The sequence below is a fragment of the Campylobacter concisus genome, from assembly GCF_003049705.1.
Classification (GTDB): Bacteria; Campylobacterota; Campylobacteria; order Campylobacterales; family Campylobacteraceae; genus Campylobacter_A; species Campylobacter_A concisus_AR.
Window position 1 is genome coordinate 57672 of sequence record NZ_PIRF01000005.1, and the last position, 56627, is coordinate 114298.

The 56627-nt window shown below is 37.8% G+C and carries 60 protein-coding genes (2 of these 60 cut by a window edge); 23 read left to right on the forward strand and 37 right to left on the reverse strand.

The window, feature by feature from the left end; all coding sequences use genetic code 11:
• A protein-coding gene (gene nspC, locus CVT05_RS06505; protein WP_107698228.1) for a carboxynorspermidine decarboxylase crosses the window boundary here: on the reverse strand, positions 1–985 show its 5' portion. The gene continues 155 nt to the left of window position 1, outside the view; 985 of the gene's 1140 nt are visible here — the first part of the coding sequence; it begins with the start codon at positions 983–985; its stop codon lies beyond the left edge, outside the window.
• An 83-nt stretch (positions 986–1068) separates the two neighbouring features.
• On the opposite strand from nspC, the gene CVT05_RS06510 reads away from it, so the two are divergent.
• From CVT05_RS06510 to CVT05_RS09535, 10 genes are all read left to right on the forward strand, one after another.
• The gene (locus tag CVT05_RS06510; RefSeq protein ID WP_107698229.1) at positions 1069–1290 is read left to right on the forward strand and encodes a MoaD/ThiS family protein; all 222 of its coding nucleotides are present in this window, start codon (positions 1069–1071) and stop codon (positions 1288–1290) included.
• 1 nt (position 1291) lies between these two features.
• Complete coding sequence (locus CVT05_RS06515) at positions 1292–1726, forward strand: molybdopterin synthase catalytic subunit (RefSeq protein WP_021090672.1); 435 nt, start codon at positions 1292–1294, stop codon at positions 1724–1726.
• Between the two features lie 11 nt (positions 1727–1737).
• Entirely contained in the window at positions 1738–2199 is a 462-nt protein-coding gene (locus CVT05_RS06520; RefSeq protein WP_107698230.1) for a molybdate transport repressor, read from the forward strand.
• A 239-nt stretch (positions 2200–2438) separates the two neighbouring features.
• The gene (locus CVT05_RS06525; RefSeq protein ID WP_107698231.1) at positions 2439–4292 is read left to right on the forward strand and encodes a TonB-dependent receptor domain-containing protein; all 1854 of its coding nucleotides are present in this window, start codon (positions 2439–2441) and stop codon (positions 4290–4292) included.
• Between the two features lie 11 nt (positions 4293–4303).
• Complete coding sequence (locus tag CVT05_RS06530) at positions 4304–5269, forward strand: ABC transporter substrate-binding protein (RefSeq protein WP_107698232.1); 966 nt, start codon at positions 4304–4306, stop codon at positions 5267–5269.
• Positions 5266–6063 carry an ABC transporter permease gene (locus CVT05_RS06535; RefSeq protein WP_054196111.1) on the forward strand — a complete coding sequence of 266 codons (798 nt, stop codon included), beginning with the start codon at positions 5266–5268 and terminating at the stop codon, positions 6061–6063. The genes CVT05_RS06530 and CVT05_RS06535 overlap by 4 nt, the downstream gene beginning before the upstream one ends.
• On the forward strand, positions 6063–6752 hold the full coding sequence (locus tag CVT05_RS06540) for an ABC transporter ATP-binding protein (protein ID WP_107698276.1): 690 nt from the start codon (positions 6063–6065) through the stop codon (positions 6750–6752). The genes CVT05_RS06535 and CVT05_RS06540 overlap by 1 nt, the downstream gene beginning before the upstream one ends.
• Positions 6745–7851 (forward strand): NnrS family protein, encoded by a 1107-nt coding sequence (locus CVT05_RS06545; protein ID WP_107698277.1) that lies wholly within the window; start codon positions 6745–6747, stop codon positions 7849–7851. The genes CVT05_RS06540 and CVT05_RS06545 overlap by 8 nt, the downstream gene beginning before the upstream one ends.
• 111 nt (positions 7852–7962) lie before the next feature.
• Positions 7963–8508 carry a hypothetical protein gene (locus tag CVT05_RS06550; protein WP_107698233.1) on the forward strand — a complete coding sequence of 182 codons (546 nt, stop codon included), beginning with the start codon at positions 7963–7965 and terminating at the stop codon, positions 8506–8508.
• A gap of 200 nt (positions 8509–8708) precedes the next feature.
• Positions 8709–8888, forward strand: coding sequence for a hypothetical protein (locus tag CVT05_RS09535; RefSeq protein WP_234400570.1), 180 nt, complete (start codon positions 8709–8711; stop codon positions 8886–8888).
• 100 nt (positions 8889–8988) lie between these two features.
• Here CVT05_RS09535 and CVT05_RS09720 read toward each other — a convergent pair whose 3' ends face one another.
• The 3 genes from CVT05_RS09720 to CVT05_RS06565 all read right to left on the reverse strand — a co-directional run bounded on the left by CVT05_RS09720 (position 8989) and on the right by CVT05_RS06565 (position 11915).
• A complete protein-coding gene (locus tag CVT05_RS09720) occupies positions 8989–9474 on the reverse strand; it encodes an MFS transporter (RefSeq protein ID WP_413784144.1) in 486 nt (161 codons plus the stop codon).
• Complete coding sequence (locus tag CVT05_RS09725) at positions 9399–10103, reverse strand: MFS transporter (protein WP_413784145.1); 705 nt, start codon at positions 10101–10103, stop codon at positions 9399–9401. The genes CVT05_RS09720 and CVT05_RS09725 overlap by 76 nt, the downstream gene beginning before the upstream one ends.
• A 597-nt stretch (positions 10104–10700) precedes the next feature.
• Positions 10701–11915 carry a saccharopine dehydrogenase family protein gene (locus CVT05_RS06565; protein ID WP_107698234.1) on the reverse strand — a complete coding sequence of 405 codons (1215 nt, stop codon included), beginning with the start codon at positions 11913–11915 and terminating at the stop codon, positions 10701–10703.
• A 93-nt stretch (positions 11916–12008) separates the two neighbouring features.
• Here CVT05_RS06565 and CVT05_RS06570 point away from each other — a divergent pair, with 93 nt between their 5' ends.
• Entirely contained in the window at positions 12009–12731 is a 723-nt protein-coding gene (locus CVT05_RS06570) for a tetratricopeptide repeat protein (protein WP_087578311.1), read from the forward strand.
• On the opposite strand, the gene CVT05_RS06575 is transcribed toward CVT05_RS06570, so the two are convergent.
• Positions 12724–13365 carry a non-canonical purine NTP pyrophosphatase gene (locus tag CVT05_RS06575; protein ID WP_107698235.1) on the reverse strand — a complete coding sequence of 214 codons (642 nt, stop codon included), beginning with the start codon at positions 13363–13365 and terminating at the stop codon, positions 12724–12726. The two genes, CVT05_RS06570 and CVT05_RS06575, sit on opposite strands and share 8 nt — an antisense overlap.
• A 113-nt stretch (positions 13366–13478) precedes the next feature.
• Between CVT05_RS06575 and CVT05_RS06580 the strand changes: the two genes are divergently transcribed.
• Together CVT05_RS06580 and CVT05_RS06585 are read left to right on the forward strand one after the other, a co-directional pair.
• On the forward strand, positions 13479–14780 hold the full coding sequence (locus CVT05_RS06580) for an MFS transporter (protein WP_107698236.1): 1302 nt from the start codon (positions 13479–13481) through the stop codon (positions 14778–14780).
• On the forward strand, positions 14777–15913 hold the full coding sequence (locus tag CVT05_RS06585) for an NAD(P)/FAD-dependent oxidoreductase (protein WP_107698237.1): 1137 nt from the start codon (positions 14777–14779) through the stop codon (positions 15911–15913). The genes CVT05_RS06580 and CVT05_RS06585 overlap by 4 nt, the downstream gene beginning before the upstream one ends.
• Before the next feature lie 249 nt (positions 15914–16162).
• Here CVT05_RS06585 and CVT05_RS06590 read toward each other — a convergent pair whose 3' ends face one another.
• The 6 genes from CVT05_RS06590 to CVT05_RS06615 all read right to left on the reverse strand — a co-directional run bounded on the left by CVT05_RS06590 (position 16163) and on the right by CVT05_RS06615 (position 24107).
• Positions 16163–16801 (reverse strand): HAD family hydrolase, encoded by a 639-nt coding sequence (locus CVT05_RS06590; protein WP_107698238.1) that lies wholly within the window; start codon positions 16799–16801, stop codon positions 16163–16165.
• A 73-nt stretch (positions 16802–16874) separates the two neighbouring features.
• Entirely contained in the window at positions 16875–17891 is a 1017-nt protein-coding gene (locus CVT05_RS06595; RefSeq protein WP_084041636.1) for an OmpA family protein, read from the reverse strand.
• A 153-nt stretch (positions 17892–18044) separates the two neighbouring features.
• Positions 18045–18434, reverse strand: coding sequence for a 30S ribosomal protein S9 (rpsI, locus tag CVT05_RS06600; protein ID WP_107698239.1), 390 nt, complete (start codon positions 18432–18434; stop codon positions 18045–18047).
• 2 nt (positions 18435–18436) lie between these two features.
• A complete protein-coding gene (gene rplM, locus CVT05_RS06605) occupies positions 18437–18865 on the reverse strand; it encodes a 50S ribosomal protein L13 (RefSeq protein WP_002939292.1) in 429 nt (142 codons plus the stop codon).
• Between the two features lie 80 nt (positions 18866–18945).
• Positions 18946–21765 carry a RecB-like helicase gene (locus tag CVT05_RS06610; protein ID WP_107698240.1) on the reverse strand — a complete coding sequence of 940 codons (2820 nt, stop codon included), beginning with the start codon at positions 21763–21765 and terminating at the stop codon, positions 18946–18948.
• On the reverse strand, positions 21762–24107 hold the full coding sequence (locus CVT05_RS06615; protein ID WP_107698241.1) for a PD-(D/E)XK nuclease family protein: 2346 nt from the start codon (positions 24105–24107) through the stop codon (positions 21762–21764). The genes CVT05_RS06610 and CVT05_RS06615 overlap by 4 nt, the downstream gene beginning before the upstream one ends.
• 151 nt (positions 24108–24258) lie before the next feature.
• On the opposite strand from CVT05_RS06615, the gene CVT05_RS06620 reads away from it, so the two are divergent.
• Positions 24259–24846 carry a flavin reductase gene (locus CVT05_RS06620; protein WP_107698242.1) on the forward strand — a complete coding sequence of 196 codons (588 nt, stop codon included), beginning with the start codon at positions 24259–24261 and terminating at the stop codon, positions 24844–24846.
• A 122-nt stretch (positions 24847–24968) separates the two neighbouring features.
• Here the strand turns inward: CVT05_RS06620 and CVT05_RS06625 are convergent, their stop codons facing one another.
• The 24 genes from CVT05_RS06625 to CVT05_RS06740 all read right to left on the reverse strand — a co-directional run bounded on the left by CVT05_RS06625 (position 24969) and on the right by CVT05_RS06740 (position 46885).
• On the reverse strand, positions 24969–25439 hold the full coding sequence (locus CVT05_RS06625) for a FixH family protein (protein WP_107695577.1): 471 nt from the start codon (positions 25437–25439) through the stop codon (positions 24969–24971).
• A complete protein-coding gene (locus tag CVT05_RS06630; protein ID WP_054196095.1) occupies positions 25432–26001 on the reverse strand; it encodes a hypothetical protein in 570 nt (189 codons plus the stop codon). The genes CVT05_RS06625 and CVT05_RS06630 overlap by 8 nt, the downstream gene beginning before the upstream one ends.
• Positions 26002–26107: 106 nt before the next feature.
• Positions 26108–26320 (reverse strand): DUF4006 family protein, encoded by a 213-nt coding sequence (locus CVT05_RS06635; RefSeq protein WP_021090794.1) that lies wholly within the window; start codon positions 26318–26320, stop codon positions 26108–26110.
• The gene (locus tag CVT05_RS06640) at positions 26320–27183 is read right to left on the reverse strand and encodes a cbb3-type cytochrome c oxidase N-terminal domain-containing protein (protein WP_107698243.1); all 864 of its coding nucleotides are present in this window, start codon (positions 27181–27183) and stop codon (positions 26320–26322) included. Before CVT05_RS06640 ends, CVT05_RS06635 begins: the two co-directional genes overlap by 1 nt.
• Positions 27171–27380, reverse strand: coding sequence for a cytochrome c oxidase, cbb3-type, CcoQ subunit (locus CVT05_RS06645; RefSeq protein ID WP_021090915.1), 210 nt, complete (start codon positions 27378–27380; stop codon positions 27171–27173). Before CVT05_RS06645 ends, CVT05_RS06640 begins: the two co-directional genes overlap by 13 nt.
• 9 nt (positions 27381–27389) lie before the next feature.
• On the reverse strand, positions 27390–28055 hold the full coding sequence (ccoO, locus tag CVT05_RS06650) for a cytochrome-c oxidase, cbb3-type subunit II (RefSeq protein ID WP_084041629.1): 666 nt from the start codon (positions 28053–28055) through the stop codon (positions 27390–27392).
• A complete protein-coding gene (ccoN, locus tag CVT05_RS06655) occupies positions 28055–29542 on the reverse strand; it encodes a cytochrome-c oxidase, cbb3-type subunit I (RefSeq protein WP_035167282.1) in 1488 nt (495 codons plus the stop codon). Before ccoN ends, ccoO begins: the two co-directional genes overlap by 1 nt.
• A 92-nt stretch (positions 29543–29634) precedes the next feature.
• Entirely contained in the window at positions 29635–30318 is a 684-nt protein-coding gene (locus tag CVT05_RS06660) for a response regulator transcription factor (RefSeq protein WP_084041627.1), read from the reverse strand.
• Between the two features lie 81 nt (positions 30319–30399).
• Complete coding sequence (locus tag CVT05_RS06665) at positions 30400–31065, reverse strand: sulfite exporter TauE/SafE family protein (protein WP_234400574.1); 666 nt, start codon at positions 31063–31065, stop codon at positions 30400–30402.
• Between the two features lies 1 nt (position 31066).
• Positions 31067–32185, reverse strand: a complete 1119-nt coding sequence (gene carA / locus CVT05_RS06670; RefSeq protein WP_107698244.1) for a glutamine-hydrolyzing carbamoyl-phosphate synthase small subunit — start codon at positions 32183–32185, stop codon at positions 31067–31069.
• Entirely contained in the window at positions 32185–32736 is a 552-nt protein-coding gene (locus CVT05_RS06675) for a DUF507 family protein (protein WP_107698245.1), read from the reverse strand. The genes carA and CVT05_RS06675 overlap by 1 nt, the downstream gene beginning before the upstream one ends.
• Positions 32737–32785: 49 nt before the next feature.
• Positions 32786–33226: an isoleucyl-tRNA synthetase gene (locus CVT05_RS06680; RefSeq protein WP_107698246.1), complete on the reverse strand. Its 441-nt coding sequence runs from the start codon at positions 33224–33226 to the stop codon at positions 32786–32788.
• Positions 33227–33389: 163 nt separating this feature from the next.
• Positions 33390–36650, reverse strand: a complete 3261-nt coding sequence (gene carB / locus CVT05_RS06685) for a carbamoyl-phosphate synthase large subunit (protein WP_107698247.1) — start codon at positions 36648–36650, stop codon at positions 33390–33392.
• On the reverse strand, positions 36650–37405 hold the full coding sequence (gene mreC, locus CVT05_RS06690; protein WP_107698248.1) for a rod shape-determining protein MreC: 756 nt from the start codon (positions 37403–37405) through the stop codon (positions 36650–36652). Before mreC ends, carB begins: the two co-directional genes overlap by 1 nt.
• On the reverse strand, positions 37395–38432 hold the full coding sequence (locus CVT05_RS06695; protein ID WP_021090637.1) for a rod shape-determining protein: 1038 nt from the start codon (positions 38430–38432) through the stop codon (positions 37395–37397). The genes mreC and CVT05_RS06695 overlap by 11 nt, the downstream gene beginning before the upstream one ends.
• 9 nt (positions 38433–38441) lie before the next feature.
• Positions 38442–39674, reverse strand: coding sequence for an ATP-dependent Clp protease ATP-binding subunit ClpX (clpX, locus tag CVT05_RS06700; protein ID WP_021090629.1), 1233 nt, complete (start codon positions 39672–39674; stop codon positions 38442–38444).
• Positions 39674–40462 (reverse strand): acyl-ACP--UDP-N-acetylglucosamine O-acyltransferase, encoded by a 789-nt coding sequence (gene lpxA / locus CVT05_RS06705; protein WP_103624537.1) that lies wholly within the window; start codon positions 40460–40462, stop codon positions 39674–39676. The genes clpX and lpxA overlap by 1 nt, the downstream gene beginning before the upstream one ends.
• A gap of 21 nt (positions 40463–40483) precedes the next feature.
• Entirely contained in the window at positions 40484–40930 is a 447-nt protein-coding gene (gene fabZ, locus CVT05_RS06710) for a 3-hydroxyacyl-ACP dehydratase FabZ (protein ID WP_021091063.1), read from the reverse strand.
• A gap of 150 nt (positions 40931–41080) precedes the next feature.
• Entirely contained in the window at positions 41081–42154 is a 1074-nt protein-coding gene (locus CVT05_RS06715; protein WP_107698249.1) for an epoxyqueuosine reductase QueH, read from the reverse strand.
• A 27-nt stretch (positions 42155–42181) separates the two neighbouring features.
• Positions 42182–42931, reverse strand: coding sequence for an ATP-binding cassette domain-containing protein (locus CVT05_RS06720; RefSeq protein WP_107698250.1), 750 nt, complete (start codon positions 42929–42931; stop codon positions 42182–42184).
• Positions 42928–43608 carry an ATP-binding cassette domain-containing protein gene (locus CVT05_RS06725; protein WP_107698251.1) on the reverse strand — a complete coding sequence of 227 codons (681 nt, stop codon included), beginning with the start codon at positions 43606–43608 and terminating at the stop codon, positions 42928–42930. The genes CVT05_RS06720 and CVT05_RS06725 overlap by 4 nt, the downstream gene beginning before the upstream one ends.
• Positions 43605–44405, reverse strand: coding sequence for an ABC transporter permease (locus CVT05_RS06730; protein WP_107698252.1), 801 nt, complete (start codon positions 44403–44405; stop codon positions 43605–43607). The genes CVT05_RS06725 and CVT05_RS06730 overlap by 4 nt, the downstream gene beginning before the upstream one ends.
• Entirely contained in the window at positions 44402–45340 is a 939-nt protein-coding gene (locus tag CVT05_RS06735; protein WP_107698253.1) for an ABC transporter permease, read from the reverse strand. Before CVT05_RS06735 ends, CVT05_RS06730 begins: the two co-directional genes overlap by 4 nt.
• Positions 45341–45352: 12 nt before the next feature.
• Positions 45353–46885, reverse strand: a complete 1533-nt coding sequence (locus CVT05_RS06740) for an ABC transporter substrate-binding protein (protein ID WP_107698254.1) — start codon at positions 46883–46885, stop codon at positions 45353–45355.
• A 176-nt stretch (positions 46886–47061) separates the two neighbouring features.
• Here CVT05_RS06740 and CVT05_RS06745 point away from each other — a divergent pair, with 176 nt between their 5' ends.
• Complete coding sequence (locus CVT05_RS06745) at positions 47062–50370, forward strand: DUF748 domain-containing protein (RefSeq protein ID WP_107698255.1); 3309 nt, start codon at positions 47062–47064, stop codon at positions 50368–50370.
• Here the strand turns inward: CVT05_RS06745 and CVT05_RS06750 are convergent.
• Positions 50367–50771 (reverse strand): hypothetical protein, encoded by a 405-nt coding sequence (locus CVT05_RS06750; RefSeq protein ID WP_107698256.1) that lies wholly within the window; start codon positions 50769–50771, stop codon positions 50367–50369. The two genes, CVT05_RS06745 and CVT05_RS06750, sit on opposite strands and share 4 nt — an antisense overlap.
• A 115-nt stretch (positions 50772–50886) precedes the next feature.
• On the opposite strand from CVT05_RS06750, the gene CVT05_RS06755 reads away from it, so the two are divergent.
• From CVT05_RS06755 to CVT05_RS06790, 8 genes are all read left to right on the forward strand, one after another.
• On the forward strand, positions 50887–51090 hold the full coding sequence (locus tag CVT05_RS06755; RefSeq protein ID WP_085657868.1) for a tautomerase family protein: 204 nt from the start codon (positions 50887–50889) through the stop codon (positions 51088–51090).
• The gene (gene bcp / locus CVT05_RS06760) at positions 51087–51584 is read left to right on the forward strand and encodes a thioredoxin-dependent thiol peroxidase (RefSeq protein ID WP_107698257.1); all 498 of its coding nucleotides are present in this window, start codon (positions 51087–51089) and stop codon (positions 51582–51584) included. Before CVT05_RS06755 ends, bcp begins: the two co-directional genes overlap by 4 nt.
• 9 nt (positions 51585–51593) lie before the next feature.
• Positions 51594–52235, forward strand: a complete 642-nt coding sequence (locus CVT05_RS06765) for a thiol:disulfide interchange protein DsbA/DsbL (protein WP_107698258.1) — start codon at positions 51594–51596, stop codon at positions 52233–52235.
• A gap of 104 nt (positions 52236–52339) precedes the next feature.
• Entirely contained in the window at positions 52340–53254 is a 915-nt protein-coding gene (locus tag CVT05_RS06770; protein ID WP_021090882.1) for a branched-chain amino acid transaminase, read from the forward strand.
• Between the two features lie 17 nt (positions 53255–53271).
• Positions 53272–54390 carry a prohibitin family protein gene (locus CVT05_RS06775; protein ID WP_021090685.1) on the forward strand — a complete coding sequence of 373 codons (1119 nt, stop codon included), beginning with the start codon at positions 53272–53274 and terminating at the stop codon, positions 54388–54390.
• 2 nt (positions 54391–54392) lie between these two features.
• Positions 54393–55127 (forward strand): bifunctional phosphoribosyl-AMP cyclohydrolase/phosphoribosyl-ATP diphosphatase HisIE, encoded by a 735-nt coding sequence (gene hisIE, locus CVT05_RS06780; protein ID WP_103644733.1) that lies wholly within the window; start codon positions 54393–54395, stop codon positions 55125–55127.
• Positions 55117–55647, forward strand: coding sequence for a DUF2393 family protein (locus tag CVT05_RS06785; RefSeq protein WP_084109182.1), 531 nt, complete (start codon positions 55117–55119; stop codon positions 55645–55647). Before hisIE ends, CVT05_RS06785 begins: the two co-directional genes overlap by 11 nt.
• Positions 55647–56198, forward strand: a complete 552-nt coding sequence (locus CVT05_RS06790) for a DUF2393 family protein (RefSeq protein ID WP_021090969.1) — start codon at positions 55647–55649, stop codon at positions 56196–56198. Before CVT05_RS06785 ends, CVT05_RS06790 begins: the two co-directional genes overlap by 1 nt.
• Positions 56199–56317: 119 nt before the next feature.
• On the opposite strand, the gene CVT05_RS06795 is transcribed toward CVT05_RS06790, so the two are convergent.
• Positions 56318–56627, reverse strand: the 3' end of a protein-coding gene (locus tag CVT05_RS06795; RefSeq protein ID WP_103604192.1) for a hypothetical protein. The gene runs 353 nt beyond the window's last position; the window shows 310 of its 663 coding nt (coding positions 354–663); its start codon lies beyond the right edge, outside the window — the gene reads right to left on this strand; its stop codon occupies positions 56318–56320.

Genomic DNA, 56627 nt, shown 5'->3' on the forward strand with positions numbered 1-56627 from the left:
CGCCGATTTTTAGCTCGCTATCAAATTTATACTCCGCATCGCCCGCTTCAAGCCCTACTATATCGCCAGCTAGGCAGGTATTGCCGCCAAATCTATAAGCAAATTTGCCATTTTCACTCTCACCTCTAACAGCTGGGCGGTAAGGCATGAGCACGGTATCAGGCATATGCGCCTCGGCCGAGGTGTCAAGGATGGCGATGGCTTTTTCATTATGCACGATGTCAAGCACGCTACTTATCAAAAAGCCAGTCTGCCAGCCAACGGCCTCGCCAGGCTCCAAATAGACCTCTACGCCATATTTCTCGCGGAAGCGTCTAATGATATTTATAAGCAGCTCCACGTCATAATCAGCCCTCGTGATGTGGTGACCGCCGCCCATATTTATCCATTTCATCTTTGGGATAAACTCGCCAAATTTCTCTTCAAATGCTTCCAGTACGATCTGCAAGCTACTTGCACTCTCCTCGCAAAGTGCGTGAAAATGAAGCCCACTAATACCATCAAGAAGCTCGGGCTTAAAATTTGCCCTTATAATGCCAAGCCTGCTAAATTTGCCGCATGGATTATAGCTGTCAGTTGGGGCTAGCGAGACCTCTGGATTGACCCGCAGGCCGCAGATGATGCCATTTTGCAGGGCAATACCCTTGAATTTTTGCCACTGAGCAAAAGAGTTAAATGTGATGTGCTTTGAAATTTTTAAAATTTCATCAAAGTCCTCATCTTTAAAGGCTGGACTATACGTGTGGATCTCGCCTTTTACGTATTCACTTGCAAATTTTGCCTCATGAAGCCCACTGCAAGTCGCACCGTCAAGATAAGAGCCAACCATATCCATCACTCCGCTAAATGCAAAGCCCTTAAGTGCGACTAAAATTTTAGCTCCGCTTTGCTCTTTGACATATTTTAAAAGCTCTAAATTTTTACGTACTTTTGCCTCTTCGCAGACGTAGGCTGGGGTTTTTATGCTCTTTAAAATTTCGTTCATTTTTACTCGCTTTTTAAATTTTTAAATAAGTATATCTAAATTTATTTTTAAGTAAAATCAGCAAAAATTTCAAAGGATAAAATGTGATAGAGATCGAATTTCTTGGGCCCATCGGACTTGAGAATATAAAAATAGAAGCGAAAAATTTAGGCGAAGTAAAAGTAGCTTTAAGCGAGAAAGAAGAGCTTAAAAAATGGCTAAATATCTGTGCGGTTGCCGTAAATGACGAGATCGTAAGCGATATAAATTTTGCTCTAAAAGAAGGAGATAAAATTTCTATATTACCGCCAGTTTGTGGGGGCTAAGATGCAAATTTATAATGGAAGCTTGGACGTTCAAAGCATCACAAACGAGTGGTATGAACGCTTTAAGGATAAAAACTGCGGCGCGCTCATCACTTTTGTTGGAATCGTAAGAGAAGAAGGTGGTATTTCGGCGCTTAGCTTTGATATCTATGAGCCGATCCTTAAAAAATGGCTAGATGCCTGGGAAGAGCGAGCCAAAAAAGAAAATGCCTACGTACTCTTTGCTCACTCAAAAGGCGATGTGGCCGTGCATACGAGCTCTTATGTTGCAGGCGTTGTGAGCCCTCAAAGAAAGGTCGCGCTAAGGCTCATAAACGAATTTGTCGAGGACTTTAAGGCAAATGCACCGATCTGGAAATATGACGTGATAAATGGCGAGAGAATTTATGCAAAAGAGCGCAGCCAAGCGATAAATGGTGCTGGAATTCTAGCTTAAAAGGAAAAATGATGATAACAAAAGAGAGTAAAAAAGATGTATTTTGGGCGCTAGTCTTTGGGTTTGGACTTTTTATATTTAGCATCATTGGCTACTTTTATCTAGCTCTTGGCACAGCGTCTCTCTTTGGCATCATCATTGGCGCTCTCTCAGTATTCTTTTGTGTTAGAAAAATTTTTCAAAACAACTTTTTAAGTATTGAAGATGATGGATTTATCATCACTAAAGGCTCAAAAAGCATCAAATTTTACTTTAAGGATATCAACGAAATCGCCATTAAAAGCTTTGGCGATAAGAAAAAAGTTGAGACTTTGAGCGTAAAATTTAAGAAAAACCGTCTTGATAGAGATGCTTGCTTTGGATTAGTGCAACCACTAGGTAATGATTTGATCATCATTTTTGATAAATATGAACTCTCGAAATTTACCATTTCAAAAGAGCTAAGAGATAGGCTTAATAATTTTAGAGCCTAATTAAATCGACCTATGATTTAAAATTTTATATAACAATTATCAAAATTTTATACATTTTTCACATTAAATTTACTCCGTTTAGCTACTCTTACAAAAATAAAATTAAGCATTTTATCTACACTAAGTTCGTAAATATGGATTAAAAATTTAAAGGATGACTTACATCAACTTTTATAAAGGGTTTTGCTACTACAATTCTGATAAAAGAAATCATAATTATATCTTTAAAAGGAGTTTACATGAGACCCATTTTAAGCCTAGCAGTTCTTTCATCACTGCTTCTAGCAAATGAAGCAAATTTAGACATTATAAAGCCTATTAGAGAATTTGCTCCGCCGCCAGTCATCACGCCAAACGTTGCACAAAGCGCCTTTGTGGAAAATCAATTTGACCGCACTCAAAGAAGCGAATATCCATTTGTTACAAATTTGCTTGACAACTCAGCTGATATGTTTCATATCTCAGCTGGAATGTATGGCAAAAGTTTTTACAATTCATCGCTTTTTAAATATCGTGGCGCAAATTTTTACACCGTTTTAAATGCAAATTTCACTAAAGCAAATAATTATAAAGATGGAAGTGGCAAAAGATGGGACTATGGCTACAATAGGCAAGGTCAAAGCGCTATTTTAGGTTTCGTGCCAAATGAGCTTAGCGAGCTTAGGCTTACGTTTTTAAGGGATAATATCGATAAAGACAAGCAACCAGAGCACGCGATGGATGCCTTTAAAACGACAAGAAAAGTTGGCAAGCTAAATATTAGATTAGGCGAAGAAGATCTTTCAAATACGCTAAATTTTGAATTTGTCCTAAAAAAAGTTGAGCGAAAAGCTGATAATTTTCATCTAAGAGATGCCACTCCAAATGTGAAAGTGGATTTAAAGAGAAATATATTTGAGGCAAATTTAAAATATGACGCTGACTTTGCAAGCTTTCACAATCAAATAGGCGCTGGCTTTGAAAAAGATAAACATGACGGCAAAAGATACATGAAGCAAGGCAACAACTGGATCTTTAACGGATACAGATTTGCTGATGTCAGAAATGATAAATTTATGCTCTTTGACACACTTGCTTATAAATTTAATGAAGCAAATGAAGCCTCGCTTGCCTTAAAATATGAAGAGCAAAGAAGTAAATTAAATGGCATCGACACTAAATTTTTCGTGCCAAATCCGATCGCACCTAATACCACTCGCAAATTAGTTCGTCAAATTTACGGTGAGGACGTAAGTGATAAGATCAAAAAAGACGCTTTTAGTGCAAGTTTAAAATATAAATTTACACCAAACGATAAGGATAGCTACTTTGCAAAGCTTGAGAGCTTATCTCGCTTGCCAAGTAATATGGAGCGTTTTAATGCACTTTATGGTGCAGACGATAAAGGCTGGATAGCAAATCCGAATTTAGAGCCAGAAAGACACAATAGAGCGGTTCTTGGCTTTAAATTTGGTAGCGAGTTTTACAAAGAATACCTAAACTCGCTTCAAAACAAAGATGCTTTTAGCTTTGGAGGACATTTCATCGCTGATAGCGTTAAAAATTTGATCATTTTTGATAGACGCCACTCAAAAGCTGCGATGCCACTAAATAAAAATGCTGTCATCTCAAGAAACGTTGATGCAACACTTTATAGTGTAAATTTCAATACGGAATATAGCTTTGCAAGGCACTTTGGCTTAAAAAGCTCACTTTACTACAACTACGGACAAAACAAAACCGATGGCAGACCGCTTTATCAAATAAGGCCTTTTGAGGCAAATTTCGCATTTGACTACAAAGACTATGCAAGCTTTGGTAGCTACAACCTAGGCACTGCACTAAGACTAGTTTCAAAGCAAACTAGAGGCGATTTTAGCAAGCAAAATGGCTTAGGTATCGATAAAAAAGAGGCGGCAAAAGGATTTGGTTTGCTTGATCTTTATGGTGGCATAGAGTTTAAAAACAAAGTTGGCATAAGATTTGGCGTAGCAAATTTATTTGACAAAGATTATGCAGAATTTATTAGCGGTGATCACGTAGCAGCACTTGATCCAGTAGTCGTTCATGCCCCTGGCAGGACATTTTTCATTAGCTTTCACAGCAGTTTTTAAAGGAGAAAAAGATGTTAGATAGAAGAAAATTTTTAGGACTTAGCACAGCTTTAGGCGTTAGCGCATTTGCACCAAATTTATTTGCAAAAGAGAGCTTTACTATGTGGGGCGCACCGGCGATTCCAAGCGTTATCATGGCGGTTGCTGCGCTGCAAGGCGAGTTAAATAAAACTTATGATGTAAGCCTAAATATCTGGAAAACGCCAGATCAGCTGCGTGCAGGCGTGGCTAGTGGAGATATTAAAGTCACGATGTCGCCATCAAATGTCGCTGCAAATTTAAGAAATCAAGGGCTTGATTTTGCGATGTTAAATTTGCTGACTCTTGGCGTTATGAACGCTATGGTTAAGGATGAAAAGATCAAAAATTTAGAGGATTTTGTAGGCAAAAAGCTCATCATGCCATTTCGAGGCGACATGCCTGATCTTGTCCTAAGAGCGCTTTGCAAGAAGAGAGGCATAGACGTTAACAAGATAGACATCACCTATACAGCAACGCCACCTGAGGCTTTGCTTTTATTTTTACAAAAAGATTTTGACATTTTAATAGTTCCACAACCTCTTGGCGAAGCGACTATTTTGCGTGGTAAAAAAGCAGGCGTTAGCGTGCATTACTCAGTTGATTTTCCAAAAATTTGGGGCGAGAGCTTTGGCACAAAACCGATAATCCCAATGGCTGGCATTATCGTAGAAAGAGGCTTTTACGAGAAAAACTTAAGTCTATTTGACACGCTTCATAGTGACCTTAAAAATGCACTTTCATGGATACTTGAAAACAAACAAAGTGCAGCAAAGATAGGTTCAAGCTACTTGCCAGCTCCAGAAGTAGCACTTGCAAATGCTTTCGATAAGGCAAATTTAACGGTTACAAAAGCAAATGAACTACAAAATGAGATCATGGCATTTTTTGAAGAAATTTATCAGTTTAATCCAAAATTTCTAGGCGGTAAGATGCCAGATAAAGGTCTATTTTTATGATACTAATCGATGGCATTAAAAAAGATCGCTCAAGCTTTTTAAAAATAATTGACTATTTTTGGGGCGGATTTAGTGGATTTGCCGTAGTTTTTTTGATCTTAGCCATTTGGCAAGTGGGAAGCGAGTTTAGCTCCCCACTCTTGCTTCCGCCACCAAAAGATGTATTTTTAAAAGCCTGTGAAATTTTAAAAGATTATAAAAACAGCGAGATAAATATAACGCTTTGCAGATCACTGATCGGAGTTTGCTCGGCAACATTTTTTGGTATATTTCTAGGGCTAATAGCAGGTAGTTTTAAAAGTTTTGCAGCCTTTTTAAAGCCTGTTATTACCTTGCTTTTATCAATGCCACCAATTATTTGGATAGTACTTGCTATTTTTTGGTTTGGATTTGGAAATTTTAGCACCGTTTTTACTATCTTTATAACCGTTTTACCGCTTACTTTTGCAAGCTCGGCAGTTGCTATGAGTAGCGTAGATGAGGAGCTAAAAGAGATGTTTGACGCTTATAATCTAGGAATTTTAAAAAAGATAAGACACCTTTACATCCCACATCTTACGAGCTACATAATAAGCTCTATTAGCGTAGCTGTCGCAATGGGTGTAAAGATAGTGATAATGGCTGAGCTACTAGGTGCAAATAACGGCATGGGAGCAAAGATAGCAAATGCAAGGGCGATGCTTGAAACAACCGAGGTAATGGCATATGTTCTTTTAAGCATCACTCTTATCATGCTTTTTGAATACCTCATCATCGAGCCATTAAAAATAGCTTTGATGCCTTGGAGAAGATGATGCTTGAGCTTAAAAATGTAGAGTATGAAATTTTAAGAGATAAGGTCGTAAGGAATTTTAGTCTAAATGTAAAAGGTGGCGAGGTGGTGACGCTTTTTGGACCATCAGGATGTGGCAAGACAACGATACTTCGGCTTATTAGCGGACTAAATGAGCCTAGAAAAGGAAAAATTTTTAATAACTTTAAAAAGACTACATATTTTTTTCAAGAAAATCGCCTGCTTACATGGAAAAATGCTCTTGAAAATGTACTTTTAGTTATGGATAAACCAGACATTAACGCTGTTTTAGAGCTTTTTAAAAAGGTTGGATTAAGCCAAAAGGACACTTTAAAATACCCAAGTGAGCTAAGCGGCGGTATGAGACAAAGGGTCGCTTTCGTAAGAGCGGTTGTAACAAAGCCTGATCTACTTTTGATGGATGAGCCTTTTTCTGGACTTGATTATGATATGAAAGAAATTTTGATTGAGATTATCAGCCAAAGAGTAAGCGAAGGTATGAGCGTGGTTCTCGTCACGCACGATAGAATGGAGGCTGTAAAGATGTCAAATAGAATTTATTTCTTATCAAGTAAAGGCGCAGTCATACAAAGAGAACTTGAAATAGACAAAGATTTCAAAGATCGTGATTTTACGTTTATTAGCAAGATGATAGATGAAAATTTCAAAGGGCAAATTTATTATGATTAATAATTTTTTTACTCATCCTATGAGGATATTTTTCTTAATGAGTGCCGCCTGTGCGGTGCTTGGTGCAAGTGTGTTTTTTACTCCAACTGATTTTGTGAGTTTGCATAAATTTATATTTTTGCAACTTTTTCTAGCACTTGCTTATGCTGGATTTTTGCTAACTGGACTAACTGATTGGGCAAATTTTCAAGCATCTCTAAAAATACACGCCTATATATTATTTTCACTCTTTTTTATAAGCTTTATCTTGGCATTTTTTAGCCTATTTTTAGCACACTGCTTTATTGCTCTTTTTTGGCTTTACTTGGTTTTGCTTTGCCTTTATATGATCTGGCGAGATAAAAACGATGATCAATTTGGCGTACTTGGCTTTTTGTTTGGCATTTTAGGCTTTGAAATTTATTATCTAATAAGCGGCAACGAAAAATTTCTAAATTTACAAGTTTTTATCCACGTAATCGCTATCTTACTCATCTCCTACCGCGTTAGTGTCGTGCTTGGAAAAGAAGCGCTAAAAAGAGAAAAAGGTATGGATGAAGCTGTTTTTGTGCCAAATTTTATCTATAAAAATATCGCTATTTGCTGTGTTTGTGCCTTTTTACTTTTAAATATATTTTTTGAAACAAGCATGGGTGTCTATTATGCTGCGATAGCTTGTGGAAGTGCGGTACTTGCGAAGCTTAAAGAGTGGCACTATAAAGAGCTTTTTAGGCATAGTTTCGTGCTTTTATACTATTTTATGCAGCTATTTTTAGCGGTTGGATTTTTGGGAATCGGCTTTAGCGGTATTTTTGGGCTCCATCTTGAAACAAATTTTATGCACCTAATAGCGATAAATGCGGTAATTTTTAGCGTGATGCTTATATTTAATGTCGCAGGACTTCGTCACAGCGGACAAGAACTTGAGTTTTTACGCCTTAGTAAAATTGCCTTTATTTTAGTTCTTTTAGCTGGTATTAGCAGAGGAATTTTGGCTTATTTTTGGAGTGGCTTTTACATTCATTTACCAGCAACACTCATAGCAATCGCTTTTGTTTTTTGGCTCATAAATTTTTATGCGATCTTTAGGGATAACGATTTTAGCGATGACCCAGAGTAAAAAGATATTAAAAATTTATTCATTAATTAAAAAGAGTTTTTAAGTCTTTTTTGAAGTAAGTGGATATATAATTTACGATATTTATTATCAATATTATAAAAAGGATTCTTTATGAACAAACTTACTTCTGTTGCTTTAGCAGCTTCATTTTTTGCAGTTTCAGCTCTTGCATTTAGCGTAGAAGGTGAACCAAAGGTAACATTTACTGGTTACAAGCTAGCAAATAAAACAGCCGTACCAGGTACTTTTAAGACGATAAATTTTAAAAGTCAAGAAAATGCAAATTTTGCTGATTTTTTAAAGAGCTTTGAATTTAAGCTAGAGCCAAAAGATATCGACACAAAGCTACCTGACCGCGATAAAAGGATTGGCATTATTTTCGATGGCAAGGCAGTAGATGGCAAGATCGTAGCAGTAAATGGCGACGATAAGGCCGGAGAAATGGATGTTGAGCTTAGCATAAATGGCAACTCAAAAATTTTTAAAACAAAATATGAAGTACAAAATGGCAAGCTAATGGCAAAATTTTCAGTTGATCTTGTAAATGATTTGAAGCTAAATGAGAGCTTTGATAAATTTGCCGCTGCTGCCAAACCATTTCACGGTGGAAAGAGCTATCCAGATGTAGATGTTGGCTTTGAGGCAGCGATAAAATAACTTTCAATTTCGGCACCAGTAAGTTAGCTTGTGCCGAAATTACCTCTTTATCCTAGTTTCTTATTTTGTGATACCAAAAAATCGAAGATGACGGATTTTTCATACAAAAAGGCGGTAAGAATGCGAAATTTTATTTTAAAGATATCGACGAAATCGGCATCCCCGAGATAGACGCCAAGCGCAAAATCGACGTTTTAAACGTGAGATTTAAAAGAGGCAAACTAGACCGCGACGCGGCTGATGGCCTCATGCAGCCTATCGGCGATGACGACGCCGTGATATACGACAAATACGAGCTCTCAAAGCACGAGGTTTTTAAAATTTTAAAGCAGAAATTTGAGGCGTTAAACGCGCAAAAAAGCGAAAATAAGAAAAAGTAAAATTTGGCTCGGCCAGCGGGCGTCAAATTTGATTTTTGGCTTTTGCGACCAAAAATTTGCGAATTTGACCAAAATTTGAGCCAAACTTACAAGGCTAAATTTATTTATTAAAATACGCCGCGAGCGCGCTTAGCCAAACAAACAGAGCTATTATCCAAGACATCGTCCACGGCGTACCCGCAGAAAACGCCGCAAGCATCGCCGATGAGAGGATACCGCTGCCGTATTGCAGCGAGCCGATGAGCGTAGCGGCCGAGCCCTTCATCTCCTGCGGCACGCTATCAAGAGCGGCGGCATTGGAGCAAGAAGCGATGATGCCGTTCATGCTAAAAACGAAAAACATCGGGATTATCACGCCAAGAACGCCGCCCGTTTTGAAAAACGCAAACGCAAACAGCACGCTGGCAGCAAGCGCGGCGACGAGCGTGGAGACTATGAGTAGGCGGTTTAGCGCATAGCGCTTTACCAGCTTTTTGTTTACGAAACTTAGCGCCATGACGCCCACGATGTTTATACCGAATAAAAATCCGTAGTATTTGCTAGGAATGCCGAAATAATCGATATATACAAACGATGAGCCCGTGATAAAGGCATAGGCGGCAACGCAAAAAACGTCACGCTAAGAGTGTAGCGCATAAATCTGGCGTCTTGCAATAATCTTAGATAGTTTCTAAAAGACGATGCGATGGGCTTTGTGGAGCGCTTTTGCGGCGGCAAGGTCTCTGGCAGAGAAAAAATCATCGCAAACATAATCGCGCTAGCTAGCGCCATCAGCCAAAATATCCCATGCCAAGAGCCAAATTTCAGTATTGCGCCGCCCAATAACGGACCCGCTATCGGCGCTATCGCCATGATAATAACTAGCGTAGAGAGCATCTGTGCGGCCTGCGAGCTACCGAAAAGATCGCTAATCATCGCCCTGCTTAGCATCGGTCCTACGCACGCGCCCACGGCCTGAAACACGCGCCAGAACACTACGCTAGCCATATTGTCCGACATCGCGCATCCTACTGATCCGATCGCAAAGAGCGCCATACCGATAAAAAGCGGGATTTTACGCACGGTCCTATCGCTGATAGGCCCCCAGACGAGCTGCGCGATAGCAAAGCCGATCAAAAAGCCCGTTATCGTGAGCTCCGCATCGCCGTGCAGCTGCCGCTCCATCGTAGGCATAGCGGGCAGATATACGTCCGTAGATAGCGATGTACACGCCATAAGCGCACTTAGGACGACTAAAAAAGATAGTGAAGTTTTTGAGGAGTTCAAATTTTTCCTTTTGTTGTTATTTGAGTGGACGCAGAGTTTGCGCGACTAGAGATTGGAAGCTTTAAATTTACTCAAATTTGCATCGATAAAATTTGCGCGATTATAACTAAATTTAAAAGCTTTTCGGCGTGGAAGCTTAAATTAAATTTGATGCAAAATTTGAATGCAAGCGGTGCAAAATTTAAACTAGAAATTTAAATGCAGTAGAGCAAAGCGCGGTATTTTTTGCCTTACTCAAGGCGGATTTAAATTTTACGACTGAGCAAGTAAAATTTAAGTTAGCAAAAATTTGAACAAAAAAGAGCAAGGCGCAGTATTTTTCGCTTAGACGAAGCGAAATTTCTACTTCGCTTCGCTTGTAGCTGCAAGCAGAAGATTTTAAGCGAGGTGAGTATATTAAAATTTAAATATTACAAGACCTCAGGCAAAGTATCGTGAGATGATTTTAAATGTTTTGAAGTAAATTTCGTCCCAAGACTAGACATATAGTCTGTCACAGGGCGAAATTTACGAAATCATTTAAAAGCGCTCGCGAGACAAGCCTTGCTATTTTACTTCATACCTCTCGCCGGGTTTCATTTCGATTATCTCCCACGGCAAGCCCTGCCTGTTTAGCTCGTCCATGAAAGGCTTGGCGTCGAAATTTTCCATATTAAAGACGCCTTTTCCGCTCCAAATGCCTTTTGCGACCATCATCGAGCCGATCATCGCAGGTACGCCCGTCGTGTAGCTCACCGCCTGCGCGCCCGTCTCGGCGTAGCAAGCCTCGTGGTCGCAGACGTTGTAGATATAGACTTGACGCTCTTTGCCATCCTTGAGCCCGCGTATCACGCAGCCGATGTTGGTTTTGCCCTTCGTGCGAGGGCCGAGGCTTGCGGGATCAGGTAGCAAGGTTTTTAGAAACTGTATCGGCACGATCTTTACGCCGTTGTGCTCGACCTCGTCGATACGAAGCATACCGACGTTTTCTAGGCATTTCATGTGAGTTAGGTAGCTCTGTCCGAAAGTCATAAAAAAGCGGATTCGCTTTAGCCCTTTGATGTTTTTAACAAGGCTTTCTAGCTCCTCGTGATAGAGTAGGTAGCTGTCCTTGACGCCTACTTTGGGATAGTCCCATTTGAACATTATCTCCATCGGCTCGGTCTCTTTCCACTCGCCGCGCTCCCAGTAGCGGCCCTTTGCGCTCACTTCGCGTAAATTTATCTCTGGATTAAAATTCGTCGCAAACGCATATCCGTGATCGCCCGCGTTGCAGTCTAGGATGTCGATCTCGTGGATCTCGTCAAAGAGATTTTGCTGTGCGTAGGCGCAAAATACGTTCGTCACGCCCGGATCAAAGCCGCTTCCTAGCAGCGCCATCGTGTTTGCGGCTTTAAACTCGCCGTCCTTCGCCCACTGCAGCTTATACTCAAATTTAGCGGTGTCGGGGTGCTCGTAGTTTGCCGTGTCGATGTACGGGATGCCGGCGCGAGAGCACGCGTCCATGAGGGTTAGGTCTTGATACGGCAGCGCCACATTTAAAAGCAAATCGGCACCCGTTTTTTTGATGAGCGCGACCATGGCATCGGTATCGTCCGCGTCGATCTGGGCGGTGTCAATTTGCACGCCTAGGCGGTCTTTTATAAATTTAGCGATCGCGTCGCACTTGCTTTTGGTGCGGCTTGCAAGGGTGATCTTGCTAAAAACGTCCGAGTTCATCGCACATTTTACGGTCGCGACTTGGCTCACGCCGCCCGCGCCTATGATTAAGATATTTGACATTTGGGCTCCTTTAAATTTTAGTGATTTTAGCGAAGTTAATATAAATTTCTCGCTTTAAAAGGTAAAATAAGGCAAAAATTTAAAGGTAAAAAGATGAAGAAAATTTTGCCATTTTTAGCGCCTATTTGCCTCTTTGCAAGTAGCTGTGACGAGCTAATACAAGAGAGTGTGAGGGAGTTTTATAAAAGCGATAGAAATTTGGAGAGAGCCATAAATTTAGCCGAGCAAGCGACTGATGTCTGCTTAAAAGAGGGCAACACCGAGCAGGCGATCACTTCGCTCATAAATAGCGCTAGCATTTGCATGGTAAATAAAGAGCCACAAAAGGCGTTAGAGCTCTCACAAAGAGCCCTAGAGCTTGTGGCAAACGTTAGCGACAAGCTGCTACTAGCTCGCTCTTATCATAGCCTAGGTGCGGCACAAAAGGCGCTAGGCAGATACGACGAAGCGCTTGCTAATTTTCAAGAAGCTCTAAAAATTTATGACGATGCGCCAGATGCTCCAATGCACGACGAGTTAGTCTGCATAAAAGGTATCGCTAGTGCCTACTACCTAAAAAACGACTTTGATAAAGCCTATGAAAATCATCTTTTAGCGCTAAATTTACTTGATATCACGCCAGAGTTAAGTGGCAACGAGCTTGTGCGATCAGAGCTGTTAATAGAGCTTGCTAACGACCTAGCAAAGCTTAATCAAAAGGACGAAGCTGCCCAAAACTACAAAAAAGTGCTTGAAATTTTAAATAGCAAAGAGCAAAACCCTCGCGCACAAGATCTTTTAGAGCAAGCCAACAAAGGACTAAAGGAGCTTAACTAAAATTTTTCTTTAGGCTTTTTAGTACAAAATTTGCAAGCTCAAGTCCCTTTGAACGGTGAGAAATTTTAAGCTTCGTCTCATTATCTAGCTCACCAAGCGTCTTAGTAAAGCCATCTGGGATAAAAAGTGCGTCATAGCCAAAGCCGTTTGTGCCACGCTCCTCATCTATCGCTTTGCCATACATAAAGCCATGAGTTGTGTAGTCGCCAAATTTTGAGCTAATAGCGATACAGGCGGTGTAGTGAGCTGGTGAGCTCTCTAAATTTAGCGCCTTTAGCTTGCTAATTAACTTTGCTCTGTTGTTTGCATCATCTGCGTTCTTGCCGCATACCTTGCCATTTTCATCAAGGTCAAAATAGCGCGCAGAGTAGATCCCGGGCTCGCCACCAAGTGCATCCACGCTAATGCCGCTATCATCGCTAAGTGCAATAAATTCGCCCCCAAGCCCTTGCTCTTTAAGCTTTGCAAAGACGGCTCTTGACTTTATGAGTGCATTTTGCTGAAAAGTGCTGCCATCTTCAACGATATCAAATGGCTTTACAACCTCGCTTAGGGCATGAATTTCATAGCCTTTTAAAAATTCTTTTATTTCTTTTACTTTGTCTAAATTTGACGTCGCAAGCACGATCTTCATTGCAAGAGCTCCTTGATTTTTGGGCGTATTTTACAAAAAAGTAGATTAAATTTTTAAATTTAAATTAGCGTTAAAATGATAAACTTAGTCCTTTTAAAAATAAGGAAAATTTTATGTTAAAAAGCGTTTTACCACTATCTTTTATCATAGCAAGCAGATTTTTAGGTCTTTTTATAGTTTTGCCAGTGCTTAGCCTTTATGCCTTAAATTTACGCGGAGCAAACGAGTTTTTAGTAGGGCTAATAGTAGGCGTCTATGCGATCTCACAGATGATATTTCAAGTGCCTTTTGGAGCGCTCTCGGATAGGATAGGACGCAAAAAAACATTAACAATCGGACTTTTGGTTTTTATCATCGGCTCAATAATTTGTGCACTTACAAGCGATATTTTTACCATGCTATTTGGTAGATTTTTACAAGGCGTAGGTGCTATCGGAGCAGTTGCAACTGCGATGATAAGTGACTATATAACAGAAGAAAAACGCTCAAAAGCTATGGCGATAATGGGTGCTTTTATAGGGCTTAGTTTCACACTTTCTATGGTGCTTGGGCCGCTTCTTGCCAAAGACTATGGGCTTTCAAGTCTCTTTTATCTAAGTGCCACTCTTAGCCTGCTTTGCATTGTACTTCTTTACACCGTTGTGCCAAAAGAGATAAAAGTGAGTGCTAAAAGTGAAAAAGTACCATTTGGTAAGCTGTTTTTACAAAAAGACTACATGATCATAAATTTCACCTCTTTTATGCAAAAGATGCTAGCAAGCATCGCATTTTTGGTGATCCCTATCGTTTTAGTAAAAGAGTACGGTTACGAAAGCAGCGAGCTTTACAAGGTCTATACACTTGGTGCCGTACTTGGCTTTTTGGCTATGGGGCTAGCTGGTGCCCTTGGCGATGGCAAGGGACTTAGCAAGGTCATCTTAATAGCTGGTACGCTACTTTTTGCTCTAACCTACACTATTTTTGCCATTAGCTTTACACTTTTTATCTTCGTTTTGGGAGTTGCTATATTTTTTATAGGATTTAACCTTCACGAGCCCATCATGCAATCAACCGCGACAAAATTTGTAAAATCCTCGCAAAAAGGCTCAGCCCTTGGTGTATTTAATTCATTTGGCTATCTAGGAAGCTTTGTTGGAGGTGCGTTTGGTGGGTATATCTTGCACGCCTTTGGTTTTAAAGTACTAGCCATCATCTGCGTGGTGCTTTGCGTGATCTGGCTTATTTTACTCTTTAGCCTGAGCGATCCAAGAATTTTTAAAAATATCTATCTAAGCCCTGAAGTAAGTTTAAATTTAGAGCTGCTAAATAGACAAAAAGGTGTAGTCGATTATTACAAAAACGAGAAAAATCAAGTGATAAAATTTGACTCTCGCCTAACAAGCGAGGCGGCTTTAAAAGAGAGCTTGAAGTTTTGATCTACGACGTCATCATCATTGGTGCCGGTGCTAGCGGACTATTTTTAGGAGCAAATTTAAAGGGTAAAAAGGTTGCCATCTTAGAAAAAAATAGTAGTGCTGGCAAAAAGATCCTAGCAAGCGGTGGCGGCAGATGCAACATCACAAACCGCTTTGTAAGCGCCAAAAACTACCTTGGCGAGCAAAAATTTATAGAGCAAATTTTAGAAGTACTGACCCCAGATCAAGTTTTAATTTTTTTTAGCGAGCTTAAATTTAGTAAGCAAAAGCAAAATCAATTTTTCTGCGATAGCGGCGCAAAGAGTGTCTTGAGCGTACTTTTAAAAAGGCAAAATGCAGATATTTTTTATAACAAAGAAGTTCTTGGTGCTAAAAAAATAGATGAAATTTTTGAAATTCTAACAAAAGATGAGAAATTTAGAGCTAGAAATTTAGTCATCGCAAGTGGCGGACTAAGCTACAAAGCCCTTGGCGCAAGCGACATTGGCTATAAAATAGCAAATAATTTTGGTATTGAAACCTCAGCTCTTGCGCCTGTACTTGTTGGATTTAGCGTGCAAAAAGATGAGTTTTGGTTTAAAGAGCTTAGCGGAGTTAGTCTAAATGCTGATGTTGAGATGAGCGACAAAAACGATAATCATAAATTTAGTGACAATGTGCTTTTTACACACAGAGGCATAAGCGGCCCAGCGATACTAAATGCATCTTTGTTTTGGCAAAAAGGACGAATCTGCATAAATTTTTTGCCTAGATTTAGTGAGAAAAATTTAATAAACGGCAAAAAGCAGCTTAGCTCAGTTTTACCCTTACCAAAGAGATTTGTACTAGAGTTTTTAAAAAATTTTGGCCTAAAAGATAGAGCTTTTTATGAATTTAGCGATAAAGAGAGACAAATCATAAAAAGGCTTTTTGCTTATGAATTTGCTCCAGCTGGGACATTTGGCTTTGAAAGAGCGGAAGTCACAAAAGGCGGTGTAAAGATTGAATTTTTAGATAAAAATTTACAAGACTCTAACGTTAAGGGGCTTTATTTCATTGGTGAGGTCTTGGACATCACTGGCATGCTTGGCGGATATAACTTACATTTTGCATTTGCAAGCGCTCTAAAGGTGGCTAGGGTCTTAAATCTATGATCTCCTAGAAGTTAGCTAATTTTTAGACAAATTTTCATATTTTAAATAAAATAAAATTACCATGAAAGTAGCGTTTTTAAGCAAATTTATTCAGAGTAATTTAGATGTTAAAAATTCATAATAAATACTTTAAAAATATTTTGCGCCAAATAAAGATAATAAATTTTTGGAGTAAATTTTATAACCAAGCAAGCTAAACGTTAGGTTAAATTTACTTTAAAGTATAAGCAGCTCGGGAATATTAGATTATCAAACTTCTTTTATAAAGCTAACGGCTTCAAATGGGTTTGAGAAAATATGTTTACTAAATTTCTCCAAATCACTCTTTTGACCATATCCACAAGTTAGACCCACGCCTGTAACAAAGGCAGCTTGTGCAGCCAATATATCCATAATGGTATCACCTACCATAAATGCATTATTTTTATCTTTATTAAGTCTAGTTAAAGCCAAATTTATTGGCTCTGGATTTGGTTTTGGATTAGCAACATCGTCTCTTCCAATAACAGTTTTTATATATTTCATAACCCCTAAATGCTCAAGCAAGATAATAGAAAATTTTGAAGTTTTCGTAGTAACTATACCAACATCAGCAAAGCTACTTGCTTCCTTCAATGCTTCACTTGCATAATCTAAGAGTACCGTCTCATCAAGGTAAATTTTTTCGTAGCAAGCTTTATACTCTTTTATATAGCTATCAATTAAATTTTTGCTTGCACCAAGTCTTTCAAACATTATTTCAAGCGGATGACCAACCAAAGACTTTAATGCATTATGGTCTGGCTCTTTTTTACCATGGGATAAAAAAGCTCTATCAAATCCTTTTAAAATAGCAGAAGTAGAATCAATAAGCGTACCGTCCAAATCAAAAAGTATGGTTTTTTCCATCATTTCTCCGTAGAAATAAAAAAGGGCCTAGCCGAAGCTAAGCCCAAAAAGAAGTAACTTTAAACAATTAAGATTATTTATTGAAAGTAGCTTCAACGCGTCTATTTTGAGCGCGGCCTTCTTTAGTTTTGTTTGTAGCAATTGGTTTAAGCTCACCGTAGCCAACTGTTGAAATTTTATCCTCGCTTACTCCATAGCCAGCAAGAACATCAGCTACTGCTTTTGCTCTTTTTTCAGATAGTTTTTGGTTATAAGCTTCTGCACCTACGCTATCAGTGTGACCAGCAAGTACAACTTTATAATCTGGGTGTTCGCCCATGAAGTCAGCTACTTTTTTGATCTCAGCTGCATATTTTGGTCCAACTTTGTAGCTATCAAATGCAAAGTTAACATCTAGATCTCTAAGAACGATAACTTTCTCGCATCCTCTTTCGTCAACAACCACGCCAGCTGGAGTGTTAGGGCATTGATCTATATCATTTGGCACGCCATCATTATCATCATCAAGAACTGGAGTTGCTGCTGGAGTTGCTGCTGCAACTGGAGCTGCTGCCACAACTGGAGCTGCTTTTGAGTCAAGACCGATACCAAAGCCTAGTGAATAGAATAGGTTATGATCAGCATGTTCAAATTTGATAGCGTCTCTTGCTTCTGCTTTAAGAGCGAATCTATCAGTTACTTGATATCTTAAACCAAAACCATATTGGCCAAAACCGCCATCTTCATTTTTAACAAAAATAGCTGGAACATCTTCATAACCAGCACCAACTAAGCCATATAGACTAACTGGTCCAAAATCAACTATATCTTTTACAAGATTTGCATGATATCTAAGAACTCTTCCTTCTCTTGTTAAGCTACCTGTTTTTTCTTTTGCTTTTTGAGTGTAATCAACACCAAGCTCTACTTGGTCAAAGAAAAAATCTTCAAGATTTCTAGCAGCTCTAACACCAACGAAGTTATGGTCTTTTACACGTAGATTTCCCTCTGGGTGAACGCCACCAATAGTTGGAGTAACTTCATAATTATATGCTGCGTTAGACGCAAAAACCGCTGTTGCGGCAACCATAGCTAAAGCAATCTTTTTCATATTTAGAATTCCTTTCTTAGGATTTATTTTAAAGTGGTTACATTTTAACTGAATAAAATTTAACCGACTCTAAATCATAATTTAATTAACAATGTAAATTTGAAATTTACACAACTTAAATTTTGCAAATGCAAAAGCACTTGCAAAAATTCATTAACGTTTAGAGAATTGTGGGCTTCTTCTTGCCTTTCTTCTACCAAATTTCTTACGTTCAACAACACGAGAATCTCTAGTTAATAAGCCTTTTGGTTTAAGTGCTGCTCTAAAATCAGCATCCATGTCAGCTAAAGCACGTGAAATGCCGTGTCTTAAAGCCTCAGCTTGTGCTGAATAACCACCACCTAAGGTTGTAGCTACTACATCTATTAAACTCTCTTGTTTAGTAACTAGAAGTGGCTGAATTACTTTAAGCTTTATAGCTTCATGTCCACCAAGCCAAGTATTAAGATCCATACCATTTACTATGATTTTACCGCTTCCAGCTTTTATCCAAACCTTTGCTACGGCAGTTTTTCTTTTACCAGTTGCATAAACTTTTGCCATAATTATTTTCCTTCTTTTTTAGCTATTTGTGCCGTATGAGGATGCTCACTGCCAGCATAAACTTTTAGTTTTTTTATCATCTCTCTTCCAAGTTTAGTTTTTGGAAGCATTCCACGAACAGCTAATTTAAATAGTTTTTCTGGCTTATTTGCTATCAAATCGCCAAATTTTTCACTCTTTACACTACCAAAGTATCCTGAGTGTCTGTGATAAAGTTTATCTTCAGCTTTGTTATTACCAGTAAATTCTACTTTTGAAGCATTTATGATGATAACATAGTCGCCACAATCTACGTTTGGCGTGAAGCATGGTTTGTTTTTGCCACGAAGTATAGTTGCTACCTCAGTTAGCAATCTACCAAAACGTTTACCAGCTGCATCAACAACGATCCAGTCTCGTTTAACTTCGTTTGGCTTTGTTATTTTTGTCATTTTCTTACCTTTGCCAAGTTAATTTTTGAGTTGTGATTGTATTTAAACAATGCTTTTATAAAGCTTAAATTAAGTAGCATTTAAACTTCAATATATGAAATTTTTCCATTAAGAGCGTAGAAGATGACGGCGATTATACTATGCTTTGGATAAAATTTACTTAATGCCTCTTTGTATTCTCCAACTTGTTTTTTATTTTCCTCAATATTTTTATCTGTCGTTTTATAGTCAATCACGCAAATTTCGCTCTCTCCAATACAAAATAAGTCCATCTGTTTTAGTTCGTTTTTTACTTTAAATGGCTGCTCTTTGTAAATTTCTTTATCTTTTATACACTTTAGAAATTTTGGCTCATTTATTAGCATTTTTGCCCGTTTAAAGGCATCTTCAAGCCTATCAAGTGAGAGAAATTTATAAAATTTATTTAGCATTAAACTTTTAGCTTTTAAAAGCAAATTTTCATCAAATTTCTCACTCATCTCAAGTAAATAGTGAAACGCTAAGCCAAAATAGATTGCCTCTAAATTTTTACCGCTCGTTTTTTGCTCTCTTGCCTCTACGTCTTGCCTTTCTATCTTTAAAATTTCAGGCATTTTTTCATCTTTTTTTGCCTCTTTTTGCTCACTCTTGCTAGGTAAAATTTTACCAAAACTAAACTCTTTTAAATCAAGATAGTCGTTTACTTCGCTTTTATCGCTTCTAGTATAAAAAGAAAAAAAGCTAGGACTATTTCCACTTGGAGCAGCTTGTTTAATAATGATAAGCGACTTTGTAGCCCTAGTGAAAGCGACGTAAATTTTATTGATATTTTCTTGTTTCTCAAGCTCTTTTATTTGCTCTAACACACCAGCATACTCAGGGTCAAAATTTTCTCTACCAGAAATTCTACTTTTTACTATCCACTCGCCTTTTTCGCTATATTCTGTTATAAAGTTTGAGTCATCGCCCCTGCCCTTACTCATCATATCGCAAACTATCACGTGAGTAAACTCGAGCCCTTTTGACTTATGAACAGTCATTATCTTTACGCCGTCAGCATTTTTAGGACTGATTTTAGAACTAAAATTTTCAAGATTAAAGATAAAATTGCTTAAATTTTTATAGCCACTGCTTAGCTCAAAAAGCCTTAAAATATCAACATCAGCCATATTTATATATAAATTTTTAGCTAGATAAAATAGGCTTTTTGTCACACTATCTTCAGCTTTTATTTTTAACCTTTTAGGATTTGTATTTACAAGTGCTTTTACATTTTTTTCATAAATTTCTTCACCAAAAAGACAAAATTTCGCATACTCGATGATCGCTGCAACAAACGGCGTTCGCTTTAGCTCCAAGGTGCCTTCATTTACGCTTTTTATCCCCTCACTGCTAAGCACCTCTGAGATGAGGCTGATGTCGCTATTTTTCCAGCAAAGCACAGTTATCTCACTTGCATTTACGCCAGCAGCAAGTAGCTCTTTTACTTGCGAAACTGCTGCACCCGCTATATCTTCATCGCTTAGCACATGCAAGTAGCCGTAGTCATCTTCCTCGGCTTCAAAATAAGGACACTCGCCACTTACTTTGTAGCTTAGCTCCTTATCTTTTTTAGCTGGCTCTTGTGGCTCAAAACTAAGCCCATATCTATGATAAATTTCTTCAAAAACAGCGTTATTAAATTTCACTAAAGCCTTTAAACTGCGGTAGTTGCTAGGCAAATTTTCCACCAAAATTTGCTCAAATTTCTCTCCAAGCTTATCAAAAAGCTCTTTTTTACCACCCCTAAATTTATAGATACTCTGCTTTGTGTCGCCCACGTAAAAAAAGCTCCCGAGCCCGTTTTGTCCGTATCCTGAAACGATCTCAGTGATAAGTGGCAAGATGATCTCATATTGGATCACATTTGTATCTTGAAACTCATCTATCAAAAGGTGATTTATCCTGCCATCAAGCCTAAAATAAAGCACATCTTTATCAAAATTTTCAACCAAAAGCTTAAAGACCAGCTTATTTATATCAGCAAAGCTTAAAGCGTTTATCTCTTTGTTTAGCTCTAAATTTGAGTATTTATAAACATTTAAGAGCTTGCTAAAACCGCTAAGTCTATATCTTTCAACCTCTAAAATATACTCTTTTGCCGCCTCTTTTAGCTTTACAAAAAGCTCGTCAAGCTCACTTGTGTAAATTTTGCTAAAAGTGCGGTAATTTAGGCTCTCTCTTTCAAAGACCTTATTTTTAAAAAGCTCAAATAAATTTTGCTCATTAAATGTCTTTTTAGCCGAATCGCTAGCACCATTTTGCAAGGCTATATGCTCATTTATCTCCTTTTGCGCTGCTCTTACCTTGCTATCATCTGGATAGCTCGCGCCACTATCTTTTAGCTCGCCGCCAAAACTCTCATAAAATTTAGCCAAAGTCTGCGAAAAGCTCGCCTCTTTTTGACTTGAAATGATCATCATGAGTGCAAGCTCACTAAGAAGCTTATAATCTTTGCTTGCCTCTTTTACAAATTTTTTCCACGCCAGATCTTGCAGACTATCTTGCACGCTGTAATCAGGACTAAGTCCTAAATTTTGACTAAATTTCTTTAGGATTCCAGAGAAAAATGCATCAAATGTATAAATTTTTAGCTCACTTTGCAAAAATCTATCAAGCTTCTCATCGCGTCTTTTTATGACCTCACCTTGGCTCAAACTAAGCTCTTTGCAAAGCTTATCAAGCTCGTCTTTTTTGTTTTGCAAGTCCAAAAAAGTTGTGATTATGCGCTCTTTCATCTCATTGGCCGCTTTTTTGGTAAAGGTTAGAGCGATGATCTCGTTTATATTTTCGCCTCTAAGCACCAAAGCGATATAACGAACGCTTAAAGCGAATGTTTTCCCGCTTCCAGCACTTGCTTTTAGGGCTAAAAAATCTTTCATAACTCTCTCCTACAAAGTATGGCATACTCGCAAAATTTACAAGCTCCGCTTTTTCTTTCAAAATTTATCTTAGTGTTACTTATACTCTTTAGATTTTCTATCTCAGCCCTTAGATCATCTACGCTTTTTTTTGAGCTGATAAGTACTGGTTCATTCTTTAGAGCAAAGTAAGCACTTTTTACCTCGCTACCGTAAAGTGCTTCATAAAAAGCAAGCTGAAGTGAGTTCGCATTTGCATCACCAGTTTTATAATCAAGTATAAAAGGCTCACCATCAGGGCTAGCATCGATTCTATCGATAATGCCTTTTATCTTTACATCACAAAAACTGCTCTCTATGTCTTTTTCGCACTCAAGCACTCTAAAGCCAGCACTTAAACGTTCATTTTCAAACTCTGCGTATTCTTTAAATTTCTGCGACCAAATCTCAAGCTCAAGCGAAGAAAAATCTTGCTTTGCAAGTATTTCTTTAAAAATAGCCAAATCAAATATATTTTTTTGTCTATAAAAATCACTCGTGTAGTATTCATAAAGCGCCTTATGCACGCTATTTCCTTGCTTAGATCCTGGCTCAGTTGCTATTGCTTTTGCTCCTTTTATACCAGCTATCTTTGCGTAATAATACTTTCTTGGGCAGGTTAGAAATAAATTTAGTGTAGAAAATGATAGCGGTTTAGTGAAAAAATCATGCTCCAAAATAATCTCATCATCGCTTAAATTTAGGCTTGTACTTCCTTTTAAAAATAATTTTAAATACGCCTCGTCACTAAATTTCTCATCTTTTATTGTTTTGAAATTTTTTAAAAATCTTGAAGGAATACTCTCTTCGTTTAAAACACAGCTTATGGCGACCTTTTTGGCATTGTTTATAAGGCTTTCGTAGTAAAATCTCTGCAAATTTTCACGCTCAAGGTAGCTTATAAGCCCTGCCTTTTGCCTCACTTTTGAGTTTAAAAACATCTCATTTGTGCTTCTTACTGGGATGAAGTTATCATTAAAATCAACTATGATCACACCATCAAATTTCATTCCACGGCTCTCAAGCATGCCCATGACGCTGATCTTTCCGCCGCCCACATCATCGATGCTAAGGCGAGAGATATTTAGTAAGAAAATTTCACTTAGTTGCTTTAAGCTAAAGCTAAAATACCTACATAAATTCTCAATCCTAAAAAGCTCAAGCGCAAGCTTTTCTTCGCATCTTGGCTCATTTTCAAGCGTTAAAAGCTCATCTATTAGCTCTTTAAATTTAGCAAAGTCACAAAGTTCAAAGTAGCTTGATTTAAATTTATTAAAAAGCTCTTCGCTTACGCCAAGCGTGTTCAAGATAAATCCAAGCTCCTCGTAGCTCTCACACTTGCCTTGATCAAAAACCAGTCTTGCCTCTTCATTTATCGCTCTTGCGATGTAGTAAAGCGCTTCATAAAATTTTGTATTTTTAAAGCTCTCACCCATAGCGTAGTTAAAAATTTTATCTCTATCATGTAGCCTTAAAATTTCACTAAAACTCTCATCTGGCAATATAACAGCGATGTTTTCAGGCTTTATGCCCTCACGCACAAACTCGCTCACCTTTGCCATAGCGTAGGCACATTGCAGGCTTCTAGTGGCAAATCGCTTTTCTAAGACTGGCTCAAATTTTTTGATATTTTCTAAGCAAATTAGCTCATTTGTCTTTAAATTTAGCTCATATTTTTTGTAATTTTCAATCTCACTAATAGCTGAAATTTGCCTTATTTTATTGATTAGCTTTGTGTTGAAAACACTGGTTTGAAAGATAATTTTTAGCGTAGTTAGCTTTGAGATTTTCTCTAAAATTTCCCACTCGAACTCACTTAAAATTCCATCTATGTGCAGTGAAATTTCACTAAAGCTTTTGATATAAGCTTCATTTATGTTATAAATTTTTGGCAAGGTTATATCATCGTAGAGATTTTCTTGACCAAGCAAGCTCTCATACTCTTTTAAAACCGCTTCAAGTATGTTTAAATGCTCCTCAAAATTAGCGTAAATATCGTTAAATTTGATCTCAGAGATACTCTTTTTACTAATAGCTAGCTCTTTAAAAAATGAAAAAAGATAGTCATTATTTTTCAAAAATTCAAAAAACTCAGTTGGAATTTTAAGAACAGAGTTTGCCTTTTTGACGCTAGCACAGGCTCTATTCATAAGCACCAAAGCATAGGTGCTATCAATCTCAAATCTACCATCTACATAAACTACCTTTTTATAAAACTCGGCAATGCTTAGGCTTTTTGGGATTAGCTCATCATTAAAACTTGCATTAAATTCACGAATCTTACGCGAGTTCGTAAAGATAAAAAGTTGGTTTAGGTTATGCATTTTTCTCTCTTAAATTTTTAAGCAATGATAGCTAAATGCTGATAAAAGAGCGCTTTTTACGCTTAGATAAAGCTTTAAATTTTTATCTAAGTACATTAAAATTTTAAGCCTTAAAGAGCCAAAAGCTACAATCACAAAAAAAGGAGCAAAAATGCATAAAGAGTTAAACAGACAAGGTTTTTACTACGGCTTTCCAGTTTTGCTAGCTACCACAAAAGATAAAAACGCAAACGATGATATCACGGTGCTTTCATCTTCTTGGACGTTAGGAAATACAGTAGTGCTTGGCATAGGCATTGAAAATCAAGGCTTTAAAAATATCAAAAATGGTTCAGATATCACGCTAAATTTATGTGATGAGAGTCTGCTAGAAGCTGTGCAAAAAATGGAAAAACTAACTGGCGATAGTGAAGTGCCAGAAGAAAAAAAGAATCTTGGCTACACCTACGAGCACGACAAATTTAAGGTGGCAAATCTCAGCAAAGAACCTGGCATAAATGCAAAAACCGTCAGAATAAAAGAGTGCAAGATACAGATAGAAACGGTTGTAGAAAAGATAGAGTTAAAAGAGTGGTTTAGCATAGTTACTTGCAAGATTACAGGCATTTTTGTAGATGAAAATTTACTAAAAGATGAAAAGATAGATACGCAAAAATGGCATCCACTAATCTATAAATTTAAAGAATATGTCGGCACTTGCGAGCGTTTGGGATTAAATTTTAGATTTAAAGAGATTTGATTTATAGTTTTATTTGATAAAAACTTAGTGTTTTGGTTTTAAATTTAGCCAAAAGATTAGTTTATTAAAATTTAAACTCAGCTTTGAGATCTTTCTTAGATACCAAAGCTGCGATTTTAAGATCATTTTGTGACATTAAGATCAAATTTATAATACCTTGTATCATTAGTGTCACTTAGCCTTAAAAGTAGTTGCCATCTACCTTCTTTTAGGCTTGTTTCTTCACTTACTAGATTATTTTCTTGCCATGAAGCTCTTAAAATTTTATTTTCTTTATTTGTCTGTGGGCGAGTGAGTAAAATTTCATATTTCAAAGCTGAAATTTCTCCTTTTTTAGGAGTTAGATGAAATTTAAACTTAGCATTTAGGGCATTAAAATTTGACTCAAATTTTAGATCAAATTTCTCATCAAAGCGTTTTTCACTCTCTTTGATAAAGGTTATGTTTTCATCGACATTTTGGTAGCTTTGCATATAAGAGCTATCCATTTCGACTGGATGTTTCAGCGCTATGATGATCGTTACTGCGCAAGCGATAATGATAGCAATGAAACTAAGCACGATAGCATAAGGCCAAAAGGTTTTTTTATCCATTTTTTACCTTTTTATAAAAGATAACAATTATAAAAAATGCAACCAAGCCATATATGAAAAATCTTAAAAAATTTAATGTAGTTTTATTTGAATTTCCAACACTACTTTCAAGCTGTAAATTTAAGCTAGATGCGATTTGCTCGGCAATATCAGCGTAGCCATTTAATATAGCAGCATTATAGACATCTTTGCCATTTTTAGAAACCAAAATAGGAATTATCGTTCCTGATTCTGGATTTACACTTAAAATTTGTTCTTTATTAAAAAGCTTTGAAGTATTAGCATCGGCAAAAATTTCTACTTTCTTTTTGCCTTTTATAAGCAGTAAAAAAGCATAAGGCGAGCTAAGGTTTTGATCTTTAAAAAGAGCTTCCAGCTCACCATCTTTATATACGCCAACTACTAAATTTATACCGCTTTTTGCGTAAAGCTCACTGCCGATCTCATTTAGCTTTACACTTACTTTTTGGCTTAGAATTTCATCATTATTTATCACAAAATTTGCTCCCAAAGCCAAACTTTGTGAGAGCAAAAATATAAAAATGAGTATAAATTTTCTCACACCTAGCCTACAAAAAGGTGGTTTGATGTAAGCACTGACCACGCACAAATAGCTCCTGCAACAACTATAAGCAAGATTATGGCTTTTTCTATTATGCTTAGCATCACTACTCCTTTATAATGACGTGTTTAGCGTTATCAACGCTCTTCATCTCAATGCTACTTGCATCTTTTAATGAGTAAGGCTTGGTTGCTACATCTTTTTGCAAGCCAATACCAATATAAGTAAGTACACCAAGGATAGATAGCAAAAGCAAAACTGCCACCAAATAACCGCTAATGCCATTTAAAGCAAAGATGTTTCTATTTTTATTTTCCATTATTCGCCCTTTGATAGCGATATGACATATTCGCCAACTGCTTTTTGTTGTATCTCGTTTAATCTACCATCATTAAATTCAGGCATAACACCGATGTTGCCGTTTTTACCACGATTTAGTACATCTACGATGAACTCACTTGAACCATATTTACTAATATCAGCCGACATACCATCCATGCCTTTGCCATCATCTCCGTGACAAGCTGCACAAGCTACGTAAAGCTCTTTTCCCATAGCTACTAAATTTTCATTTTTTGTACTTTTTATAGCACTTATCTCTTTTGCAACATAAGCTGCGATAGCCTTTGCTCCATCAGCATCAGCTAGCCCTGCTGGCATCTCACCCATAGGATAATCAAGCCCTTTTGAGCCATTTAGTATCGTATCAACTATTCCTTGTTCGCTACCCCAAATTTGTAAATTTGCAGCTTTGCCACCAATACCATCACCTGTGATGCCATGACATGCTGAGCATTGCACCAAAAATACGCTCTCTCCCATAGCGTGAAGCGTTTCTTTGCTTGGGTTTGAATACTCTTTTTCAAATTTAGCGTTTGCCTCTTTTACCTCTTTATTATATTCACCGATTTGTGAGTAAGAATTTAGTGGATAACCAAGTAAATAATACCAAATCGCCCAAACAAGTGTTAATAAAAAAACTACTGCCCAACCAAATGGAACTGGATTTTTATACTCGCCTATTCCGTCCCAGTTGTGCTCGCTAAGCTCTACGCTTTCATCCTTTTTAACTTTCATTTGACCAACATACTTGCCAGCTACAACGACAGTTAGTACGATAATTAAGATGGCACCTATTAACGCAAGTAAATTTATATTATCTTCTAAATTTAGCCATTGCATACGCTCTCCTTTGTAGCCTTTTGCTCTAAAATTTTACTACCGATCTCATCATCTAGGGCTAATCTTGAATACTTCTCATAATTTCTTCTACCTTGCTTTTCACTTTTGTAAAGATGAAAAAAATAAGCATACAAAGTGATAGCTAAGAATGCTGTCAAAATAAAATAGCCATAAGCTTGAAGTTCTCTAATGTCCATTACTAACTCCTATTTTAGGCTATTTAGATAGGCGATAAGTGCCACGATCTGGCGAATTTCACCTTTTGCAAAAGCACTTTTTACTTGCTCATCTTTCATACTTTCAACGATACTTGCAGCCTGCTCTTTCACGTTAGCATTTGCTTGCTCAAAAGTGCCAAGAGCTGGCATATCTTTCTCATCATAAGGTGTGTTAAAGACTTTTTTAACAGTTAGTGCTTCAGCGTAAGCGGTCTCTATATCAGCATTTTTCTTAAATAAAAATGGATATGCTGGCATGATCGAGCCTGGCACAACTGAGGCTGGGTTTAACATATGATTTTCATGCCAATCTGTCGTTCTATAATTACCCACACGCATAAGATCTGGGCCAGTTCTTTTTGAACCCCAAAGATGCGGACGATCATAAGCAAATTCGCCGCTTAACGAGTACATGCCATATCTATCAGTCTCTGCTTTAAACGGACGTATCATCTGTGAGTGACAAGTATTGCAACCATTTTGTATATATATATTTTTTCCAGCAAGCTCTAAAACTGTATAAGGTTTTGTACCCTCAAGTGGCCTAGCTCTATTTGCAAAGTCAGGTAAAATTTCTACCACACCAGCATAAGCTATGACGATAAATACGCAAACTGCAAAAAAGAATGGATTTTTTTCTAACCAAGCAAACATCACATCACCTCCGCATTGGCTTTAGCACCGCCCATAGGCGTTGCACTTTTTGGCTCTGCCAAAATAGCTTTAGCAGAAGTTGATTTGTAGATATTATAAGCAAACATCAAAAAGCCAATCAAATACAAAAGTCCGCCAATAGCTCTAATGTAATAATAAGGTATAAGCACTACAACAGTATCAATAAATGAGTATAGTAAATTTCCATAGCTATCAGTCGCTCTCCACATCATACCTTGCGTAATACCAGCAATCCACATCGAAGCAAAGTATAAAACGATACCTGTTGTTTGTATCCAAAATTGAGCTTCCATTAAGGATTTTGAATAAATTTCGCGCTTAAAGACACGTGGCGTCATGTGATAAAGTGCTGCCATAGTCATAAAACCAACCCAGCCAAGTGCGCCATCATGTACGTGTCCTGGCACCCAGTCAGTATAGTGAGCTAGTGCATTTACAGATTTAATAGCTAAGATAGGGCCTTCAAGAGTTGAAAACATATAAAAAGTTGAAGCTAGGATCATAAATTTAATAAGCGGGCTCTCGCGAAGTTGTGTCCATTCGCCTTTCATTGTAAGAAGCATATTAATAGCTGAACCCCAAGAAGGTAAAATCAAAACAATAGAAAAAACCGAACCCATAGTCTGCATCCAATCAGGCACAGCAGTATATATTAGGTGGTGACCGCCAGCCCAAAGATAGATAAACATAAGGCCCCAGAATGAAAATAACGAAAGCTTATAAGAAAATATTGGCTGTCCGCTCTCTTTTGGCAAGAAATAATAAATTTGGGCGATAATCGCTACTGTAAATACAAACGCAACTGCGTTGTGACCGTACCACCACTGAACCAAAGCATCATTTGAGCCAGCATACATAGAAACTGAGTGTAGCCATGAGCCATATCCACTAACTAGCCTTGTTGGAATTTCCATGTTATTAAATAGATAAAGCATAGCAACGCCAAGGAATGTAGCAATGTAATACCAAACCGAGATATAAAGTGTTTTCTCGCGGCGTATACCAATAAGTCCAAATATACTTACGCCCCAAAGCACCCAGACTACTACTACAGCAATATCTAGTGGCCACTCAAGCTCGGCATACTCCTTAGATGTACTCTCACCCATAAAAAGTGTCACAACAGCTAGAATCATAACAAGTATATAAAGCCAAAAATGAAGCTTACCAATGAACATCAAAAACGGAGATTCACTCATTGATACTTTTAGGACACGCTGTCCTATGTAATACCAAGTGGCAAATATACCAGAGAGCATAAAACCAAAAATGATACCGTTAGTATGAAGAGGACGCAATCTACCAAATGCCGAATACTCACCAGCTATATAGTTTAGATCAGGACAGGCAAGCTGAAAAGCTACCAAAACACCAATAGCCATGCCAACAATACCAAAAAATATCGTGGAGAACATAAAGAGTTTTGCCACACTATAATCATAATGTAGCAACTGGGATGGTCGCATAAATTTTCCTCCTAGTTAAATTTATATTAATTTTCGGTTATTTTAGAGTAGAAAAACTATAAAAAGACTTAATTAATATAAATTCTCTTTTACTAGGAGAGTCTTCTATCTATTTTGTAACCAAGTCCAGGAACATTTTTTATAAAATTACTACCGACTTTATCTCTGACACGCTTAACGAAGGTCCTAATAGCAGCCTCTGTCACGCTCTCGCCAACCCAAACAACATTTTTTATTTCATCGTGAAGTACAAGCGTACCAAGTCTTTTTATGAGTAAAGATATAAATGCAAGTTCTTTTTTTGTAAGAGAAATTTCAACACCATCTCTGATAAGTACACGTTTTATTTTATTAAAACTATATCCATTTGTAACCTGAATAATATTTGCTGTTTCTATCTTATTTTTAGCAACATTTTCTAACGTAACCAAAAAATCATCAAGATCAATCGGCTTTAAAACGTATTTATCAATACCAACATCTATCGCTTTTAGAAGTGTTTCTTTTTCACTATTTGTGCTAAAAACTATAATAGGTGTATCTTTTGAAATTTCTTTAATACATTTAGCCATATCAAGGCCATTCATTATAGGCATAAAAACGTCTGTTATAACCATATTTGGATTATATTTTTTAAATTTCTTAAGTCCTTCATCGCCATTTTGAGCAGTGATAACTTTTTCGAATTTATCTCGCATAACTTCTTGTACTATTTTTTTACCATCTCCCTCATTCTCAACGATAAGAACGGTTAGATTATTAAGAATCTTGCTCATTTATTCTTCCTTTTTGGTTATATTTATCAAACATCATAAATTTTGACGCAACTAACAATTATCTCTCTTACTTTAACTATCTTAGGCATTTGCTCTATATCCTAAAAATGATAGATAAATTCCATTTATTATCATTATGCTAGCCGAAATCTTAAACATTATGTCTTTAAATTTTTCATTTAAAATTCCAAATACAAAGCTAGCTAAAAGCATAGCTGGCAATGTACAAAGACCAAATACAAGCATTATAAAAGCCGAATCAATAAAATTTGCACTTAAAATCCCAAGTACCAAAAAATAATAAACCACACCACAAGGCAAAAAGCCATTTAAAAAACCAAGTAATAAAAAATTTGCTAAATTTTTCTTTTGAATCCTCGTTTTTGCAATTCTTACTACAAAATTAAGCGCCTTTTGATTCTCCACAAATTTTAAAAGCTCACCCCTAAAAAGTAAGGCAATGCCGATAAACGCGATCACTAAGCCAATTATGAAAAATATCACACCTCTTGCTTGCATGTTAAAGCTAATAACAGCTCCAAAGGCACCAAACAAAGCTCCTAAAACTACATAAGCAAAAATTCTAGCTAGACTATAAAGTGTGCTTAGCATTAAAATTTCTATTTTATTCTTACCTTTAAAAAATAGAGTCTGCAAGCTCAAAAAACCGCTGCACATACCCACACAATGACTAAAGCTACTTAAAAATGCAACCGAGATAATCATGTAAAGGTTTATATTTTGCATCTTATAAAATTTCTAAAAACTGCTTAAATATATATTTACTCTCACTTGGACCACCACTTGCTTCTGGGTGGTGCTGAACTGAAAAGATCGGATAGTCTTTGTATCTCACACCCTCAATTGTGTTGTCAAATAAATTTCTATGAGTCACAACCGCTATTTCAGCGATGCTCTCTGGCACGTTGTAGTTGTGATTTTGTGTTGTTATCTCAATTGCTTTTGTCTCTAAATTTAGCACTGGGTGATTTGCTCCGTGCTGACCAAATTTAAGCTTATATGTCTCGTACCCAAAGGCGTTTGAGAGTAACTGATGTCCAAGGCAAATGCCAAATATAGGTATCTTAGCCTCAATCATCTTTTTGATCTCGCCTATTTCAGCCTTTAAATTTTTTGGCTCACCAGGACCATTTGATAAAAACACCCCATTTATCTCGCCATTTTTAAATTTTTCTATCAAAATTTCAGCCTTAGTGTCGTGTGGCACTACGATGACTTCAAGACCAGTTTCACATAGCTCGTTTAGGATATTTCTCTTTACACCAAAGTCAAAAACAGCTATCTTTTTACCAATACTTTTTAGCGGCTTATATGACTTTAAATTTCTATCCCAAGCGCCTTTTTTATGCTCATACTCGTCCATCGCGCTAACTGTTTTCACGTAGTTTATATTTTCAATACGCCCGCTACTTTCAAGCCTGCGTTTTAGCTCATCTTTATCACTTATCTGCGTTGAGATATAGGCCATAAGCGCACCCTCGTCACGTAGCATCTTTGTTAAATACCTAGTATCAACGTCATAAACGCCAAATTTACCTTGCTCTTCAAAAAATTTTCCCAAAGATTTTTGCGAGCGGTAGTTTGATGGAATTTCATTGTAGCTTCTCATTATAACGCCACTTGCATGAATTCTAAGACTCTCCATATCGTCTTCGTTTATACCTACTATGCCTATTTCTGGCATAGTAAAGACGATAAACTGACCAGCATAGCTTGGATCGCTCATGATCTCTTCGTAGCCAGTCATTGAGGTATTAAAGACGAGCTCACCTGCACACTCGCCGTGAGCACCAAAAGCTTTTGCTTCTAAAAAAACACCATTTTCAATATAAATGTAAGCTTTCATTAAAGCATGCCTCTTTTTTTAAGCTCATCTTGATACAAACGCTCAAAGACAAGATCATATTCATCAGTTCCTGGGATTAGCTTATGTTTATAATTTTGTATCATTTCATAAACATCATCTTCTATCTTCTCATAGCTTTTTAAGTACTCGTCTATTGAGTTATAAATCACATTTTTTACGCGATTTTCAGATACATTATAATCAACAAGACCGCTCTTCCAAATATTTTCAAGCACTTTGTGAGCGATATTGCTAAATCTATCTTCGTGGGTTAAGATTACATCAAATTCGCCTGCAAGCTTCTTTTTAACGAGCCAAAACATATTTTTGCGGTCAATTTGCATAGTTTGCATCTCGTCTTCATTTTTCTCCAAAAGCTCATTTACTCGCTCATCTAAAGCTCTTTCTTTTTGAATATCAACTGTTAAAATTTCACTTGTTTTTGCTACGATTGGCTCAATACCTTTATTTAGTCTTACGAAACCACAATTTAGAAGATCTATTGCTATTTTATGTGAAATATACGGAACGTGTGGGAGTTTTAAACGCATTTTAAACCTTTAAATTTTTATGCCATTTTAACTAAATAAAGGTAAAACTTTACTTTGAAATTTTAACGACTTTATTATTATCGCTTCTTAAAAAATAAATTTCTCTTCGTCCTTCATAAAGTATCTTTCCATCAGTCTTTTGCTCATTTTCTAAATTTGATGAGATTTCTAAAGATAGCGATTTGCTCATAAAATAATTCTCTCCTAAAGTGCGTCCAAAGTCAGGATACCAACTAAAAGCACAAACTATCAGCAAAACTAAATAAAAGGCTCTAAAAATTTTTCTAAATGGCGCGTAAAAAAAGCAATATCCAAATATAAAAAATACAGGTAAAAGCCATAAGAAAGGTACGTTATCAACAAAAATAACATTAAAATACTCGCTTATACCATAGTAAGAAAAGTAGTTGTTGTAAATTCCAACAAATAGCGTAAAAATAGGAGCAAGGACGAATATAATACCCGCAAAAAAAGCATTTAAAATTTTCATAATCTCTCCTTTTGAGTGAGATTATATTAAACATAAGCTTTAATATTACTAGATTGATGAAAGCTAGACTAAAATTCAAAGCAAAATGCCATATATGGACATCTACTGCTTCCAACAATACTTTAAAAACAGTTTAGCTATAAGCTAAACTGCCTTAAATTTATTATTTTTTAGATAAATACTCTTGCAAGCTTTTTACCTCAAGTGCTTTGCCAGTTTGTACCGAGCTTAGCGACTTAGCGGCCGCGAGTGCTGCGCGAATCGTTGTGAAATATGGAATTTTAAATCTAAGCACGTTTTGGCGGATCTTTTTGCCATCATCCACGCTTGATTTTGTATCGCTTGTGTTGATGACAAGTGCTATATCGCCGTTTTTTAGCCTATCTTCAACGTTTGGTCTGCCCTCGCTTATCTTATAGACAAACTCGGCCTCCACGCCAGCTTCGCTTAAAATTTTATGCGTACCACCAGTTGCTATGATGCTAAAGCCAAGCGTTATTAGCTCTCTTGCAAGGTCTGGCGCGTAATATTTATCAGCGTCAGCTAGCGTTAAAAAGACCCTGCCCTTGCTTGGCAAAGTGTTGCTAGCAGCGATCTGGCTCTTTGCAAATGAGCTTGCAAAGTCGTGACTGATACCCATTACCTCGCCCGTACTCTTCATCTCAGGGCCAAGGATGAGATCAGCGCCACTTAGCTTGTTAAACGGCAGCACGCACTCTTTTACGCAAACATGCGAGCTTACGCGAGGTTTTAAGATGTCGCCATCTTCATAAACGACCTTGTAATCATCATAAAATTTAAGCGCCTCACGTAAATTCCCCTGCCACATAACTCTTGTCGCCACCTTTGCCATAGGCACGCCAGTAGCCTTACTCACAAACGGCACAGTCCTACTTGCGCGAGGATTTACCTCGATCATATAAAGCTCGTTTTCATAGATGGCAAACTGGATATTCATAAGGCCGACAACGCCTAAATTTAGCGCGATATCTCTGGTTTGCTTCTCCACTTTTTTTATCATTTCATCGCTTAAACTCATCGGTGGCAATATGCAAGCTGAGTCTCCAGAGTGAATTCCAGCCTCCTCGATGTGCTCCATTATCGCGCCTATATAGACCTCTTTGCCATCACATATCGCGTCTACGTCGAGCTCTTTTGCATCTTGTAAAAATTTATCAAGTAGCACTGGCGAGTGGTTGCTAACCTTTACTGCCTCGCTCATATACTCTTTTAGCTCGCTCTCGTTATGCACCCTTCTCATCGCCCTGCCGCCTAGAACGTAGCTTGGGCGAACAAGCACTGGATAGCCAATAGTCGCAGCCTTTTGCAAGGCTTCTTCTAGGCTAGTGGCGGTGTCATTTTTAGGCTGGAGGACACCTATTTTATTTATAAATTCGCTAAATTTCTTTCTATCCTCGGCCACGTCGATCACTCTTGCAGTTGTGCCGATGATCTTAGCGCCGATAACGCTTAGGCGCTTTGCAAATTTAAGCGGAGTTTGACCTCCAAAATGCACAATCACGCCATCTGGCTTTTCGCACTCAATGACTGATCTCACATGCTCAAAATCAATCGGCTCAAAGTACAAAATATCGCTCGTGTCGTAGTCGGTTGAGACGGTTTCTGGGTTACAGTTATACATTATCGTTTTTATGCCAAGGTCTCTTAGGGCGTAGCTTGCATGCACGCAGCAGTAGTCAAACTCTATCCCCTGACCGATCCTATTTGGACCGCCACCTATTATCATCACCTTTTTAGCGTCTTTTGCTAGCTCTTTTTTAGGAAATTTAGTGATATTTGTGGTTGAGTAAAGATATGGCGTTAGCGCCTTAAATTCGCCCGCACAAGTATCGACCTCGTTGTATTCAAGCTCGATGCCAAGCTTTTGCCTAGCAAAATAGATATCATTTTGACTAAGCTCAAGATCGTCTTTTTCATTTATAAGCACAGCTATCATTTTGTCTGAAAACCCCATACTTTTGGCCTCTCGCAAAAGCTCTTCGTTGTTTAAGATATCCATGTCGATCTTATCTTCAAATTTAACTATCTCATAAATTTGCTCCAAAAACCAAGGATCGATCTTGCTAAACTCATGCACCTCAGCCACGCTAAATCCATCTCTAAAGGCTTGCGCTAGATATAAAATTCTTCTCTCATTTGCATTTCTGATGCCATAAATCAAAGCGTTTTTCTCTAGGCTAAGACTGTTAAATCCGCAAAGGTCGCGCTCTAGACTGCAAAGCGCCTTTTGGATACTCTCTTTAAATGTCCTGCCTATCGCCATCACCTCGCCAACTGACTTCATCGCGGTGCCTAGATATGGGTTTGATCCTGGGAATTTCTCAAATGTAAAGCGTGGGATCTTTGTCACGATGTAGTCGATCACCGGCTCAAAGCTAGCAGGCGTGCCTGTGATGTCATTTTTGATCTCATCTAGACTAAAACCAACTGCAAGCAGTGTGGCTACCTTTGCGATAGGATAGCCAGTAGCCTTACTTGCAAGGGCTGAACTTCGACTAACACGTGGGTTCATCTCGATAACGATCATACGGCCTGTTTTTGGGTCTATGGCAAACTGCACATTGCTGCCACCAGTATCAACGCCAATCTCACGAAGTATGGCAAAGCTTGCATCACGCATAGCCTGATACTCTTTGTCTGTTAGCGTTAAAGCTGGCGCAACCGTGATACTATCACCTGTATGCACGCCCATTGGGTCAAAATTTTCGATCGAGCAGACGATAATGCAGTTGTCATTCCTATCTCTGATAACCTCCATCTCGTACTCTTTCCAGCCAAGCAGGCTCTCTTCTATCAAAATTTCATGTATTGGGCTTGCGTCAAGGCCAGTGTTGGCTAACTCTTTAAATTCGTCCATATTGTAAGCCACGCCGCTTCCTGCGCCACCAAGCGTGTAGCTAGCTCTTATGATGAGCGGAAAGCCTATCTCATTTGCCGCATTTAGCGCGTCGTCCATGTTGTAAGCGTATCTACTCTCAGGCAAGTCCATACCGATCTTTTGCATGGTTGCTTTAAAAATTTGTCTATCTTCGCCTTTTTTTATCGCTTCTGGGTTTGCACCAAGAAATTTCACATCCTTTAAAAGACCGCTCTCAAATACCTCCATAGCGGCATTTAGTGCTACTTGACCGCCCATCGTTGGCAAGATGGCATCAATCTTTTCTTTTTTGATGATCTTTAAAATGCTCTCTTTTGTGATCGGCTCTATATATGTTGCATCGGCAAAATTTGGGTCAGTCATGATGGTGGCTGGGTTTGAGTTGATAAGCACTACGCGGTATCCAAGCTCCTTTAGCGTCTTGGCTGCTTGCGTGCCTGAGTAGTCAAATTCGCAGGCTTGACCGATGACGATAGGGCCTGAGCCGATTAGCAAAATGGTATTTATATCTGTTCTTTTTGGCATCATTTTTCCTTTGTTACAACGTATAGGTAGTTTGGTATGTTTAGCTTCGCATAGGGCTCAACTATCACGCTTTGATAGGAGCTCTCTTTTAAAATTTTACTCACGCGCCCTACTGGCACCCCACTAAAAAATATCCCGTCAAGCCCGCTCGTAAAGACCTCGTCGCCCTCTTTTGGGCTGAGCCATTGTGGGATAAATTTCACCATTATTTGGCCTTGATTTCCATGCGCGACGCCTGGAATTTTGTCATTTCCTATATAGACTGCAAATATACTTTTTGGGTCATTTTGCAAGTAAGCTAGCGGCTTGCCATCTTTTGAGATGACGATGCCAGCGCTATTTCCTTGATAGATGAGCCCGTAAATTTTATTTGGATCGTATCCTTCAAACTCGCTTATCCAAATTTTATTATAATCCCCGATATGCACGTAGCTAAGCCCTTTTACTAGCTTCACGGCTGGGGCATAGGCAGTCGAGTTTTTATCTTTTAAAATTTGATTTAGCTCATTTGCAAAAGTAGAAAGAAGCGTGGCTGAGCGCTCTAGCTCTTCATTTTGCGCTCTTAGTTTTTCTATCTCGCTAGCCTGCCTAAAATATTCGTTTATATAGTCTTTCACACTTTTAGCAAAATTGTCGTATGAATTTGTAGCATAGTTACTAAACCCAATAGAAAGATTACTTAAAATTTCTCCCTTGAAAACTGAGGCCGTAGCAAGCAATGCTATAAAAACAAAAAGAACAATCTTACTCTTCATTTGTCAGCTGTTGTAAAAGCCCAATCTCTTCAAGTGCCTTGCCCGTTCCTCTAGCAACCGCAAGGAGTGGCTCGTCAGCTACAAAAACTGGAAGTTTAACGATATCAGATAAAAATTTATCAAGTCCTCTAATTAGCGCTCCACCACCAGTTAGCACGATACCAGTCTCCACGATATCGCCAGCAAGATCAGGTGGCATCATCTCAAGCACGGTTTTAAGCGCATCTGCGATCTCTTTTAGTGGTTCTCTCATCGCCTCTCTCACATCTTCGCTTGTTAGCTCGACTCTACTTAAAAGACCGCTCACTTGGTCGCGACCTTTTACCACTACGCTTAGCTCTTTTTCAAGCTGTACAGCAGAACCTACAGCAATCTTTATCTCCTCGCCAGTTCGCTCACCTATTAGTAGGTTATATTTCTCTTTTATGTAATTAACAATGCTAATATCAATCTTATCGCCAGCTGTGCGGATTGATTTTGAAATAACTAGACCACCAAGCGAGACGACACCTATCTCAGTCGTACCACCACCGATATCAACTACTAGATTACCTTGTGGCTCACGAACTGGTAAATTTGCGCCGATTGCTGCTGCCATAGGCTCTTCTATCAAAAATACCTCTCTTGCTCCAGCACTTAAGGCACTCTCTCTAACGGCCTTTCTTTCGACCTGAGTAAGTCCATAAGGAACTGAGATGATGATCCTTGGGCGTAAAAAGCTTTTTCTTTTATGAGTCTTTTCTATAAAATAGCGTATCATGCGCTCAGTCATATCAAAATCCGCAATTACGCCATCTCTCATCGGCCTTATCGCCTCGATATCGCCTGGAGTTTTTCCTACCATCTCTTTTGCAGCATGTCCGACCGCTAAAATTTTTTGTTTGCCATATTTCTCACGCCTTACTGCAACAACAGAAGGCTCGTTTATTATTATGCCTTTATCCTTTACCAAAACAAGTGTATTTGCTGTACCTAGATCTATACCCATATCACTTGAGAAAAAACCTATAACCTGATCTAAAAACATCTATTTCCTTTATGCTATTTTCTTATCATGCTTTATTAAAATTGGCTTTGCCTTATCTTTTACAGTCTCTTTTGAGATAACAATATCATATTCTTTTAACTCTGGCAGCTCATACATTATGTCTGTCATAAGCTCTTCCATTATACTTCTAAGCCCTCTAGCTCCAGTCTTTCGCTCAATGGCCAGACTTGCTATCTCTTCAAGTGCTTCATCATCAAATTTAAGCGTAGCGCCATCAATCGCACAAAGCTTTTGGTATTGTTTTAATATCGCATTTTTTGGCTCGGTTAAAATTTTAACCATATCTTCTTTTGTTATCTCGTTTAAAGTAGCTACTACGTGAAGTCTGCCAATAAGCTCTGGGATGAGGCCATATCTTACAAGATCGTCTGGCTCAAGTAGGCTTAGTAAATTTTCTTTTTCATTTTTGCCACGTTTTTCTTGGTTAAATCCAAGTACGTTTTTACCAACTCTTCTCTCGATGATATCAAGAAGTCCATCAAATGCACCGCCGCAAACAAATAAGATATTTGTCGTATCTATCTGGATGAAGTCTTGGTTTGGATGCTTTCTGCCGCCTTTTGGTGGGATATTTACGACGCTACCTTCGATGATCTTTAAAAGCGCTTGTTGTACGCCTTCACCCGAAACGTCTCTTGTGATGCTTCTATTTTCACTCATTCTAGCGATCTTATCGATCTCATCTACAAAGACAATACCTTGCTCCGCCTTTTTTACATCGCCATTTGCAGCTTGTAAAAGCCTAGTAAGGATATTTTCAACGTCCTCACCGACATATCCAGCCTCAGTTAGGCTTGTGGCATCACAAATTGCGATAGGCACATCAAGAAATCTTGCCAAAGTCTGAGCCATCAATGTCTTGCCGCTTCCAGTTGGGCCAACAAGCAAGATGTTTGATTTTGAAATTTCAGTATCGTCTTTGATGTCGCTTTGTTTAAAAATTCTCTTATAGTGGTTATATACGCCGACACTAAAGACCTTTTTAGCCCTGTCTTGACCAATCACGTAGTTATCAAGTACCGCTTTTAGCTCCTTTGGTGTGAGCTTTTGATACTCTATCGTTTCGTCATTTTTACTCTCTTCTACGCTAGTATCTCCATGTATCATATCGTATGCGGCTGCTATGCAGTACTCGCATATATAGGCATTTCCTTCGATATCAGCGAGTAATCTTCTCTCGGCAGACTCTGCCTCTCCACAAAAATTACACTTTCTAGCCATTAATCTCTTCCTTTTGCAAGCGGAATTCCTCTTGTTGTTTCTAATATAAATTTACACATTTTTTTAACGTTTTCGTCGCTGGTTTTTGCGATCAGCTCATTTGCTTGATCTTTTAAGCTTATGCCTTGATTAAACAAAAATTTATAAGCGCGAACTAGCTCTTCAACCTGCTCTTTGTCAAATCTGCGTCTAATGCCAACTAAATTTAAGCTTCTTATATAGGCTCTGTTGCCCTCAGCTAGGCAAAATGGCACAACATCTTGACTAAGCGCGCTTGCACCTGCGATCATGCAGCTTTCACCCACTCTAACAAACTGATGAATAGGCGTAAGACCGCCCACAACAGCGTAATCACCAAGTTCGACGTGACCTGCCAAGGTTGCGTTATTTGCCAAAATGACGTTACTGCCTATTATACAGTCATGCGCGATATGAGAATATGCCATAATAAAGGCATTATCACCAATCCTTGTTATGCCATCGCCCTTGTGCGTGCCTGAGTTTATAGTGCAAAACTCACGTATAGTTGCGTGCTCGCCGATGATGACGCCAGTATCAACCTCATCTTTATAGCTGATATCTTGCGGGATATCACCTACGATCGCATAGCTAAATACACGAGAGTTGTCGCCGATTTTAGTCTTGCCAAGCACCCTTGCGCCTTGCTTTATCGTGACGTTGTTGCCAAGGACCGCATCTTTACTTACAAACGCATAAGCCTCGATATTTGCGTCATCTCCAATGATCGCTCCATCTTCTATAACGGCTGTTTGGTGGATATTTTTCATTGTATCTCTTTTTCTTAAAGCCTATTTATCGACTATCATCGCTTTTAGTTCAGCCTCAGCGCAAAGTGCGTCATCTACATATGCCTTGCCTTCAAGCACCCAGATATTTCCTTTGTGTTTTAGCACGTTTAGTCTGTACTCTAGTCTATCTCCAGGACGGACTGGATGGCGAAATTTTGCTCCGTCTATGCTCATAAAATAGACCACTTTATTCTCGATACCAGCCTGATGCTCGTCGCTCATACTCTTAAACGCTAGCACGCCACCAGCTTGTGCCATGCCTTCAATGATCATCACGCCAGGATAGATCGGGTGACCTGGGAAGTGCCCCTGAAATATCGGCTCACCAATGGTTACATTTTTATAAGCGACGATATTCTTAGCTGGCTCTAGCTCGACAACTCTGTCGATAAGCAAAAATGGAAATCTATGTGGGAGAATTTTTTGAATTTCTACGACGTCTATCACGTTTTAGCCTTAGTAATGTAAATTTGTGGCGATTGTAACAAATTTATACTAAGAAAAAAATTATTAGCCTCTTGTAAAAATCTCTAAATTTCGCCTTATGTGGCAAAAATTTAATTCACTGCTTTAAGATAAATTTTATAAACTCACCTTTTAGTCTAAAACCAAAATTTCTTCGCTATCGTTATAAAAAACAGCCTTTGCGTAAATTTCGTAGCTACCCTTTTTGACCTCGTCTAAGATGATGATAGGATTTTGCGAAAATTCTCCGCTTATATCACGGCGAAATTTTAGCTCATCATCAAGCTCAAGCGGCCTTTTGCAAAGCTCATCTATGCTTGCAAAATTACTATTTGTAAATTTATTAAATCGATTTAAGCTCATAAAAACCACGCCCTCTTTTAGCTCATCTTCCATTTCGCAGGAATTTTCTACATTTAGCTTTAAATTTTCTCTTTTAAAGCCAGAGTAGAGCACAAAGTAGCTTGGTATCACAGCGTTTTGAAATTTCACACTAGCGCGTAAAAGTCTGTAGTTTAAAAATCGCCTTCTAAAAAGGTGAAATTTCTCACCTTTCGCCTCGCACTCGCGCACCTTTTTATAAAGCTCAAGCCTAGCTTCAATACTACCATAAAGCGCCCTTGCGTGTAGCTCGCTCATTAGCTCACTTTGAGGCAAATTTTGCGAGTCGCGCTGTTTTTTTAGCGCAAAGACGCAGCCGCAGTAGTTTTGGTGATAGAGCTTATCTTTTTTAGCCAGGATAAACTGCTCACTTGTGCCGCCATTTTTTCTATAATCAACCGCAACAGCCTCTAAATTTGAGCCAGCTACCGCCTCATCAAGCGCCTTTTTAAGCTGAGAAAAGTCCTTTTTTGGGCTCATCAAAAGCGTTGTCGTGATCTTATTAAGTCCCAGCTCAAGCGCCTTTTTAGCGGAGTCTTTCATACGAAAATCAAAGCAGTATTCGCACCTTTTGCCCTTTTCTGGCTCATCTTCAAGTCCTTTTGTGCCACCAAGCCACGCTTCGTAGTCGTATTCGCCGCATATTAGCTCAATGCCTAGTTTCTTGCAGCTTCGTTTCACGTCCTCAAAACGCAGTAAAAATTCGCTATACGGATGTATATTTGGATCATAAAAATAGCCTACTATTCGTTCATTTGGGAAGTCTTTTCGTAAGCGCTGTAAAAAGTAGTGGCTATCGACCGAGCAGCAGATGTGAACTAGCAAAATTTAACCTTTTTTGCTCGCATTATATCAAAGATTATTTTTATAAATTTTTGCAGCATCGAGGTATTTTTTAAGGACATTTTGGCTTGCAAGATCTTCAAATTTACCCCACGCCACCTGCTTGCCAGCCTCGATTATTAGCACTTTTTGCGCTATCTTCATTGCACTTAAAATATCGTGCGTGATAAAAATAATGCTGATCTTTTCATCTAAGCTTAAAAGCAAATTTACGATCTTTTGCTTCGTCTCGTTATCAAGCCCGCTTGTTATCTCGTCACAGATTAAGATTTTTGGCTTTGAAAGAAGCGCTAGCAATATCCCAACCCTTGTCGCCTCGCCTCCACTTAGCTGAGATGGATATTTTTCTAAAATTTCATCTTTTAAATTTAGATTTGCCAGAAGTTCTTTGAGCTCATTTTCGCTAAAGCTAAGCTTAAGATATGACCTCACGTGAGCGATTGCGGTTTTTACTTTTAGCGCTGGATTTAGGGCTTGCTTTTGATTTTGCAAGATATATCTGATGTCCTTTTTGAGTTCATTTTTGTCCGTAATCTCCTCATCGTTTATATAAATTTTGCCCCCACTTTTTGGCTCACTAAATGATATAAGCTTTGCAAGCGTGCTTTTGCCACTACCACTTTGCCCCAAAATGGCTAGATTTTCGCCATCATCAAGCTCGCAACTTATCCCCTCTAAAAGGTGCAGCACTTCAGCTCTAGCGTTAAAATGCTCCTTAAAGCTTAAACTTTTTGATACATTTTCAAGCCTTATTTTCATGCATTTTCCTTTAAATTTAGCCGCCCATCTCTCATCTGCCAAATCTCATCACTAAGATAGTTCGTTAGCGCCTCATCGTGAGAGATAAAGACGACGCTCATCTTACCCTTTAAACTCTCCAAGATGCCCGCCACGTGGCTACCGCTAATGCTATCAAGCCCGCTTGTTATCTCGTCGCAGATTAAAATTTTTGGCTTTAAGCAAAGCGCAAGAGCGATCTGTACACGGCTCGCCTCGCCGCCACTTAGCTCGTATGAGTATTTGTGCCAGATGAGATTTGCATTACCCAGCCCAAACTCCCTAAAATAAGCAAATGCAAGCTCTTTATTTGATTTATTATCGCCGCCAAGATAGGCGTTAAAATGATCGCCCACGTTTAAGAGCGGATGAAGACTGGCAACTGAGTTTTGAAAGATGAGCGCAGCGACCTTTTTTCGGTGCTCTTTTAGCTCATTGTGGCTAAGTTTTAAGATATCTTTTTTATAAATGCTAAATTTATCTGCCCTCACTCTAAAATCATCATCAAAAAGCTTTATTAAGCTCTTTGCAAAGAGCGATTTACCACTGCCACTTGCACCCGTGATACCTATAAATTTACCCTCACTCATGGCAAAATCAAGCTCTCGCAAAAGCTTCTTATCCTTATAAAAAACGTTTAAATTTTTAATCTCTATCATATTTTTATATTGCCATTTTTTGAATTTGACGTGATGATCGAGGTTGCAAGGATGAGCAAAAAGAGTGTCACGCCAGGGAAAAGCACCATCCACCAAGAGCCGAGAAAAAGCGCCTCTTTGCTCTCATTTAGCATGATGCCAAGGCTTATTTTATTTGCGTCGCTACCCACGCCAAAAAAGCCAAGCGTGGCCTCCATGACGACAGCGTTTATCGCGTTTATGCCAAAGATACTAACTATTAGATGCTTTAAATTTGGCAAAATTTCAAAGCAGATAAGACTAAATTTACCAGCTCCATTTATTACGGCTTGCTCGGCGTAGTCGCACTTTTTACTAAGTCTTAAATTTTGCATAAAAACTTTTGCGCCCTGCATGAACGAGCAAATGGCGATGATAAACGAGGTGATAAGCAGATCTCCGCTACTAAATGAGCTAAAAAGCATGATAAAAACGATGTTTGGTATGCTTAAAAATGCATCAAGTCCCTTATCAAAAAGGCTCTCGCAAACTCTGCTCTTACTCGTGCCAAAATATGCATAGATGAGCGAAAAAAGCGTCGTTAAAAAGCCAGCTAAAAGCAAGATAAGAAGCGAGTTTTTAAGCGCGTAGGCAACTCTTATGAGATTGTCCCTGCCTAGGATGTCAGTGCCAAAGATATGCTCGCTACTTGGGGCTAAATTTACCGCCATAAAGTCAGTAAAATTTGGCTCAAATTTAGAGAAAAATGGCGTCACAAAGGCAAATGCAACAAGCGCTAAAAAGACAAAACAGGCTAGGAAAAATATGACTTTTCTCATAAATTTCTCTTATCTGCTAAGATAGCAAAAATTTTAGCCAGTAAATTTGCAAAAACGACAAAAACAGCCGTTAGCAAAATGGTCGCAAGTGCGACTGGATAGTCTTTGGCGATGACTGCATCAAGGCTAAGCTTGCCAATGCCAGGAAATGAAAAAATGCTCTCAATGACGTATGAGCCAGCAAAAACGCCAGCCACAAGGGTTGCGAAATAATAGACTATATCGGTGCTTGCGTGCTTTATAGCAAAGAGATAAATTTTGCCCCGCCCCAAACCTCTAGCGTGAGCTGTCTGGATAAAATCAGCATTTAGGCTTTGATTTAGCCTATCTCTTACAAATTTTACATTTGCGCCAAGGTGTGGCAAGATGATAGCAAGCGTTGGCAAGATGATAAATTTAGCACCAACACCGCTAGAGCCTAGCTCGTTTGCCCCAGAGCTTGGCAGCAAATTTAGATATACGCTAAAGATCGCTATTAGCACGAGTGCGATGTAAAAATGCGGCAATGAAGCCAGCAAAAAGGAGCTAAAATTTATAAAGATATCGGCAAATTTATTCTTATAAATGGCGCTTAAAAGCCCTAAGAAAAAGGAGAAAAGAGCTATTAAGACAAATGAGCACACAAACAAAATAAGTGAGTTTAAAAGTCTCTCTTTAATGAGCAAAGATACGCTTGTTCCGCTTACAAAGCTAGTGCCAAAGTCCCCCGTGACAAAGTGAGCCAGCCATCTAAAATACTGCACAAAAAAGCCATCTTTTAGCCCCAAATTTTCTAAAATTTGCTCTTTTATAGCCACGCTCACCGCCTCGCTTCGCAAAAACATCGCGTCAGTGACGTTTCCTGGCAAAAAACATATGAGCAAAAATAGAAAAAATGAGATAAAAAACAGCAACCCAAGGCTTGAGATCACTGTTTTTAAAATGGCTCTAAACAAATTTTTTATCCACTATTTTACTTGCCACTCTCTTATGTTCCATAAAAATCCAGCCCCATGGTGGCCTAAAATTTGCGTCTTTATGCCTGAAATTTTGTTGTTAAAAACGAGCGGATAGTCAAGATAGGCTATAAAAATGTAAGGTGGATTTTCAAAAAGTGCTTTTAGAAATTCTTTGTAGTATTTTTTCCTAAGCTCCACGTCCTTTGTATATCTTGCGTTTTTTAGGGCAAGATCGACGTTTGCGTCCTTGTAGTGGCTAAAATTCCAGCCATTTTCATTTATGCTCACATCGGCAAATCCGCCAAAGATCCTGTATGTGTGAAAATCTGGATCAAATGGGCTTCCCCAGCCAATAATAAAGCTATCAACCTCGCTTATGCTAAAGGCTGTTCTTGGCTTTGCGTAGGCTTTGGCTCTCACGCCAAATTTATTTAGCTCGCTGCTTAAAATTTTGGCTAGATTGACCCTTAAGATGTCGTTATTAAAGGCGTAGATATCGAAGCCAAGCTCCTTGCCGTCCTTTTCAAAAAAGCCAGCCTTATTTTTCTTAAAGCCACTCTTTTCAAGCAGCTCCCTAGCCTTTTGCGGATCGTAGCTAAATTTAAACTCACCGTCATTTGCAAAGCTTTTTTCTATCGGATTGTTCGCTACGCTTGCATATCCGTGAAATAAATTTTTAACTATCTCATATTTATTTACCGCGTAGTTTAGGGCTATCCTTACATTTTTATCTTGAAAAAGAGGATCTTCAAAGTTAAACATCAAAGCTCTATAGTCCGCACTTTTAAACTTAAGCAGGCTTAATTTTTTATCATCTTTTATGAAATTTACGCCAGTTGGAGAGATGAGTGCGACGTCGATCTCACCACTTTTAAGCCCAACGAGCCTTAAATTTTCATCACCAACAATTTTAAAAAATACCCTTTTTATCTTTGGCTCACCCTTGTAAAATTTCTCATTTGCCGCAAATTCTAAACTCTCATCTTTTTTCCATTTTACAAGCTTGTATGCGCCAGTGCCAATGGGCGCTTCGTTAAATTTATCGGTTGAGATATCTTTACCTTTTAAAATGTGCTCAGGCAACACGCCAAAACTAAGCGCGTCAAGAAACGGCGGAAAAGGCTCTTTTAGCGTGATCTTTACTTTATAATCACCTAAAATTTCAACGCTTTTTACCACCTCGTAGTTTGAGATAGTAGGCGCGTTTAGCTTCTTATCTTGAGCCGCTTCGATGGTAAATTTAACGTCTTTTGCGCTAAATTTCACCCCATCATGCCAAAAAGCATCATCTCTTAGCTCAAAAATATACTCCAACCCATCATTGCTTACTTGCCAAGACTTCGCAAGCTCTGGTACGATGTTGCTATTTTCATCGTGGCTCGTAAGCCCCGAAAAAACGAGTGAAAGCGTAGGATCGTGATCCTCATCGTAAAGTGGATTTATACGAGGTGTTTGCTCCTCGATAGCGACCACGACTTTGCTCTCGTTTGCGTAAAGGCAAACGCCAAATAACAAGAAAAATACGAATAAAATTCTCTTCATCACTGCATCCTTTGTTTAAAAAGTATTTGTGAAATGGTAATACGAATTTTATAAAAGTATTATTAACTAAAATGTAAATTTACGCGTCTAAAAATTTGGAAATTTCTAACTAGAATTTAACCTTATTTAAAGTAAAATCAAAGTTTATTTTAGATCACTTCAAGGTAAAAATTTAAATGAATAAAAATAAAAAAATAGCTCTAATTTCAGGCATAAGTTTAGTTTCACTTTTACTTATTTACACGCTTCTTGGCTTTTTTGGTGTTCCTTATGCTATCAAAAATATTGCTCCAAAGTATCTAAAAGACTACAACGCAACACTTTTTGTGAAAGAGGCTAAATTTAATCCATTTACTTTTGAGCTAAACGCTACAAATGCTGAGCTAAACAGCACTTCGCCACTTTTTAGCACAAAGCAAGTCGATGTCAAGCTAAAGCCATTTTCTATCTTTAAAAAATTAGTTGAAGTTGATATTTTTAGGCTTCAAGAGCCAAATGTCAAAATTTTACGAGAGAAAAATTCAAAATTTAACTTTAGTAATTTTATAAGCGACGATAACGCAACTACCGAAGATAACAGTACTAGCTCTATAAATTTTGCCCTAAATAACGCAAAAATCATCAAAGGCTCATTTTCATATAGCGATCAAAACCTCACAAATCCATTTAACGTAAATTTTGACGATATAAACTACGAGCTAAGCTCGCTAAATACTAAGAAAAATAGTGCAGGCAGCCATATTTTTGACTCAAACTCAAGCCTAGCTCACAAGATCGATCTAAATGGCGAAATCAAGCTAAATCCACTAAAAATCGAGGGCAATATCAGCATAAAGGATTTTAGTATCGATCCAGTCGCGATTAGCTTTATTGATAACGACACACTAAATCTTAAAAATGCGGTCATAAATTTAGGAATAAATTACGCTTTAATTGCCGATGAAAACGCTACAAATATAAATTTAAAGGATAGCTTTTTAAATGTAAAATCACTAAGCATAGATGAGGGCAAAAATGAACTAAGCCTTGGTGAGCTAGAGCTTCCAAAATTTGATCTATCAAGTAAGATAGCAGACAAGATAGATGCTAAATTAGAGCTAAATGCCATAAATTTAAGCGATATATCATTAAAAAATGCAATAACAGCAAGCTTAAAATCACTAAATTTAAACGATATTTCGCTTTTAGCAAATTTAAATGAAAAAAGTGAGCTAAATGCGACAGCTGCACTAAATAGCATGAATGCAAACTCCCTAAAAATAGACGAAACTGGTAAAAATTTAGTAAATCTAAAAGATATAAATGCCTCAAATTTAAATGCAAATTTAGCAAACAACAAAACCGCCCTAATGCTTGAAAAAATAGCGTTTGATGACATCAATGCCCCGCTTAGTAAAAGCGCAAATGCAAATGTGGCAGGGGCTAAATTCTCAAATATTAGCTTCGCTCAAGATACCAACAAAAGCCTTGCAACTCTTGATGAGCTTAGTATAAATGGCATAAATTTAAAGGCAAAAAATAAAGAAATTTTAGATATCGCTGATGTGCTGACAGAAATGATCAAATTTGATATTTTAAATATGGCTTTGAGTGCTGAGAATATCGATGTAAATAGACCAAAATTTAACTCAGAGTTAAATGATAGTGGTTTAAGTGCAATAAACCAGCTTGGACTTGGTGAGAAAGAGCCGGCAAAAACAGCCAATCATCACACTAAAACTAAAAAAGAGAATACATCGGCTTCAAAAAGCAAAGAGAGTGAGTTTAAATTTGATATAAAAAATATCAATGTAAATAACGCCAATATCGCTTTGATGCACCTTTTTGAGGGCGAGAAGATCGCTCATAAATTTGATAATTTGTTTGTAAAAATAGCAAATTTAAGTAGCGATTTTAGTAGGCCATTTGATGCAAAAGTGGATATGAAAAGCTCACAAAAGCTAAACCTCAATATAGACTCAAAGATCAAGATCGAGCCACTTGATATAAATGCGAAAATCAAACTAAATGATACAAATTTGCCAAAGTATTTTGCCTACGCAAAGCCATTTTTAGAAGCAGATCTTGCTAGTGGAGAGATGAGTGCAGATGCCCAGCTTCATTATGCAAAAGATATAAAAGCAGATGCAAAACTTAGTGTAAAAGATATTAGATTAGATGATAAAAATAAAGAAAAGCTAATCGCATTTAAAAGTTTAGATGTAGATAAAATTTCACTTTTTAAAGATAATCTTGAAATTACTGGAGTTGCTCTAAATTCGCCATTTATCAAGGCTCATCTAAGCAAAGAGCGCGAATTTAATCTAAGCAAAATCGTAAAAGAAGATGAAAGCAAAGCCCAAAGTGAGCAAAAAGCTGAGAGCAAAAAGGTAGCTAGTAAAAAAGATGACGAGCTAAATTTTAGCATCAAAAATTTCTCACTTAACAACGGCGAGGTTGATTTTTCAGATGCGTCACTATTTATGCCATTTGCTACAAAAATTTCAAATCTAAATGGCAAGCTAACTGACATCGATAAAAAACGTCCAAGTTCTGGTGAGTTTAAAGGCATAGTTGGCAAAAATGGCTTTTCTCAGATTACAGCAAAATTATTTCCTTTTGAATTAAAGCAAAATACCGACATTAAGCTTGATTTTAAAGATATCGATCTAATCGACATAACACCATACAGCGGGCAATTTTTGGGCTATAAAATAAAAAAAGGTAAGTTAAATTTAAATCTAAATTATAGCGTTGTTGATTCAAAACTAAATGGTTCAAATCTTATAAATTTTGACACACTCACACTTGGAGAAAAGGTTGATTCAAAAGATGCTGTAAATTTGCCACTTTCTCTTGCTATATCAATATTAAGCGATCAAAATAATCAAATAAACATCGACCTGCCAGTTGAGGGAAATTTAGACGATCCTGACTTTAAATATGGCGGTGTCATTTGGGCCGCTGTTAAAAAGCTCTTTGCAGACATTACATTAGCTCCGTTTAGATTTTTAGGTAATGCTCTAGGACTTGGCGGCAAAGATCTAAGCTCTATTGATTTTCTTGCTGGAAGTAGCGAGCTAATAAGCTCAGAAGCGCCAAAAATAGCTGATTTTATAAAATTAACTACTGCAAAGCCTATGATGAAACTTGGCATCACACCTACTTACTCTGAAATAGATGTGCTCTACTTTAAAGAAAAAAAGCTTGATCAAAAGATAAATCAAATAATCGCCTCAAGCGGCAAAGATTATATCACTGTGTTAAATTCCCTTGTTCCAAACGCTAAAGACAAAAGTGATAAAGCTTTAAGAGAAGAGGCAATAAAAGCTATCGAAGTGGATAAGGAAAAGCTAGTTGAGCTAGCAAATGAGCGTGCAAATGCGGTAAAAGAAGCACTCATAAAAGCTGGGCTTGAGACTGGCCGCATAAATATAAACGATGCGACAAGCTCAGAGCCTAAGCAAAACACCTACACAAGCGTGCTTATGGGTGTGGCGAACTAAATTTCATTGATCTCACTGCTTCTTGCATTATATACAAACCAGCTAAGAAGCATAAGCATCATGAATGCGCCAAAAACTAGGCTTGCGTAAAAATATAAGCTAAAGCCTTCGCCTAGTAAATTTGCATTGTGAAGAGCGATCATAACGCCAGCAAGTGAAATTAAATAGCCAATTAGCTTAATGATAAAAATTTTTGGATTTACAAGGATGAGTAAAAGCCCGCAAAGCATGACACCAAGGGCTATTTGTAAATTTAAAATATCAGTTTGAGCACTTGAGCCAAATGTCAAAAAACCAAGCAAAAATATGACTAAACCCATCAAAACAGCATAAACTGCTCTGCTTCGTCCAAAGCCGTACATAAAGCAAACAAAGCCTTTATTATGTTTGTTGTAGTCCATTTTTCGCTCCTATGTAACAAGTTTTTGTATTTTAATGCCAAATTCTTAAATAAAGGCTTTAATCTGAAATTTCACTCATTTTGGCTAATATTTTACATCTTAAAAAGGAGCAACAATGCCTTATGTTAATATCAAAATAGCAGGCCCAGAGCCGACAAAAGAGCAAAAAGATCAAGTCTTTAAAGAGGTGACTGAGACGCTTGTAAGAGTACTTGGCAAGAAAAAAGAGGCGGTGATGATTTTCATAGAAACTCACGATGCTAGCAACATCGGCGTAGGTGGCGAAAGCGTAGAAGATAAGAGAAAGGTGATAAAATGAGCGAATTTAGTAAAGCAGATATTGAACGAAAAATAACACTTGAAGTTGGTGACAAGGCGCCAGAGTTTGAAGCACTAAATCAAGATGGCGTAAAGGTCGCACTAAAGGACTTTATAGGCAAAAATGTAGTGCTTTACTTCTACCCAAAGGACAACACTCCAGGCTGCACAACTGAAGCTTGCGAATTTAGCGCAAACTACGATCAGTTTATCAAAAACGATACCGTCATCATCGGCGTTAGTCCAGATAGCGTAAAGTCACATGTGGGTTTTATCGCAAAGCAAAATTTAAAGCACATTCTATTAAGTGACGAGGATAAAAAAATTTCAAAACTTTATGGCGTTTGGCAAGTTAAGAAAAACTACGGCAAAGAGTATCTTGGTATCGTAAGAAGCACATTTGTGATCGGCAAAGACGGCAAGATAGTTAAAATTTACAAAAGCGTAAAAGCCAAAGACCACGCCGCAAAAGTGCTAGCTGATCTAGCAAAATAAGGAGCAAAGATGAAGCTTATAAAAATGCTAATTTTAAGTGCGTTTTTTGCGCTAAATTTATCAGCACTGACTGAAGGCGTGGAGTATCAAACTCTAGCAAAACCGCTTAATGTGCCTAAAAACTCGGTCGTCAAGGTCTTTAGCTACGACTGCCCACACTGCTATAAATTTGACCGAACGATTACAAAAAAGCTGATGTCAAAGCTTGAAGATGTGAAATTTATCCCATATCACCTAAGCACAAAAGGCAAACTTGGCGAGACCGCGAGTAAAATTTTTGCCGCTCTTATATCGATAGATGAGGCAAATGGCACTGATCTACTAAGCGATGAGTCAAAATTTAAGCAAGCAAAATTTGCGATCTATAAAGCAAGACATGATGAAAAAGATGATTTTAGTGATGGCAAAGACAAAGAGAAATTTATAAATTTAGCCCTTAAAGCAGCTCACGTGAGCAAAGACGAATACGAAAAAGCGCTAAGCTCAGATCGTGCAAAAGAGCTTTTAGATGCGTGGTTTGCCTCTTATGATGTTGCTAGCATTAGCGGCGTGCCAGCTTTTGTAGTAAGTGGCAAATACTTAATAAACTTAAGCGCAGCTTCATCAATCGATGAGATGGCAAAGATCATACAAGAGCTTTTAGACAAATAGTTTTGGCGAGTAATATCTGCAAATTTTGGTCTTAGAAATGTAAATTTAAAGCAATTTTAGATAAACTCAGACCAAAATTTCTAAGAAAAAAGAAAGGTTTAACAATGAATGCTTCAGAATTTATCTGGATGGATGGAAAATTAGTTAAATGGGACGATGCAAAAGTACACGTTCTAACTCACTCTTTACACTATGCTAATGCCGTATTTGAAGGCACAAGAGCTTATAAAACAAAAAAAGGTCTAGCTATTTTTAGACTTCAAGATCACACAAAAAGGCTTTTAAGATCAGCAAAAATGACTGTTTTAAATGTACCTTACACTGAGGAAGAGCTTGAAAAAGCGCAAATAGAGCTTCTTCGCGCAAACAAATATGACGGCAATGTTTATATCCGCCCACTTATATTTTTAGGATACGGCGTAATGGGTGTAGCCCACACAAAAGCGCCAGTGCAAACTGCTATCGCTTCATGGGAATGGGGTGCATATCTTGGCGATGAAGGCCTAGAAAAAGGCATTAGAGTTAAAATTTCAAGCTTTGCAAAACTTGCACCTGCTGCCCAAATGAACAGAGCAAAAGCTAGCTCAAACTACCTAAGCTCACAAATGGCAAACTACGAGGCAAAAGAGGCTGGATACGACGAGGCGCTACTTCTTGATAGCGAAGGCTTTGTGGCTGAAGGTCCAGGCGAGTGTTTCTTTATCGTTGAAAATGGCGTCTTAATCACTCCACCAAACGACAATAGCCTACTTAGCATCACTCAAGATACAGTCATAAGACTTGCTCACGATCTTGACATCGAAGTAAGAAGAGAGCGCATCACAAGAGATCAGGCATACACTGCTGACGAGGCGTTTTTCACAGGCACAGCAGCTGAAGTAACACCTATAAATAGCATAGATAACCGCATTATCGGCAACGGAGCCAGAGGAGAAGTGACAAAGAGACTACAAAAAGCTTATTTTGACGTAGTTTATGGACTAAATAAAAAATATGAATCATTTTTAACATATATTTAAAAATTTAAAGGAATGAAATGCCCGCTGATTTAAACGATTATTTCAATAAAAAAAAGCCAGGTAATGACAACAGAGGCTCAAGTCAAAATAGCGACAAAGAGCCGCCTTTCAAAAAGGACTTTAAAATGCCAAATTTACCAAGTGGTTTTGGTAAATTTGGAGCACTTGCCTACATTGTAATTGCAATTATTGCTATTTTTGCTATCACTCAGCCATTTAAAGTGATTCACTCAGGCGAAGTTGGTATTAAGTCTACAGCAGGTAAATACGAGCCAAATCCTTTGCAACCAGGCTTTCACTTCTTTTTACCTTTTATCCAAGATATCATCATCGTGGACACCAGAGTTAGGATCATAAATTATACTTCTGGCGAGGATATGGGCGAATCAATGCAAAAATCATATCAAGGCGTTGGCGCTGGAATTTTACGTAAAAATTCTATTTCAGTGCTTGATGCTAGAAATTTACCAGTTAGCATTGATATTACTGTGCAATACCGTTTAAATCCAGAAAATGCCCCTCAAACTATTGCCTCTTGGGGTCTTAGCTGGGAGAGCAAGATAGTTGATCCTGTCGTTCGTGACGTAGTTCGCAGTATCGCTGGTAAATATACAGCAGAAGAGCTTCCAACAAAGAGAAACGATCTAGCAAGACAAATCGATGATGGCATAAGAAAAGACATCGACTCTCAGCCAAATAAGCCAGTTGAGCTTTTAACAGTGCAGCTTCGTGAGATCATCTTGCCTTCAAAGGTAAAAGAGCAAATCGAGCGCGTTCAGATCGCAAAGCAAGAAGCTGAAAGAACAAAATACGAAGTAGAAAGAGCAAATCAAGAAGCCTTAAAACAAGCCGCACTTGCAGAAGGTACCGCTAAAGCTGCGATCATTGAAGCAAAAGGTAAGGCTGATGCCATTAAAATCGAAGCTGACGCAACTGCGTATGCAAATAAAGAGGTTGCAAAAAGTGTCGATCAAAATCTACTAAATTTAAAGCAGATCGAGACGCAAAACAAATTTAACGAGGCTCTAAAAGAAAACAAAGATGCTAAAATTTTCTTAACACCTGGTGGGGCTGTGCCAAACATCTGGCTAGATGCAAAAGATAAAGCAAGAGCTAGCTCAGTAAGCGAAAGGTAAAAATGAATAGCGTAACAAAAAGTATAGACTGGCAAAAGGTTGGTGGATTGCTTCCAGTAGTGGTTTGCGATCATGCCACAAATGAAGTTTTAATGCTTGCTTACATGAACGAAGAAGCACTAAATTTAAGTCTATCTAGCCGTTACGCTCACTATTTTTCACGCACCAAAAATAGAATTTGGAAAAAAGGTGAAGAAAGTGGCAATACTCAGGAGATAAAAGCTGCTTTTTTAGACTGCGACAACGATACTTTACTTTTAAAAGTGATTCAAAACGGCGGCATAGCTTGTCACACTGGAGCAAGATCATGCTTTTTTAATGAGATAAATTTGCATGACGGCAAAATTTTAGATACAAAAGTTGAAGTCAAAAAACCAAATTATGGCGTACTTGACGAGCTTTACCATGTGATAGAAGATAGAAAGCTAAATGCCAACCCTGAGACTTCATATGTGGCAAGTCTTTTTAAAAAAGGTGAAAATCAAATTTTAAAGAAAGTTGGCGAAGAGGCTGGCGAATTTATAATGGCCGCAAAGGATCTTAGTTTCGTAAAAAACTCAAAGCAAAATGAGCAAAAAGCAAAAGATGATCTGATCTACGAAGCAGCCGATCTTTGCTTTCATGCACTTGTAGCACTTTCAGCCCATAATATCCATCCAGATGCTGTAAAAAACGAACTTGCAAGGCGTTTTGGTATGAGCGGCATTGAAGAGAAAAGATCGCGAGATGTTAAATAGCATTAAGCACAACTTGCTTTTTGTATTGCAAAATGCAAAGCTCATTGATTTTCTAACCTATGGCTGGATATTTTTAGCATTTATACTAATTGTGCTTTTAGGAATTTTTATCGCGATAAAGTCGTGGTGGCAGATAGGATTTTTATTTATTCTAGCTGGTTTTTTCGGACTTTTTGTAGGTAATTACTACGCAAACAAATATATAAATGAAAATTTAAGGCCAGTTAGCATAAGCAAAATAATAACCAAGCAGCTTCAATATGTTGATGCGTTAATGGTTGATTTTAATATTACAAATAATTCAAATAATGCACTTAGTGTCTGTAAAATCGAGCTTGACTTCTATCTAAGCTCAAGGCAAAATACGAAAGATTTTTTTAACTCGCTTAATCCATTTGCTAGAAAAAGAATCATCTTAAACGAGGAATTTTTGCCAAAGCAAAGCATTGAGATTAAAGAATTTGTCAATGATTTCGCATTTATAGATTACAATATCTCTAAAAAAGTGGAGTGTTTTTGATGAGCTCAGCATATTTTACGATCGTTCATATTATCGTTCTTTTTGCGATTGCTCTACTTTCTATTTTGTTTCTTGTTCTTTCACTTAGAGCTGAGCGAAAGTTATTTTTATCACTATTTTTTACAAACATTTTGGTCTCAACTACACTTGCTGTTTTTTTGATGCTAGTGCTTGATAAATATACAAAAAAAGGTATGCTCGAAAATGTAAAAAGTGAACGAATTTTACGAAATGAAAGTATTGTTTTTAAGGGGCAAGTGAGAAACATTGGTAAATTTACAATTAGCAACTGCACACTGACAGTCAAACTAATCAATCAACCGCTAAATAAAAATGACCTTGGCGGTGAAGCATTTTTTAAGCCAAGTGGGCTTTCATTTTTCTCATGGGTTCTTGGCACAGATAAGGATGAGAGGCCAAATACAGTTGAATATAAATTTGATGTAGCCAAAAATTTACCAAAGCAAAAAAGCACACCATTTACCGTATATATGCCATATCCGCCTTACTTTAAAAATGGCATGAATATCACAAAACTAAATTGCTACTAATCAAGTTAAAGCAAAATTTTACAAATTTCATAGGATAAAACGCTAAGTCTTGGTTTGATTTTAGATTAAATTTTATCTTTTTAGCATCTGCAATAAACACGATTTTTTAAGATAAAGATTTAAAAAGTACAAAGTATATCAAGTAGCCTGCCCAATTTTTGTAGGTCATTTAAAAAGAGCTGCTTTGTCTTTTGTGTAAATTCTTTTGCTTCTTCTAGGATTTTAGTCTCGGCTATATTATAAACAAACTCTTTTTTTAGGATCTTTGAACCTTTTTTATAAAAGAAATTTGCATCTATTAAGCTTGCAAAAAAGCTATCATCTCTTAAATAATAGTTTGTTGCCACATTTATATGCACTGGCTTTTGTAACAAAAAATCACCACAAATACTATTTTGTGAGCTAAATTTAACACTCTCAAGCACATCG

What these genes read in the sequence shown, in the direction of transcription:
- CVT05_RS06515 (WP_021090672.1), top strand. Translation starts at nt 1,292, where the DNA reads ATGCAAATTTATAATGGAAGCTTGGACGTTCAAAGCATCACAAACGAG.
- CVT05_RS06520 (WP_107698230.1), top strand. Translation starts at nt 1,738, where the DNA reads ATGATAACAAAAGAGAGTAAAAAAGATGTATTTTGGGCGCTAGTCTTT.
- CVT05_RS06525 (WP_107698231.1), top strand. Translation starts at nt 2,439, where the DNA reads ATGAGACCCATTTTAAGCCTAGCAGTTCTTTCATCACTGCTTCTAGCA.
- CVT05_RS06530 (WP_107698232.1), top strand. Translation starts at nt 4,304, where the DNA reads ATGTTAGATAGAAGAAAATTTTTAGGACTTAGCACAGCTTTAGGCGTT.
- CVT05_RS06535 (WP_054196111.1), top strand. Translation starts at nt 5,266, where the DNA reads ATGATACTAATCGATGGCATTAAAAAAGATCGCTCAAGCTTTTTAAAA.
- CVT05_RS06540 (WP_107698276.1), top strand. Translation starts at nt 6,063, where the DNA reads ATGCTTGAGCTTAAAAATGTAGAGTATGAAATTTTAAGAGATAAGGTC.
- CVT05_RS06545 (WP_107698277.1), top strand. Translation starts at nt 6,745, where the DNA reads ATGATTAATAATTTTTTTACTCATCCTATGAGGATATTTTTCTTAATG.
- CVT05_RS06550 (WP_107698233.1), top strand. Translation starts at nt 7,963, where the DNA reads ATGAACAAACTTACTTCTGTTGCTTTAGCAGCTTCATTTTTTGCAGTT.
- CVT05_RS09725 (WP_413784145.1), bottom strand. Translation starts at nt 10,103, where the DNA reads ATGGCGTGTACATCGCTATCTACGGACGTATATCTGCCCGCTATGCCT.
- CVT05_RS06565 (WP_107698234.1), bottom strand. Translation starts at nt 11,915, where the DNA reads ATGTCAAATATCTTAATCATAGGCGCGGGCGGCGTGAGCCAAGTCGCG.
- CVT05_RS06570 (WP_087578311.1), top strand. Translation starts at nt 12,009, where the DNA reads ATGAAGAAAATTTTGCCATTTTTAGCGCCTATTTGCCTCTTTGCAAGT.
- CVT05_RS06575 (WP_107698235.1), bottom strand. Translation starts at nt 13,365, where the DNA reads ATGAAGATCGTGCTTGCGACGTCAAATTTAGACAAAGTAAAAGAAATA.
- CVT05_RS06580 (WP_107698236.1), top strand. Translation starts at nt 13,479, where the DNA reads ATGTTAAAAAGCGTTTTACCACTATCTTTTATCATAGCAAGCAGATTT.
- CVT05_RS06590 (WP_107698238.1), bottom strand. Translation starts at nt 16,801, where the DNA reads ATGGAAAAAACCATACTTTTTGATTTGGACGGTACGCTTATTGATTCT.
- CVT05_RS06595 (WP_084041636.1), bottom strand. Translation starts at nt 17,891, where the DNA reads ATGAAAAAGATTGCTTTAGCTATGGTTGCCGCAACAGCGGTTTTTGCG.
- rpsI (WP_107698239.1), bottom strand. Translation starts at nt 18,434, where the DNA reads ATGGCAAAAGTTTATGCAACTGGTAAAAGAAAAACTGCCGTAGCAAAG.
- rplM (WP_002939292.1), bottom strand. Translation starts at nt 18,865, where the DNA reads ATGACAAAAATAACAAAGCCAAACGAAGTTAAACGAGACTGGATCGTT.
- CVT05_RS06610 (WP_107698240.1), bottom strand. Translation starts at nt 21,765, where the DNA reads ATGAAAGATTTTTTAGCCCTAAAAGCAAGTGCTGGAAGCGGGAAAACA.
- CVT05_RS06615 (WP_107698241.1), bottom strand. Translation starts at nt 24,107, where the DNA reads ATGCATAACCTAAACCAACTTTTTATCTTTACGAACTCGCGTAAGATT.
- CVT05_RS06620 (WP_107698242.1), top strand. Translation starts at nt 24,259, where the DNA reads ATGCATAAAGAGTTAAACAGACAAGGTTTTTACTACGGCTTTCCAGTT.
- CVT05_RS06625 (WP_107695577.1), bottom strand. Translation starts at nt 25,439, where the DNA reads ATGGATAAAAAAACCTTTTGGCCTTATGCTATCGTGCTTAGTTTCATT.
- CVT05_RS06635 (WP_021090794.1), bottom strand. Translation starts at nt 26,320, where the DNA reads ATGGAAAATAAAAATAGAAACATCTTTGCTTTAAATGGCATTAGCGGT.
- CVT05_RS06640 (WP_107698243.1), bottom strand. Translation starts at nt 27,183, where the DNA reads ATGCAATGGCTAAATTTAGAAGATAATATAAATTTACTTGCGTTAATA.
- CVT05_RS06645 (WP_021090915.1), bottom strand. Translation starts at nt 27,380, where the DNA reads ATGGACATTAGAGAACTTCAAGCTTATGGCTATTTTATTTTGACAGCA.
- ccoO (WP_084041629.1), bottom strand. Translation starts at nt 28,055, where the DNA reads ATGTTTGCTTGGTTAGAAAAAAATCCATTCTTTTTTGCAGTTTGCGTA.
- ccoN (WP_035167282.1), bottom strand. Translation starts at nt 29,542, where the DNA reads ATGCGACCATCCCAGTTGCTACATTATGATTATAGTGTGGCAAAACTC.
- CVT05_RS06660 (WP_084041627.1), bottom strand. Translation starts at nt 30,318, where the DNA reads ATGAGCAAGATTCTTAATAATCTAACCGTTCTTATCGTTGAGAATGAG.
- CVT05_RS06665 (WP_234400574.1), bottom strand. Translation starts at nt 31,065, where the DNA reads ATGCAAAATATAAACCTTTACATGATTATCTCGGTTGCATTTTTAAGT.
- carA (WP_107698244.1), bottom strand. Translation starts at nt 32,185, where the DNA reads ATGAAAGCTTACATTTATATTGAAAATGGTGTTTTTTTAGAAGCAAAA.
- CVT05_RS06675 (WP_107698245.1), bottom strand. Translation starts at nt 32,736, where the DNA reads ATGCGTTTAAAACTCCCACACGTTCCGTATATTTCACATAAAATAGCA.
- CVT05_RS06680 (WP_107698246.1), bottom strand. Translation starts at nt 33,226, where the DNA reads ATGAAAATTTTAAATGCTTTTTTTGCGGGTATTATATTCGTCCTTGCT.
- carB (WP_107698247.1), bottom strand. Translation starts at nt 36,650, where the DNA reads ATGCCAAAAAGAACAGATATAAATACCATTTTGCTAATCGGCTCAGGC.
- mreC (WP_107698248.1), bottom strand. Translation starts at nt 37,405, where the DNA reads ATGAAGAGTAAGATTGTTCTTTTTGTTTTTATAGCATTGCTTGCTACG.
- CVT05_RS06695 (WP_021090637.1), bottom strand. Translation starts at nt 38,432, where the DNA reads ATGTTTTTAGATCAGGTTATAGGTTTTTTCTCAAGTGATATGGGTATA.
- clpX (WP_021090629.1), bottom strand. Translation starts at nt 39,674, where the DNA reads ATGGCTAGAAAGTGTAATTTTTGTGGAGAGGCAGAGTCTGCCGAGAGA.
- lpxA (WP_103624537.1), bottom strand. Translation starts at nt 40,462, where the DNA reads ATGAAAAATATCCACCAAACAGCCGTTATAGAAGATGGAGCGATCATT.
- CVT05_RS06720 (WP_107698250.1), bottom strand. Translation starts at nt 42,931, where the DNA reads ATGAAAATAAGGCTTGAAAATGTATCAAAAAGTTTAAGCTTTAAGGAG.
- CVT05_RS06725 (WP_107698251.1), bottom strand. Translation starts at nt 43,608, where the DNA reads ATGATAGAGATTAAAAATTTAAACGTTTTTTATAAGGATAAGAAGCTT.
- CVT05_RS06730 (WP_107698252.1), bottom strand. Translation starts at nt 44,405, where the DNA reads ATGAGAAAAGTCATATTTTTCCTAGCCTGTTTTGTCTTTTTAGCGCTT.
- CVT05_RS06740 (WP_107698254.1), bottom strand. Translation starts at nt 46,885, where the DNA reads ATGAAGAGAATTTTATTCGTATTTTTCTTGTTATTTGGCGTTTGCCTT.
- CVT05_RS06745 (WP_107698255.1), top strand. Translation starts at nt 47,062, where the DNA reads ATGAATAAAAATAAAAAAATAGCTCTAATTTCAGGCATAAGTTTAGTT.
- CVT05_RS06750 (WP_107698256.1), bottom strand. Translation starts at nt 50,771, where the DNA reads ATGGACTACAACAAACATAATAAAGGCTTTGTTTGCTTTATGTACGGC.
- CVT05_RS06755 (WP_085657868.1), top strand. Translation starts at nt 50,887, where the DNA reads ATGCCTTATGTTAATATCAAAATAGCAGGCCCAGAGCCGACAAAAGAG.
- bcp (WP_107698257.1), top strand. Translation starts at nt 51,087, where the DNA reads ATGAGCGAATTTAGTAAAGCAGATATTGAACGAAAAATAACACTTGAA.
- CVT05_RS06765 (WP_107698258.1), top strand. Translation starts at nt 51,594, where the DNA reads ATGAAGCTTATAAAAATGCTAATTTTAAGTGCGTTTTTTGCGCTAAAT.
- CVT05_RS06770 (WP_021090882.1), top strand. Translation starts at nt 52,340, where the DNA reads ATGAATGCTTCAGAATTTATCTGGATGGATGGAAAATTAGTTAAATGG.
- CVT05_RS06775 (WP_021090685.1), top strand. Translation starts at nt 53,272, where the DNA reads ATGCCCGCTGATTTAAACGATTATTTCAATAAAAAAAAGCCAGGTAAT.
- hisIE (WP_103644733.1), top strand. Translation starts at nt 54,393, where the DNA reads ATGAATAGCGTAACAAAAAGTATAGACTGGCAAAAGGTTGGTGGATTG.
- CVT05_RS06785 (WP_084109182.1), top strand. Translation starts at nt 55,117, where the DNA reads ATGTTAAATAGCATTAAGCACAACTTGCTTTTTGTATTGCAAAATGCA.
- CVT05_RS06790 (WP_021090969.1), top strand. Translation starts at nt 55,647, where the DNA reads ATGAGCTCAGCATATTTTACGATCGTTCATATTATCGTTCTTTTTGCG.